Origin of the sequence: Arthrobacter sp. SPG23 (genome assembly GCF_000876655.1) — a bacterium.
GTDB lineage: Bacteria > Actinomycetota > Actinomycetes > Actinomycetales > Micrococcaceae > Arthrobacter.
Genome location: NZ_JYCN01000001.1, coordinates 54391 through 109814, shown reverse-complemented (window position 1 = coordinate 109814; position 55424 = coordinate 54391). Strand labels below are relative to the sequence as shown.

Here is a 55424-nt window from a genome sequence, read left to right as displayed (position 1 = left end):
GCCGCCTTACGCGCTGAGGCGCTGCCGGTCAGGCATTTGTGTAGGCGCCGTCTAAGGGAGGAACGACCGAGGCGCCGGCAAATGTCTCGGCCGGCTGCGCCGGACCCGGCCACCGGAACCGGGCGGCAACGCGAAAGGCCCCGCCCGCTCTTTGCAGAGTGGGCGGGGCCTTAGCGGTAATGCGTTAGACGCTCGGGGCGATTTCGGGGATGCGCGGCTTGGCGTTCCCTTCAAAGGTGAACTTGGCGTCGTCGCCTTCGCCGTCCACATCCACTACCACGATGTCGCCCGCGTGGATCTCTCCGAAGAGGATCTTCTCGGACAGCTGGTCCTCGATCTCGCGCTGGATGGTACGGCGCAGAGGCCGGGCACCCATGGCGGGGTCGTAACCGCGGGTGGCCAGGAGGACCTTGGCCGCCTTGGTGAGCTCGATGCCCATGTCCTTGTCCTTGAGGCGCTTCTCCAAGCGGCTCACGAACAGGTCCACGATCTCGATGATCTCGTCCTGGGTCAGCTGCGGGAACACCACAACGTCGTCAACACGGTTCAGGAACTCGGGACGGAAGTGCTGCTTGAGCTCCTCGGTGACCCGGGCGCGCATCCGGTTGTAGCCGGTCTGCGTGTCCGTGCCGGACTGGAAGCCGGTGGCGACGCTCTTGGAGATGTCCCGCGTACCGAGGTTGGTGGTCATGATGATCACGGTGTTCTTGAAGTCCACCACGCGGCCCTGGGAGTCGGTCAGGCGGCCGTCTTCCAGAATCTGCAGCAGCGAGTTGAAGAGGTCCGCGTGGGCCTTCTCCACTTCGTCGAACAGCACCACGGAGAACGGACGGCGGCGGACCTTTTCGGTCAGCTGTCCGCCTTCTTCGTAGCCTACGTAGCCCGGAGGGGCACCGAAGAGCCGCGACACCGTGTGCTTCTCGGAGTATTCGGACATGTCCAGCGTGATGAGGGCATCCTCTTCACCGAACAGGAACTCCGCGAGGGCCTTGGCGAGCTCGGTCTTGCCGACGCCGGTGGGGCCGGCGAAGATGAACGAGCCGCCCGGACGCTTGGGGTCCTTGAGGCCTGCACGGGTGCGCCGGATGGCCTGGGACAGGGCCTTGATGGCCTCGTTCTGGCCGACGACGCGCTTGTGCAGCTCGTCTTCCATCTTCAGCAGGCGCGAGGACTCTTCCTCGGTCAGCTTGAAGACCGGAATGCCGGTGGAGTTTGCCAGCACCTCGGCGATGAGATCCTCATCCACCTCGGAGATGTCGTCCATGCCGCCGGTCTTCCAGTGGCGTTCCTTCTCGGCCCGCTCGGCAATGAGCTTCTGCTCCTTGTCGCGCAGAGAGGCAGCACCTTCGAAGTCCTGCGCGTCAATCGCAGACTCCTTCTCCATCTTGAGTTCGGCGATGCGCTCGTCCATGGCCTTCAGCTCCGGCGGAGCCGTCATCCGGCGGATGCGCAGGCGTGCGCCGGCTTCATCGATGAGGTCGATCGCCTTGTCCGGCAGGAAGCGGTCCGAGATGTAGCGTTCGGACAGGTTCGCAGCCGACGCGAGGGCGCCGTCGGTGATGGTCACCCGGTGGTGCGCCTCGTAGCGGTCACGCAGGCCCTTGAGGATCTCGATCGCGTGGGCAACCGAAGGCTCCTTGACCTGGATCGGCTGGAAGCGGCGCTCAAGGGCCGCATCCTTCTCGATGTGCTTGCGGTATTCATCCAGCGTGGTGGCACCAATGGTCTGGAGCTCGCCGCGGGCCAGCATGGGCTTCAGGATCGACGCGGCATCAATAGCGCCTTCGGCGGCACCCGCACCCACAAGGGTATGGATCTCGTCGATGAACAGGATGATGTCGCCGCGGGTGCGGATCTCCTTGAGGACCTTCTTCAGGCGCTCTTCGAAATCACCGCGGTAGCGGGAACCTGCCACCAGGGACCCAAGGTCCAGCGTGTAAAGCTGCTTGTCCTTGATGGTCTCCGGGACATCGCCGCGGACGATCGCCTGGGCGAGTCCTTCGACGACGGCTGTCTTGCCCACGCCGGGCTCGCCGATGAGGACGGGGTTGTTCTTGGTGCGCCGGGAAAGGACCTGCATGACGCGTTCCATTTCCTGTTCGCGTCCGATCACAGGGTCCAGCTTGTTCTCGCGCGCAGCCTGGGTCAGGTTGCGGCCGAACTGGTCCAGAACCACGGAGCCGGCAGGGGTGCCCTCCGGCTGGCCGGCGCCGACGCCTGCGCCGGTGGTCTCCTTGCCCTGGTAGCCCGAGAGCAGCTGGATCACCTGCTGGCGGACGCGGTTGAGGTCCGCTCCGAGCTTCACGAGAACCTGGGCGGCCACGCCTTCACCCTCGCGGATGAGCCCCAGCAGGATGTGCTCCGTGCCGATGTAGTTGTGGCCCAGCTGCAGGGCTTCGCGGAGCGAGAGCTCCAGCACCTTCTTGGCGCGCGGGGTGAAGGGGATATGGCCGGACGGGGCCTGCTGGCCCTGGCCGATGATCTCCTGTACCTGCTCGCGTACGCCGTCGAGCGAAATGCTCAAGGACTCCAGAGCTTTGGCGGCAACGCCCTCACCCTCATGGATCAGACCCAAGAGGATGTGTTCGGTACCGATGTAATTGTGGTTCAGCATGCGTGCCTCTTCTTGGGCAAGCACAACTACGCGACGGGCACGGTCCGTAAATCGCTCAAACATTTCGCCACACTCCTAGCTACGACGTACTTTGATGCTACGTGGCAGACCCGGACTTGTGGAGCGTGTTCGCCACAGGGGAAACCCGGGGGCGCCTCCAGGGGTTGACCAGGAGTTGCCGCCACCGGGCGCCGGAGACGCAGAACCACCCTCGCCGGGTGCGAATCGCCTTTGTTGCAGGCCCGGAATCCGCCCGCAGGCCGGTCTTCCAATTGCGTTACCCGGGATGGGAAACTCGTCCCCGGGCGGTTTCCCGGCGCAATAAGCCCGGGAATATCCGTGCCGCTTTCCCCTTGCACCCTTCACTGCCGGGCCGGGTATTCAAATGGCAATGCCCCCGCCGATTGGCAGGGGCATTGCGTTTCCACGCAAAACTGCGGCAGTGCTAGGAATTTGCCTTCTGGTAGGCTTCCTGAATTTCGGCCTGGATACGGCCGCGGCTGTTAACCGCATAGCCATTCTCCCTGGCCCACTGACGAATCTGAGCAGAGTCCTGGTTACGGCCGCCTGAGACCTTGGTACGGGTGGCGCGGCCGGTGGACGTCTTGCGGGCGCTTGAAACAAACCGCTCCACGGAGGAGCGGAGTTCTGCAGCATTGGCAGCCGACAGGTCAATTTCGTAACTGACGCCGTCGAGGCCAAATCGGACAGTTTCGTCCGCGGTTCCCCCATCCAGATCATCGACAAGGATGATTTTCACTTTCTGTGCCATATAAATTCTCTCTTTTGGAAAGGACGGGTATGCAGAAAAGCAGGATGTATCTGTAAAAAGTATCCCCCGGTTTATGGCAACGCGTCAAAGCCGCAAAAGGTTCCTGTGAATGGTGGGCAGGAATATGCAGGGAGTATTACTTTGTGCCGTTGCCGTTGCCGGCATTCGTTCCGGTATTCGGCGCGCCATTAGTTCCGTGATTGGATTCGGCCGCGCCGGCATCGGCCTCGGCCTGGGCGCGCGCCTCGGCCTGGCGCTCCGACTTGTCGGCGTTGAAGATCGACTTCATGGCAAACCAGAACAGCAAACCGACAACGAGGGACGGTAGGAGGACTGCTACGTACTCCATGATCAGTGCCCCTCGGGCTTCAGCAGCGGGAAGAGGATGGTCTCGCGAATGCCGGCACCGGTGAACAGCATGACCAGGCGGTCGATGCCCAGCCCGATTCCGCCCATGGGCGGAGCACCGTACTCCAGAGCGCGGAGGAAATCTTCGTCCAGCTGCATGGCTTCGACATCTCCGGCGGCTGCGTGCATGGACTGTTCGGTGAGGCGTTCACGCTGGATCACCGGGTCGATCAGCTCGGAAAAGGCCGTGCCGCGTTCCATGCCGCCGATGATCAGGTCCCAGGCTTCAATCAGGCGGTCGTCGTTGCGGTGCTGGCGTGCGAGCGGCTGCGCGGAGGGCGGGTAGTCGTAAACGAAGGTGGGGTTCAGCAGTGTGGGCTCCACGAGTTCGCCGAACAGTTCAACCGCCAGCTTTTCGGCATCCCACTTCGGGTCCACCTTGACGTCGTGCTTGGCCGCCACTGCCCGCAGTTCCTCCACGGTGGTGTCCGGCGTGATTTCCTGGCCCACGGCGTCGGAAAGTCCGGGGTAGACGGCCAGCCAGGTCCATTCGCCGTCGAGGTTGATCTCCCCGGCTTCCGTCTGGATGGTGCGGCCCACACCGGCGGCGTCAGCGGCGTCGAGGATGATCTCCTTGATGCGGTCCGCCATGACGAACTGGTCCGCCCAGGCTTCGTAGCATTCCAGCGTGGTGAACTCCGGGCTGTGCGTGGAGTCCACGCCTTCGTTGCGGAACACCCGCCCCATGTCGTACACGCGGTCGATGCCACCCACCACGGCGCGCTTGAGGTACAGCTCGGTGGCGATGCGCAGCGTCATCTTCTGGTCAAAGGCGTTCATGTGGGTCTCGAACGGCCGGGCCAGGGCACCGCCGTGGACCAGCTGGAGCATCGGGGTTTCCACCTCGACGTAGTTGCGGCGGTGCAGGCTTTCCCGGATGGAACGGGTGATCGCGGCACGGGTGTAGACCATCTCGCGGGCCTCATCGCGGACCATCAGGTCCACGTACCGCTGGCGGACGCGGGTTTCCTCGTTGAGGCCGGCGTGCAGCACCGGCAGCGGGCGCAGGGCCTTCGACGCCATGGTCCAGGAATCGGCCATCACGGACAGTTCACCGCGGCGGGAGGAAATGACCTCGCCCTTGATGTGGACGTGGTCGCCCAGGTCAACCAGGGCCTTCCATTCGGCCAGGGACTCCTCACCCACGTTGGCCAGGCTCAGCATGGCCTGCAGGCGGGTGCCCTTGCCATCCGTGCCGCCTTCCTGGAGCGTGGCGAAGCAGAGCTTGCCGGTGTTCCGGATAAACACGATGCGTCCGGTGACGCCCACGATGTCACCCGTGGTCTCATCGGCCTCGAGGTGCGAATACTTCTCACGGATTTCGCTCAGGGAATGCGTGCGTTCAACACCCACCGGATAGGCCTCGACGCCGCGTTCAATCAGCTTGGCGCGCTTCTCCATACGGATGCGCATCTGCTCGCTGGCATCCGCCGGTTCGGCAGCATTGGTCGGGGTGGGGGTGTTTTGGGAAGTCACAGTCCCTAAGTTTACCGGGAGTTCCCCGGCACGTTATCCGGCTGGCCATGATCCCCCTCACCACGGAGGACGCCACGGGGAGGGGAATAGACTCGTGGCTGTGGAAACTCGGACGATCAGGACGGACGACGGCGACGGGCACCTTCAGGTGCACTCCTTCAGTCCCGCTGCCGGGCCGGCCCTGCCAGCTGCAGGAGGCGGTCCGGACGGCCGCGCGGGCGGCCTCCCGGACGGCGCTGCGCAACCCGGCGTCGTCGTCGTTCACGGAACCTTGGTGACCGACGCGCTCTACCGGCCGTTCGCGATGAAGATCGCGCGCCTGCTGGGGCGGCCCGTGCATACCTATAACCGCCGCGGCCGGGGCGGTTCCTCGGGCCAGCTCGAAGACTATTCGGCGGCGACTGAAGTCAACGACCTCCGCACGGTCATGCGGGACACCGGTTCCACGGACGTGGTGGCCCACAGCTACGGCGGATTCGTGGCACTGCAGGCGGCCAGGACGGAGCCCATCCGGCGGCTCGTGACCTACGACGCCGCGGTTTCCCTGTCCGGCAGCCTCAGCCGGCGCTGGCGGCCGGAACTTGAGCACTCCATGGCGGCGGGACAGCTGGACCACGCGTGGGCGCACCTGGTCCAAGGCCTGGAAACTGCGGGGCCGGTCTCCAAGCTCCCGCTCGGCGCCCTGCGCATGCTCAGCATCCTGTCCGCCCGGACCCGCCTTGGCGCTGAAATGCGGCAGCTGCTGCCCACCGCGGTGGCCGAAATGCGGGCTGTGCTGGACGCCGATGCGGAACTTGCGGACTTTGCCGGCGTCACCACACCCACCCTGATGCTCAGCGGAGGCTGGAGCCCGGCGTACTTCGCCGAGACCGGCCGCCAGCTCGCCGCGGCAGTCCCGTCGATCGACTTCGCGCTCGTCCCCGGGCAACTGCACGAAGGGCCGCTGCGGCCCGGGCACCGCCTGGCCCTGACCACAGCGCGCTTCCTGGCCAACGACGCCGGCCTGCGGTTCCAGCGCATCCGGACTGCAGGGAACCCCCTGGGCAACCGTTTAGGATGGGCCCGTGAAGGGAACCCGCGAACCTGAGGGAACAGTAAAGCAGCAGGCCATCACCACGCACGACGGCGGGCGGCTGGCTTTGTACACATACGGAACCGCGGACGCGCCCGGCGAGCGCCGGGTTGTGGTGATCGGCGGAGCCTTCCTCACGGCGCTGATCTACCGGCCGTTTTCCGAGGCCCTGTCCAAAGGACTGGGCGAAGGCTGGGCGGTGGACGTCTACGACCGGCGCGGCCGCGGCGATTCCACGCCGCAACCGGAAGACTACTCGATGGCCACCGAGATCGCCGATGTCCGCACCATCATGGACGCCACCGGCGCCCGCAACCTCTTCGGGCACAGCCTGGGCGGCTCCGTTGCCCTCAACGCGGTCCAGGAGTTCACCGGCACTGTGCACCAGCCGGACAAGCTTGCGGTCTATGACGCGGCAATAAATATCGACGGCAGCGTGGACACGTCCTGGCTGGACGATTTCGAACGCTCAGTCAACGACGGAAACGTCCCGCACGCCCTGGCCAAGCTCAAGAAAGGCATGCAGCCCGGCACGGCGATGGCCAGGATTCCGGAGCCCGTCCTCGCCGGACTGATGGCACTGGTTTCGCGGACCAAGGTGAACCGGCTCTTCAAGGAGCTCATGCCCAGCGGCGTGGGCGAGCTCAAGGCGGTGTTCGATGAAGCCGACCACGTCCGTGATTTCGCCGTCCTGCCGCCGAACACCCGGTTCATGGTGGGCGCCAAAAGCCCCCGGTACTACAAGGTGACAGCGGAGCTGCTGCACCGCGCGGTCCCCGGAAGCGCTCTCCAGATTTCACCCAAGTGCGTCCATGCCTCCATCCCCGCGGCAGTCAAGGAACTGGTCCAGGACATCTCCGAGTATTACAAGGGCTGACGAACCCTTGGCGGCGCGAAGCTACTGCGCGGTTCCTGCCGCCCCGGGTAGGCTCGGAACATGACGCGCGAGAACATCACAACACCCGACGGCGGAACGCTGGAGCTTTACACCACGGGAGCCGAGCTGGCCTCGGCGGGCTCGGGCGTCGTCGTCGTTCAGGCTTCAATGGTCACTGCCGCTGACTACACGCGCTTTGCCCAGAAACTAGGTGCTTCGCTGGGCCGGCCGGTGCACACGTTCAACCGGCGGGGACGGGGTGAATCGTCACCGCAGCCGGACGACTACACGCTCGACGTTGACATCCGCGACCTGGATACCGTGATGAAGCACACGGCCAGCACGGACGTTTTCGGCCACAGCTTCGGCGGCGCTGTGGCGCTCCACGCCGCACGTACGCTTCCGGTGGAACGGCTGGCTGTCTACGACCCCGCCGTCTCCGTGAACCACAGCGTCAAGGCCGACTGGATCGCCGAATACGAACGTGCCAACGCGGTCGGCGACGACGACCGCGCCCTCGCCGTGCTGGTCAGGGGACTTGAGACGGGCGGCGCCCTGTCCTCACGGATGCCCCTCTCCATGCTGACGCTGGCCAACAAGCTCACCGCCGGAACGCCGGTCGGCAAGCAGCAGCGCGAGCTGATGAAGACCGGGGTGAGGGAGATCAAGGCGATCATCGCGGCGGACATGCCGGCGGAGCCGTTCCTGGCTTTGCCGCTGGAGACCCTCATTATTGTGGGCGAAAAGAGCCCGGCGTACTTCGGGATCGCGTGCGGCCAGATCCACGACGTCCTGTCCGGTTCGAGCTACACCATCCTGCCCGGAGCCGGCCACGACGGCGTCAACCGCGCGCCGGACAAGCTAATCACCGAACTCAGCGAGTTCTTCGCCGGCTGACCCTTCGCAACGGCACCTAGTGCCGCACAAACAGCGCGAACGGACACTTGGGGCCCCTCCGGAGAGGGCCGCAAGTGTCCGTTCGCGCTTAAAGGGTTAGTGGGCTGCGGGTGCCGGGTGTTCCGCACCCGCGGTCTTGCGCATCATTGCCGAAAGCACGACGGCGGCCACGGCTATGCCGGCGGCCGTCAGGAACGCCGCGTGCATGCCGGCGACGATGCCTGACCCGGCGGACACGACGGCGTAGATCGAGACCAGGAGCGCGGTTCCGGCGGCACCGGCCACCTGCTGGAGCGTGCTCATGATGGCCGATCCATGTGAGTAGAGGTGCGGCGGCAGCGGGTTGAGTCCGGTGGTGAAGGCCGGCGTGAACAGGAGCGCCAGGCCCAGGCTGAGGACCACGTGCAGCGCCACAATCCACCACACGGCCGTTTCCTCGTTCAGCATGGAGAACTGCCAGAGGGACAGCACCATCATGACGGAACCGGTGACGGTCAGCGGCAACGGGCCCACCTTGTCGAAGAGGCGGCCGATGAACGGGCCAAGGAGCCCCATGGCCAGGCCGCCGGGCAGCAGCGCCAGGCCGGTCTCCAGGGACTTCAGGCCGCGGATTTCCTGCAGGTACAGCGGCAGCAGGATGACGGCGCCGAACAGGGCGATCATGGCCACCACCAGGAGCAGCACGGACACGGTGAACATGCGGAAGTTGAAGGCGCGCAGGTCCAGCAGGGGGCCGTCGGACCTCTGCAGTTTCAGCTGGCGGAAGACGAATGCCGTCATGGCCACCAGGCCTATGGCGAGCGCGGCCACCGCTGCGGTGCCTGGGCCGCTTTGTCCGCCGTGGCCTCCGCCGATCTGGCTGAGGCCGTACACCAGTCCGCCGAAGGCGGGAACGGTCAGCAGCACGGACACGATGTCCAGCCGGGTCTTCTCGGTCTCGCCGATGTTGGTGAGGTAGCGGGCCCCGATGGCGAAGGCAGCCAGAGCGATGGGCAGGACGAACACGAACATGAAGCGCCAGGTGAAGTGTTCCAGTATCAGCCCGGACACGGTGGGGCCCATGGCCGGTGCTACTGAAATGGCGATGCTCACGTTGCCCATGACCGCGCCGCGCCGTACGATCGGCACCAGCGTCAGGATGGTGGTCATCAGGAGCGGAAGCATGATGGCCGTGCCGCCGGCCTGGACAATGCGGGCCAGCAGGAGGACTTCGAATCCCGGAGCCAGCGCGGCCAGGAGTGTGCCGCCCGAAAACAGTCCCATGGCCAGCATAAAGACGGCCCTGGTGGACAGCCGCTGCAGGATGAACCCGGTGGTGGGGATGACCACGGCCATGGTGAGCATGAAGCCCGTGGACAGCCACTGCACCGTGGGCGCGTCAACACCGAGGTCCACCATCAGCCGCTGCAGCGCGACGTTCATGATGGTTTCGTTCAGGATCACCACGAAGGTGGCAACGAGCAGCGTGACGATGATGGTGACCGACTCGCGGGACATTTTCACCGGCCCGGCCGCCGGGACCGCCTCAGTCGCCGCAGCGGCAGGGCCCACGGGATCGCCGTGGGCGTTGGAAGAGACGTCTGTAGACATGGGGATTCCCTCAGGGAGATGTGAAGTGGTTTCCGGCGAGCATCGTCGCTGCAGATTCCAACAGTCTATCCCCCGGGGTAATTCCCGTCACTGGAAAAAATCCTGTCCCGCCCGGGAAGTCCGGCGGCTCAGGAGCTCAGCGGCACGTTGTCAATCAGCCGGACCGGCCCCACCTTGGCCGCGATGATAGCCAGGCCTTCACCGCGGAACGGCGTCTCCCTGCAGTTCTCAGCCAGGGGCTCCAGGGTCTCCGGGTCCACCACGTCGAAGTAATCCAGACCCACCAGGGGCTGGGACTCCACCAGGGCCTGGGCGGATTCCAGGTCCAGCGGTTCGTGGGCATTGGCGCGCTCTTCGAGGAGGCGCAGCGCCCGGGACAGCACCAGGGCGGCCTCGCGTTCCTCGCCGGACAGGAACCTGTTCCGGCTGCTCAACGCCAGCCCGTCAGCGGAACGGACCGTGGGAACCGCCACGATCTCCACGGGAAAGTTCAGGTCCGCCACCATGCGCCGCACCAGGGTGAGCTGCTGGGCGTCCTTCTGGCCGAAGTAGGCGCGGTACGCCGGCAGGCCCGCACCGGTGCCTGTCACAAAGGCGCCTCCCGCGGGCAGCCCGGTCCCCGGAATTCCGTAGTGCAGCAGCTTGGCCACCACCGTGAGTGCACCGTCGAAGTGGCCTGGGCGGGACGCGCCTTCCCATTTCTCTGCCAGACGGCCCGCCGTCACCCGGACCAGGGGCTCGCCGCCCGGATAGACCTCCTCAACGGAGGGTGCGAACACCAGGTCCACGCCCTCGGCGTCCAGGAGCTCCATGTCCGCTTCGAGGGTCCGGGGGTAGCGGTCCAGGTCCACGGCCTCGCCGAACTGCAGCGGATTGACGAAGATGCTGGCCACCACTACGTCGTTGTGTTCGACGGCGGTGCGGGCCAGCCTGGCATGGCCCTCGTGCAGGGCTCCCATGGTGGGAACGAGGCCCTGCGACGAGCCCTGTTTCTCCGTCAGCAGCCGTGCGCTTTCGGCCCGCAGCTGCGCCGCGGTGGTCACGAGTTTGATCGCCAAGTCAGTTTCCTCCAGTGGCCTGCGGGCCGTCGTTGTCCTCACCGTCGTTGTCAACGCCGTCCAGGGCTTTCCGGATCGCATCCAGCTGGTCCGGCTTCAGCAGCCCCCGGCTCCCGGCGCGGCGCGCGGTGGCCCGTGCCATCGCCAGGTAGGCCTCCAGAATATCGCCGCCGGCACCGGCGTCGTGTTCCCGCAGGGCCTCCGCGTGCGCAGCAACCGTGCCGGCATCGCCCCGTGCCACCGGACCGGTCAGGGCCGACTCCCCGGAAGCAAGGGCATTCTCCAGCGTTGCCCGCAGCAGCGGGCCAAGCATGCGCTCGGGGGTTTCGACGCCCACTTCGCGCAGCAGCTGCGAGGCCTGGGCAACGAGGGTCACCAGGTGGTTCGAACCGTGGGCCAGGGCCGCGTGGTACTGGGTGCGGTCGCCTTCCGCGATGACCACGGGTTCGGCGCCCATCTCCACCACCAGCGCCTGCGCGATGGGCAGCATCGCAGCGTCCGCCGTGACCCCGAACGTGCAGTCCAGCAGCCGGGTGAGGTCCAGGCTCATGCCGGTGAAGGTCATGGCGGGGTGCAGCGCGAGCGGGACGGCGCCGGCCGCCCGAACCGGGTGCAGGATACCCACGCCGAAGCGGCCCGAGGTGTGGGCCACAAGCTGCCCGGGCTGCCAGGCGCCCAGCTTGGCGAGGCCTTTCACGAGCCCGCCGAGGGCGTCGTCCGGGACGGCCAGCAGCACCAGCTCGGACCGTTCCACGATGTCCTGCACATCGAGTACCGGCACGCCGGGCAGCAGGGTTTCGGCGCGTTCCCGGCTTGCATCCGAGACCGCGGAAACCCCGACGACGGCGTGCTCGGCAGCGCGGAGCGCCGCGCCGAGCACTGCGCCCACTTTTCCTGCGCCGATGATTCCGACGCCGAGGCGTCCTGGCTTAGCCATGGTGCGGGCCTTCCTGGTGGTTCTGGGCGTGATCGGGCGTGTGCCGGTGATCGAGCTTGTCGGGATCCTTGGTTTCGACGGGCTCAACCACCGTGGCGGGGGCGACCTGAGTGAGCCATTGCTCGCTGGTCTGGCGTTTGCGGGCTTCCCGGGCGCGGGCGGCCTGGGCGTCAAACAGGTCGCGGGCCTCGTCCAGTCCGGCCTGGATGACGCGCGGTGACACCGGGCCGGCCGTGGTGTGCAGCACCAGGTCCGCCACCCGGAAGCGTCTCGCCAGCGGCCCCTGGTGCAGGGCCATCGATTGCGTGCGCTGGTGCGGAACCACCACCAGCTCGCGCCACAGGCGGCCGGAACGGATCAGCAGTGCAGTGTCCGTGGCGGTGAACCCGTTGCGGCGCCAGCCCAGCGGCGCCAGCAGGCGCACGCGGCGCGGGCTGGTGAGGAACCCGCCGTCGGGCGCTTCTTCGGAGATCACCCCGTGCTGGGACGGACCGGCCGGGGACAGACCGGCCGGAGGGAGTCCGGCGGGGGCCATACCGGTCAGGCCGGCCGTAAAGACGCGTGCCGGGTCCGGCGTTCCCGGGTCCGGGAGCACCAGCGAGAGCATCCGCATGACGTCGGCCAGGCCACCTACCGGGAGAAGCATGGTGCGCGACGCGCCTTCACCGTTGCTCCCCGGGCCGCCGTAGCCGGCCACATTCACCTGCATCCGGTACCAGCCGAAGATCCGCCACAGCGGCGGCTGCGTTACTTTCACGGCCTGGATCCTGCCCGGCGGCAGGGTCTGCGCCTGCGTGTCCAGCAGCCCGTACCGGAGCCGGATCCCGTCCGGCGAAATAGCCGCGGTGAAGTTGTAGCCCTTGTTGAATGATCCCCAGTAGGCGGCGGCCATGCCCAGGACCGCCGGGATCAGGTAAAAGTAGATTTGGCGGCTTTCAGTGACGGCGGACAGCACCACCGACGCTGCCGCGCCCAGGGCCAGGAAGAAGCTCTGCTCGCTGAGCAGCAGCGAACCGACCAACCGCGACGGCGGCAGGGACAGGACGGCGTATTCCGGCGCCTCCGGCAGGGCTGCTTCGGGTTGACCGGGATCGGGCACGAGCCCGGCCGCCCGGGCCAGGATGGTGGCCCTCAGCTGGCGGGCGTCGTCGATGCGCAGGTAGGCGAGGCGCACAGCTGATTCGCCGGCGTCGGCCACCTCGAACTTGAGTTCGGCCAGGCCGAAGATCCTGGCCAGGAGCGGCTGCACGATGTCGATGGCCTGCACCCGGTCCAGCCGGGCCTGGCGCTGCTGCTTGAACAGGAATCCTGTGTTGACCCGGACGTAGCCCTCGGCCACCTGGTACCTGGTGAAGTACCACGTGGTGATGAACCCGAGGACGGCCAGCAGAAGGATCAGTCCGCCGCCGGCGAGCAGGAACGGCACGCGCCCGGTATACATGTCATCCATGAGGGGCCGTCCTTGCAGCAGGCGCTCAAAGGAATCGCGGCCGAAGAAGAAACCGATGGCGGCAAGCGCCACCCATCCCCGGATGAACGGCGACGCGGGGTGGACCCGCAGCCACTCGCCGTCGGGCTTTCCGGTCATCTGCCCGGCAATGCCGGGGGTTGGCCCGGGTCCGGCGCCGCCGGGCGGTGTCACAGCACTGTCAGGGGTCACAGCCCGGCCAGCCGGGCAGCGCCCCGGGCGGACAGCTGCTCGCGGAGCCGCGCCCCCTCGTCGGCCGGCAGGCCGGGAATTTCAGCGTTGGTTCCGGCCGAGGCAGTGTGCAGTTTCAGCGTGCACAGGCCGAGTCCGCGTTCCACGGGCCCCACTCCGATGTCCACGTACTGCATCCGGCCGTAGGGAACCACCAGTGTGCGCTGGAAGAAGATGCCGCTGCGGATCAGGAGGTCGTCGTCGCGCTCGGCATAGCCGATGGCCCGCACCTGGCGGGGAATCAGCAGCAGCCGCCAGACGGCCAGCAGCAGGGTGACGGCCGGGACGGTGATGGCCAGCCAGAGCGGAACCCACTCCCACCAGCCCGCCAGCCTGAACACCAAGGGGAGCGAAAGGACTGCCACGGCGATGAGGTTCCCGAACGCCCATTCCACCAGGCGGACAGTCACGTACTTGGGCGAAACCCGGAGCCAGGAAATCCCCGGCGGATCAATCGCCTCGGTAGGCATATTCGCCTTCTCCTTTGGGCTTGCGGGCGCCCCGTCCCGGCGTTCCCGTGGCCCCGTCGGCGTCACCGTCCTCGGGCGGAATCCGGCAGAAGCGTTCCACGACCAGGCCCACGATGATCATGGCCAGGCCTCCGCCGGCCATCGACGCGGCCAGCCAGGTGATCCCCTGGTCGCTGCGCAGGTTCCAGAGCCTCAGCAGGTCCAGGAAGATTCCCGCGTGCCAGCCCAGCAGCACCGTTCCGGTGTACGCGCAGGCCTGGGCAAGGACAAGCGTCCATGCGGCCAGGATGGGGTTCAGCATTTTCTTTTTCTTGCCGTTCCGCCAGCGCAGGACGCGGATCCCCAGCACCAGCGTGAGCACCACGATCACGCCCATGGTCACCAGGCCGGTCTGCGGAAGCACCGGGGTGGCCAGGCCGTAGCGGGTGGTCATGACAGTCGCGAACCAGCCGGCAATGGCCACGATCAGCCCCACGACGATCAGCAGGAACGGATTGACGGGTTTCACGGCCTACTCCACTGCTCCCGCTGTGGGAAGGCCGTCGAAGTCCCCGAAACCGTCGAAGGGGGAAAGATCCGGGAAGTCCGCGGCCCTGGCAGCCAGTTCGCCCACCCGCACGCCGTTGAGCTCGGCCGAGGGGTCGATGAGCGACCACGGGTACAGCACAAATGCACGCTCGGCGGCACGGGGATGCGGCAGGGTCAGTGCGGGATCCGAACTGACCAGGTCGCCGTAGGTGATGATGTCAACGTCCAGGGTCCGCGGACCCCACCTGACTTCGCGCACCCGGTGGTGCTTGTTTTCCACGGACTGGCAATGCCGCAGCAGCTCCGACGGCGGCAGCGACGTTTCCACCGTGATCACCATGTTCAGGAAGTCTGGCTGGCCCTCAGGTCCGCCCACGGCCTTGGTCTGCACCACCGGGGAAACCGCGATCAGCCGCACTTCGGGCCGGTCCACCAGATCGGCAACGGCGCTGGACAGGGTGTCGTTCCGCTCCCCCAGGTTGCTGCCGAGGGCCAGTACCGCGCGGACATACGGGTTGTTCGAGTACGGGGGGTTCATGACCGCCGCCGATGCACGCTGACGGAGACGTCGCCGAACTCCACCTCAATGGGGGCCTTGGGCTTGTGCACCGTGATGTCCACGGCGGCCAGCGGGAATTCCTGCAGCAGGTCTTCCGCGATGCGGACGGCCAGGGCCTCGATCAGGTTGAGAGGGTCGCCGGTAATCCAGTGCTTGATGCGTTCGGCCACCTCGCCGTAATGCGCGGTGTCCAGGACATCGTCCGAGGCGGCGGCCTTGGTGAAATCCAGGTGCAGAACGGCATCGACGATGAACGGCTGGCCGTTGCGGCGTTCGAAATCGAACACCCCGTGATGGCCGACGGCGGTAACACCGCTCAGCGTGATTGTGTCCATGATGGCTGCCTAGTTGGTGGGACTGGAGTGGCCGAGCGGCCCGGCGGACATGCGCGCGGCAACCTTGACGGCGTCAAGGCTGGGTCCGACGTCGTGCACGCGCACTGCCCAGGCGCCGCGGGCAGCGCTGATGGCTGTGATCGCGGCAGTCGCATGGTCCCGCTCCCCCGGAGCGGCGGCCTTGCCCGCAACGGTCAGCAACGTACCCAGGAAGCGCTTGCGGGACGCTCCCACCAAAACCCTGTGCCCAAGCGCCTCCAGCGGACCCATGTTCCGCAGGAGCTCCCAGTTCTGGACATCGTTCTTGGAGAAGCCCAGGCCCGGGTCCACGATGATTTGTTCCGGCGACACCCCGGCGGCGTACAGTTTGTCCCGCACGCCCACCAGTTCAGCGGCGACGTCCTCCGCCACGTTGCCGTAGTCCGTGAGCGAGTTCATGGTCTTGGCGTCGCCGCGGCGGTGGGTCAGCACGTACGGGGCGCCGGTGCGGGCGGCCAGTTCGGCCATCTCCGGCTCCATCGTCAGCCCGGACACGTCGTTGATGATGGTGGCGCCGGCCTTGAGCGCAGCGGCAGCCGTTGAAGCATGGGTGGTGTCAATGCTGACCAGGGCGCCGGCCCTGACCATGGCCTCGACCACCGGCAGCACACGGCGCTTTTCCTCTTCGGGGCTGACTTCCTCGGCACCGGGCCGGGTGGACTCGCCGCCGACGTCGATGATGTCGGCGCCCGCGTAGAACATCCGGAGGCCGGCCGCGATGGCGGTGTCCGGCGTCGGGTGCGAGCCGCCGTCGCTGAAGGAATCCGGGGTGACGTTCAGGATTCCCATCACCAGCGTGCGGTCCGTGGGGAGATCTTCAAACTTGGCTGCCGGCCGCGGTTTGCGCAGGATGGGCAATGGGCTTGTTGCGGGTCCGGTTCCAGGGGCTGCAGCTAGGGAGTCCATAGTCTGTTTATTACCTTCCGAGTATGAGGCTCATGGCTTCGGCGCGGGTGGCCGGGTCATGCAGTTGACCGCGCACGGCGCTGGTGACGGTCTTGGCACCGGGCTTGCGGATGCCTCGCATGGACATGCACAGGTGTTCGCATTCGACCACGACGATCGCTCCGCGCGGCTTCAGGTGCGTTACCAGTGCTTCGACGATCTGGGTGGTGAGCCGTTCCTGCACCTGGGGGCGCTTTGCGAACATGTCCACCAGCCTGGCGAGCTTGCTCAGCCCGGTGACCTTTCCGTCATGGGACGGAATGTAGCCAACATGTGCCACACCGTGGAACGGCACCAGATGGTGCTCGCAGGTGGAGTAGAACGGAATGTCCTTGACGAGGACCAGTTCCTCATGGTCCAGGTCGAAGGTGGTGGACAGAATTTCCGCGGGGTCGTGGTGCAGGCCGGCGAAGACCTCAGCGTAGGCCTTGGCTACCCTTTTGGGGGTGTCCAGAAGGCCCCCGCGGTCCGGGTCTTCCCCGATGGCCAGCAGGATTTCCCTGACCGCCGCCTCGATCCTCGGCCGGTCAACCTTGGTGTGGCCGGCATGCCCCGAGTGGCCCGCAGCCGAGGGATCGGAGGTGGTGGAAACGTCGTCGTCGTCGAAATGATTCACAGCAGAAGCTTAGCCGTGCTGCGGTCCGTCGGTGCTGACGTCCGTAACACCGCCGCCGAAGGTCTCCTGGCCTGCCACGCCCTGCGGGTGCGGCGGCCGGGCGTCCAGCGGTTCCTCCAGGCGGGCTTCCTTGGCTTCTTCCTGGGCCTCACGTTCGGCCCGCTCGTGCCGGGACTCCACGGGACCGGCCGCCTGTACCGGCCGGGTTTCCTTGGAGAGCCACACTTCACGGAAGTCACGCTTGCGGATGTCCCGGAAGACGTACGCAATTTCGGCCTGGTTGAGGGTTTCCCGCTCAAGGAGTTCCAAGGCCAAGGAATCCAGGATGTCGCGGTTCTCGGTGAGGATCGCGTAGGCCTCGTCGTGCGCCTGGTCGATCAGGCGGCGCACTTCCTCGTCCACGATGTAGGCGATCTGGTCCGAGTAGTTGCGCTCGTGGCCGGCGTCGCGGCCCAGGAACGGCTCGCCGCCGCCCTGACCCAGGCGCACTGCACCGACGCGTTCGCTCATGCCGAACTCCGTGACCATCTTGCGGGCCGTTGACGTGGCCTTTTCGATGTCGTTGGAGGCGCCGGTGGACGGATCGTGGAAGACGATTTCCTCGGCCACGCGGCCGCCCATGGCGTAAGCCATCTGGTCCAGCAGTTCGTTGCGGGTGACGGAGTACTTGTCGTTCTCCGGAACCACCATGGTGTAGCCCAGGGCGCGGCCGCGGGGCAGGATGGTGATCTTGGTGACGGGGGCGGAATTCCGCAGTGCGGCAGCCACCAGGGCGTGTCCGCCTTCGTGGTAGGCCGTGATCTTGCGCTCGTGTTCCTTCATGACGCGGCTGCGCTTCTGCGGGCCGGCCATGACGCGGTCAATGGCCTCATCGAGCGCGCGGTCGTCAATCAGGTTGGCGTTGGAGCGGGCCGTCAGCAGGGCAGCCTCGTTGAGGACGTTCGCGAGGTCTGCACCCGTGTAGCCGGGGGTCTTCTTGGCAACGGCCTTGAGGTCGACGCCGGGCGCCATCGGCTTGCCCTTCGCGTGGACCTGCAGGATCTGGTCGCGGCCCACGAGGTCCGGGGCTTCAACGGTGATCTGGCGGTCGAAGCGGCCCGGGCGCAGCAGTGCCGGGTCCAGGACGTCGGGGCGGTTGGTGGCGGCGATCAGGATGACGTTGGTCTTGACGTCGAAGCCGTCCATTTCAACCAGCAGCTGGTTGAGGGTCTGCTCGCGTTCGTCGTTGCCGCCGCCGATTCCGGCGCCGCGGTGACGGCCGACGGCGTCGATCTCGTCAACGAAGATGATCGCCGGCGAACTGGCCTTGGCCTGCTCGAAGAGGTCGCGGACGCGGGACGCACCCACGCCGACGAACATTTCGACGAAGTCCGAACCCGAGATGGAGAAGAACGGCACGCCCGCTTCACCGGCGACGGCGCGGGCCAGCAGGGTCTTACCGGTACCTGGAGGGCCGTAGAGCAGCACGCCCTTGGGGATCTTGGCGCCCACGGCCTGAAACTTGGCCGGTTCCTGGAGGAATTCCTTGATTTCCTGGAGTTCCTCTACAGCCTCATCGGCGCCGGCGACGTCGCTGAAGGTCACCTGGGGCATGTCCTTGTTAACCAGCTTGGCCTTGGACTTGCCGAACTGCATGATCTTGGATCCGCCGCCCTGCATGCGGGACAGCAGGAACCAGAACAGGACACCCAGCAGCAGTACGGGGATCAGGAGGGAGAACAGCCCGGAGAACCAGTTGTTTTCGATGGGCTGGTCGGTGTATCCGTTTGAGGGGTTGGCGTCGGTGACGGCCTTGACAACGTCCGCGGCGCGGGCGTTGACGAAGAAGAACTGGACGTTCTTGCCCTTGTCCTGCCCGTCGATGACCAGGTTGTCCTTGAGGACAAGGTCCACGCGGTTCTCGGCGTCGAAGATCTTGGCCTGTTCCACCTTGCCCTTGTCCGCAAGGAGCTCGAGGCCCGGTTTGGTGTCGATCCGGGTGGCCCCGCCGGGGGCGAGCGTGGCAAAGGCCAGCAGGAGCATTCCGACCACAACAACGATCCAGATGCCCGGGCCCTTGAAGAAACTCTTAGCTTTCATCTGATCGGGGGCTGGCCCCGTCCCTCCTGGTAGTGCTGCACGGCGACTGGTCTGCGCGCGTGTGGTGCTGCGTCAGCTACTAGCTATACACCGTTCGGAGTGAATCACGCACGGTGCGGGGCAAAAGTTCCCTCTAGGCGTAGCGGTACAGGGCCGCGGCCCCGCGGGGGTCCGGCCGGCCGGGAGGGATCCCGGGGAATGCGCCTATTCGTAGACGTGGGGCGCCAGTGTGCCCACGAAGTCAAGGTTGCGGTACTTCTCGGCGTAGTCCAGGCCGTAGCCCACCACGAATTCGTTCGGGATGTCGTAACCGACGTACTTGACGTCGATCTGGACCTTGGCAGCCGTGGGCTTGCGGAAGGCGGTGCAGATTTCCACGGACGCGGTGCCGCGGGATTCCAGGTTGGTCTTGAGCCACGAAAGCGTCAGGCCGGAGTCGATGATGTCCTCGACAATCAGCACATCCTTGCCCATGAGGTCGGTGTCGAGGTCCTTGAGGATGCGGACAACACCGGAGGACTGGGTGCCGGAACCGTAGGAGGAAACTGCCATCCAGTCCATGGAAACGTGGCTGTGAAGCGCCCGCGCCAGGTCTGCCATGACCATGACCGCGCCCTTCAAAACGCCGACGATGAGGAGCTCCCGGCCCTCGTAGTCCTTGTCGATCTGTGCAGCGAGCTCGGTAATCCGCTGCTGGATCTGATCCTTGGTGTAGAGAACGTGCTTGAGGTCTGCCTGGACGTCGTTTGAATCCACCAATGGCTCCTGTGTAGATGCGGGTGCGACTATTTTTGGGGCGGCTTTTGAGGCCGGAATACTAGCTTCCCACAGCGGGCGGCCTCACGGGGACCGCCGTTGGCGTCCTCCTCCGTCCGTTCCGGCGGATTCTGCCCTTCGCCGGCGAGGATTTGCGCCAGCGACAGCCGGTAGGCGCTCACTCCGCCGGGAAGTTCCACCGGGCCGGCGGAACCCTGCCGGCGCAGGAGCGCCTCCGCGGCCAGCAGCCGCTGATAGCTCGGCTGCTGGCCTCCGACGGCGGCGGCTGCCTTGGCGATCACCCGGAACCGGATGGCGGGGGCCAGCTCACCGAGCGCGGCTTCGGGCAGGCGGATTTCGACGCCGGAATGCTCCGCCAGCTGCTCGTACGTGCTGTTCGCCACGTCGTCGAGGTAGTCGGCGTCCAGCTGCAGGATGGCGGCCGTCCTGGCGAGGGACTCCGCGACCCCGGGGCCGAGTTTTTCCTCCAGCATGGGAAGGACCTCCACCCGTGTGCGGGACCGGGCAAAGGAGGGGTCGGCGTTACTGGGGTCATGCCACGGGTCCAGTCCCTCGACGGCGCAGATCTCCAGGGTGTCGGCACGGCGGAGGCCCAGGAACGGCCGGAGCAGGAGTCCGCGGACCGGCCGCATTCCCGCCAGCGAACGCGTTCCGGAGCCCCGGGCCAGGCCGAGCAATACCTGTTCCGCCTGGTCGTCCAGCGTGTGGCCGAGGAGGATCACGCCGGCACCGGCCTGGGCGGCAGCTTGCTCCAGGGCCGCGTGCCTGGCGTCCCGTGCCGCGGCTTCGGGGCCGATCCCGGTGGATGCGACGTCCACGCGCCGCACTTCCACGGGGGAAAGGGCCAGGTCCCGGAGGACGTCGGCGGTGTGGGCGGCGACGCCGGCGGAGCCGGGCTGCAGCTGATGGTCGACGACGACGGCACCCACCGACACGGGGTGGCCGTCCACGTGGCCGCGGCGGCCGAAGTAGGACGCGACGGCCGCGAGGGCCAGCGAATCCGGGCCGCCGCTGCAGGCGACGAGCACCCGTTCGGGGTAGCCGGCGTCGGCCAGGGCGTTCTGCAGCATTTTGCGCGCCTTGCCGACGACGGGCGACAGCCGGCCGGGCCGCCGTCGTCCGCTGGGAGGGTGGGACAACTAGTGCCCCATCCGCTCGAGCCAGAGCTTGGCGTCATGGATTTCCGGTTCCGTGGGCAGGTTCGCAGCGGATTCCCAGACCCGGTTGAAGCCTTCCATGCCGGCCACGTCCACCACGGCGCGGACGAACTTGGCGCCGTCCGTGTACTGGCGCATCTTGGCATCGAGGCCCAGCAGGCTGCGGATGAACTTCTCCACGACGCCCCGGTCCTTGCCGCGGGCGTTGAAGCGCTGCCGGATGGTCTTGACGGACGGAACGATGCTGGCGTCGACGGCGTCCATGACCACGTTGGCGTGGCCCTCCAGCAGGCTCATCACGGCGGTCAGGTGCGACAGGGAGGCCTTCTCCTCCGGGTCCTGCAGCAGGTCCAGGATGGCGCCGCGTCCCGGGGCGGTTCCGGCGGCTGTGCGGTCCTTGAGTGACCGGGCCGCTGCAGACGCGCGCTCGAGGAGGGTGTCGACGTTGCCCAGCAGGTGTTCGCTGAGGGTGTCGATTTCGCTCAGCATGTGGTGGCGCAGCCAGGGTGCGGCCGCAAACTGCACGCGGTGCGTCTGCTCGTGCAGGCAGACCCACAGCCGGAAGTCCTCGGGGGTGACGTTGAGTTCGCGCTCCACCTGGACAATGTTCGGCGCGACCAGCAGGAGGCGTCCGGCTGCCGGGGCGGTGGAGTCTTCGGCGAGCGCCGAGAAGGGATCGTACTGGCCCAGGACCTTGCTGGACAGGAAGGCAAGCACAGCACCCAGCTGGCTTCCCGTGATGGCACCGCTGACGGACGCGGCACCCGGGCTCATGGCTCCGCGGCGGCCCTCCAGCATCTTTTCCATGGCGGGCTTCAGCATGACGGCGAAGCTTTGCGTGTTGGCCTTGGCCCAGGAGGCGCGGTCCACCACCAGCACAGAGGAATCACGGAGGTCCCGCGCGGCCTCGAGCCCGGTGATGTCATGGACGTGCGGCACGGAAATATCCGCCATGAGGCGCAGGTTCTCCACGGCCGTCCCGATTTCGGCGGATCCCAGCGACGGGCCCGCCGGAGCCAGGCGCGCGGCTGTTGATGCTGCGAGCTCCCAGTTGATCAATGCCTGGGCCTGTACTGATGAATCGCCTGCAGTTGACTCCATAACGTCCATCAGATCACAGCACCCCGTGGTTGCGCGTTAAGTTCGCTGACCGGCGAACGGGTTCAACGCACAGGCAAGGCACAGGATCGGAACAGAGGAACACAAATGTTCCGGGCCACAGTTGGTGCAGAAGTCCACACCACCAAGGAGAGTCCGATGATTGCGTACCGCCCGATCCCGCCGCTGAGCCTGGGTCAGAGCAACAACTGGAGGTCCGTCCTGTCCGCCGTTGTCATGGCGGCACTGCTGGGCACCGCCGCGTTTGGCACCGCCGCGGAAGCAGCCCCGGAGGCAGGTACGCAACTGAGTTCCGCGGCCAGTGCCGGCACGGGCGGGGCCGGCACAGGCGAGGGTGCCAGTTCCGGTGACGCCGCCGGCTAGCGGCAGCCGCAGGAGGCCAGTGCCGACGCCGTGAGATCCAGCGCCGTCCTGTTCCCCGCCGCGCCGGGCTCCAGTCCGTTCCCTATAAAGGAGAACACCAGGAGGCGGCCGTCGGCGTCCACAACGTAGCCGCTGAGGGCAATCACGGAGTTCAGGGTTCCGGTCTTGGCCCGCACCAGCCCCGCACCGCCTTCAGTGGATGCGTCGGTATACCTGCTGCCCAGCGTTCCGGTAAGGCCTGCCACGGGAAAGCCTCCGATGGCAGCCCGGAGGCTGGGTTCGGCACCGGACGTGACGGCCCGGACGACCTCCGAGAGCTGGCCGGCCGACACCTGGTTGCCCAGCGACAGGCCGGAGACGTCCGCCATGAGGAGTCCGTCCGTGGGGATTCCCAGGTCCTGCACCTGTTTGTACACGGCGGCAGTCGCGCCGTCATTGCTGCCGGGTTGTCCCATGGCGACGGCGGTCATCCGGCCCACCACCTCGGCCAGATAATTGTCCGAGGTCTGCAGCATCAGGTCCACCTGCTGGCGGAGCGTGGCGGACGGGACTTCGGCCAGCACTTTGCCGGATTCCGGGGCTTTGGCACGCTCGACGCCGGGCGTGACGGACAACCCGGCAGCGGCGCCTACAGCGGTGAGCTGGGCGGAGAACGCCTCTGCGGCGCCCATGGCTGCGTCCTGCGGGCGCGGTCCGGTGGTAACGGCGGGGTCGTACCGCGCCGAGTTGAGGGCCAGCGGGAACAGTGGCGCGGTCTCGCCTGCGGCCACGTCCTCCGGGCTCCACGTCGGGTTCAGCGCGGGACCGGTGAATAAGGAGTCGTCCAGCCGTACCTGCACCGGACCCTTGATGCCGCTTTCCTGAAGGGACGCGATGGTGAGCCGGGCCAGCGTGGCCAGTCCGGCGTGGCCCATCACGGCGTCCGGGGATGACTCTCCCGCACCCAGCAGGACATCCCCGCCGCCGGTCAGGACCACCGACCCCTCGTCGGCGCCCGCTACCACCCTGGTGCTGAAGCGCTGATCCGGTCCGATGGCGCGGAGAGCGGCGGCGGCCGTCAGGAGCTTCATGTTGGAGGCGGGAACCCTGCCGTCCGAGCCATTCCGGCTGAACAGCACCTGGCCCGTGGCGGCGTCCTGCACTACGCCGGTAAATGACCCGGCGCCGTCGGTCTTTAGCGTGGCATTGAGCCGGGCGGCGAGCGTGTCCGGCCACGGGACCGGGGCCGAGTCCTTAAGGGGTGAGATGCCCTGCGGGAGGGAAAGGTCCCGCGGGACCTGCTGCCAGGCCGGCACCGCGGGCGCAGCGCCTTCCGGACTGGCGCCCCGGCCGGTAAAGGCGGGTGCGACGAGCATGGCGGCCGGGACGGCGAGCGCCACAATAAGGATGGCCAGCAGCACCATCGGCAGTTGCCGCCCGATGGTCGCAAACCAGGGATGCCTGGCCGCGCGGCTCATCATGCGTTTCATGCTGCTGTTGGTCCTTATAGTCCTGAAATGTCCCCACTAGTTCATGAAACCTGGGCCTATCGCTATATCCTCAATAGTAGTCGGCGGCACCGACACTCCTTTTTCCGGTCTTTCTGTGTGCCGCGAACACCCCTGAAGTCGAGGAGCATTCCATGAAGCATGACGTGACCATCGAGATCCCCAAGGGATCACGCGTCAAGTACGAAGTCGATCACGAGACCGGCCGCGTCCGCCTGGACCGCGTCCTGTTTACCTCCATGCAGTACCCCACCCACTACGGTTTCTTCGAGAACACCCTCGGCGAAGACGGCGACCCGCTGGACGCACTGGTGCTCCTGCAGGACTTCGATCTGCACCCGGGCGTCATCGTTGAAGCACGCCCCATCGGCGTGTTCAACATGACGGACGACGGCGGCGGGGACGCCAAGGTCCTCTGCGTTCCCGTCGACGCCCGCTTCGACCACATCAAAGAGGTCAGCGACGTCAGCGAATACCTGATCAAGGAAATCGAGCACTTCTTCACCCGCTACAAGGACCTGGAGCCGGGCAAGTGGGTCAAGGCCGAAGGCTGGGGCGACCGCGCCGCTGCCGAAGCCGAACTGGAAGCATCCATCAAGCGCTACGTTCCGGCAGCCGGCCACTAGGTCTGTCCCCGGCAGGCCGCGTTTGTGCCGCCTGCCCCGCAAATCCCGTCTCCCGGACAAATCCCCGCGCCATGCCAGGGGGAAAGGTCCGGGAGGCGGGGATTTTCTGTTGCCCCAACGAAGTAAATCTATGGAATCGTTGGCATGTGAGTTCCGAGCCTTTGAGTCCCCCCTCTTTTGACGCGCCCTGCGGCCCCATCACCGGCTGGCGGGACGGCGACGTCGTGCGCGCCACGGGGATCCCCTACGCCACAGCTGGCCGTTTCCAGCCGCCGGCAAGTGCACCCGACTGGACCGAAGTTCGCTCAGCCACCTCGCTCTCGCCCGCATGCCCGCAGGGTCCGGTGCCGTTCCTGGACGACATCCTGGGGACCCGCTACGGCGAGCTTCCCGGCAGCGAGGACTGCCAGCGGCTCTCCATCACCCTTCCGGCAGACCTCGCCGACGGCGAACGCGTCCCGGTCATGGTGTGGCTCCATGGCGGGTCCTACACGTCCGGCTCCGGAGACCTGGCCATCTTCGACCCGAAGGCGCTGGTTGCCGAGAACAGGGTCATCGTTGTGTCCGTGACGTACCGCCTGGGCCTGTTCGGATATCTGGCAACCGGAACGGGCCGGCCCGCCAACCTTGGCCTGCTGGACCAGCTCGAGGCGTTCCGCTGGGTGCAGCGGAACATCAGCGCCTTCGGCGGAGATCCGGAACGCGTCACGGCGTTCGGCCAGTCAGCAGGCGGGGACGCCGTCGCCCACCTGATGGCGACGCCGGAGGCGCCGTCGCTGTTCCAGCGGGCCATCATCCAGAGCGCGCCCCTTGGCATCACCAGGGGCCGGGAGAAAATGAGCGCTGCCATGGGGGCCGCAGCCGAACATGTCACGGAGGACACCCCTGCAATGGACGTGGTTGCCGTTGAAGAGCGTGTTGCGCAGGTGGCCCGGAAGTTCGGGCTGAAGGCGGCAATGCCCTTCGGCACACAGTACGGACACGCGCCCCTGCCTCCTGAACATGAGATTGAAGCCGCGTGGAACCAGGCCGCCCCCGCCATCGAGGTCCTGATCGGCCATACCGCGGACGAGGCGCGCATGTTCCTGCCGGGCAACCCCGTCGCCAGCCGTCTTGCCAGGGTTCCGGTGGTCGGGACCGCAGTCGTCAACGCCATGAGCCGGGCCGTGACCGAAGCCGTGTACGGCCGGTCCGCCCGGAAGTTCGCCCGGCGGCACGCCCGGGCGGGTGGAAAAGCCTACAGCTACGTGCTGACCTGGGCCGCGCCCGGCAACTTCTTCGGCGCCGCCCACACTGTTGACCTGCCGCTGCTGTTCGGCGACCAGCAGACCTGGGCAGCGGCAGGTCTTGTCGCCGGCGCCACCTGGGACGAGATCAATGCCCAGGGCCGGGCCGTCCGCGCCGTCTGGGCCCGGTTCGCCTCCGGGGAAGGCCTCGGCAACCGGGGAGAGCTTCCCGGCGCACTCCGCTACCGCTCGGTCTGACCGTGAAGACCCTGGGCGTGGACCTCGCGGCGGCCACCAGGAAAACCGCGGCGGCGGTGATCGAGTGGGCGGACGGAGGCGCACGGCTGGTCCACCTCTCCCTGAACGTCACTGACGAGGAGATCGTGGAGCTGTTCGGCGGCACCGACATGACGGGCATCGACTGCCCCGTGGGCTGGCCGGACGCCTTCCTGCCTTTCCTCGCCGGGCACCTGAACTTCGACGCCCGCCCGGTGCTGGACCACGACGGCATCGAGGGCCGCCGGTTGCTGGCCTACCGGGACACCGACCGGTTCGTCACCCGCGCCACAGGCCTGATCCCGCTCAGCGTCTCCGCGGACCGGCTGGCCCACCCTGCCATGCGCTGCGCGGTCATCCAGGCCAAGATCGCCCGGGACCACGGACCGCAGGCCAGGGACGGCTCCGGCCGGCTGGCGGAGGTCTACCCGGCGGCTTCGCTGAAACTCTGGGGAATCCACGCCCGCGGCTACAAAGGGCGAGGAATCCCGGAGGCGGAGCGGCTGGCCCTCATCGTGGACAGCCTGGTCCAAGCCGCCCCCTGGCTGGACCTGGCCGGATACCGTGATGCCCTCGTGGCTTCTGACGACATGTTCGACGCCGTCATCGCCTCCCTCACCGCCCGAGCGGCCGGCCTGGGCCAGACCTTCGCGCCGCCGGAGGATCACGCCGCGGCCGCCCTCAGCGAGGGCTGGATCCACGTGCCGTCCGGCCCGCTCGCTGCCCTCACCGGGTAACGGGATTACCCGCCGAGCGACCAGTCACTGATCTCGGCCTGGTCTTCGCCGTGGCTGCGCGTGTGGTTGTGCGCACGGATGCGGCTGTCCTGCAACGACTGGCGCAGCAGGGAGTGCCGCTCGGCCAGGCCGGGAACCCGGTCGATGGCATCTATGGCCAGCTGGAAGCGGTCGATTCCGTTCAGCATGGCCATGTCGAACGCCGTGGTGGTGGTCCCCTCTTCCTTGTATCCCCGGACGTGCAGGCCTTCCTGGTTGGTCCGTCGGTACGCCAGCCGGTGGATCAGGGACGGGTAGCCGTGGTAGGCGAAGATGACGGGCTTGTCCGCAGTGAAGATGCCGTCAAAGTCCCGCGAGGTCAGTCCGTGCGGGTGTTCGCTGGCGTCCTGGAGGCGCATCAGGTCCACCACGTTGACCACGCGGATCTTCAGCCCGGGCGCACCCTTCTTGAGCAGTTCGGCGGCCGCGACGGTTTCCACGGTGGGAACATCCCCGGCGCAGGCAAGCACCACGTCCGGTTCCTCTCCAGGCACCTCGGAGCCAGCGAATTCCCAGATGCCCAGCCCCCGCTGGCAGTGGTGTGCGGCGTCGGCCGGCCCCAGCCAGGTGGGTGAGGGCTGCTTGCCGCTGACCACGATATTGACGTAGTCCCTGGACCCGAGGCAGTGCTCCATGACGGAAAGCAGCGTGTTGGCGTCCGGCGGCAGGTAGACGCGGATGACCTCGGCCTTCTTGTTCACTGCGTGGTCGATGAACCCGGGGTCCTGGTGCGAGAAGCCGTTGTGATCCTGCTGCCAGACGTGCGATGAAAGCACGTAGTTCAACGACGCGACCGGCTGGCGCCAGGCGAGCTCACGGTGGACCTTGAGCCACTTGGCGTGCTGGTTGAACATGGAATCGACAATGTGGATGAAGGCCTCATAGCAGCTGAACACACCGTGCCGGCCGGTCAGGAGGTAGCCTTCCAGCCAGCCCTGGCACAGGTGCTCACTGAGCACCTCCATCACGCGGCCGGCGCGCGCAAGGTGCTCGTCGACGTCGTCGATCCGGTACTGCCACACTTTGTCCGTGACGTCGTAGACGTCCTGCAGGCGGTTCGAAGCAGTCTCGTCGGGGCCGAAAAGCCGGAAAGTCTCCGGGTTTTGGGCAATGAGGTCCCGCATCCAGCCACCGAGCGTGATCATGGCGCTGACCCGCTCAACTCCCGGCCGGGGCACCTCGACGGCGTGCTTGCGGTAGTCCGGCAGTTTGAGGTCGCGCAGCAGGATGCCGCCGTTGGCATACGGCGTGGCACTCATTCGCAGCTCCCCCGCGGGAGCGTTTTCAGCGACGTCGGGCCGGAGACGGCCGCCGTCGTCGAAGAGTTCTTCGGGCCGGTAGGACTGGAGCCAGGCTTCCAGCTGGGCCAGGTGCTCAGGGTTGGTGCGGACCTCGGACAGCGGCACCTGATGGCTCCGCCACGTGCCTTCCACCTGCTTGCCGTCCACCTTTTTGGGGCCCGTCCAGCCTTTGGGTGAACGAAGCACAATCATCGGCCACTGGGCGGCGCCTGCGTCGTTTGCAGACGGGACCCCGGCGGCGCGGCGCCCGGCCTGGATGGCCCGGATTTCGGCAAGGCAGGTGTCAACGGCAGCGGCGAAGTCGCGGTGGGCCCCCTCGACATCGTCCGGGTCGGTCACGGTGACGAAGTGTGGTGTGTGGCCGTAGCCGCGGAGCAGTTGCTCCAGCTGGACTTCCGGCATCCGGGCCAGGACGGTGGGGTTGGCGATCTTGTAGCCGTTCAGGTGCAGGATGGGCAGCACGGCGCCGTCAGCCACGGGGTCCAGGAAGTTGTGCGAGTGCCAGCTGGCCGCGAGCGGCCCGGTTTCGGCCTCGCCGTCACCGATCACGACGGCGGTAATCAGGTTGGGATTGTCGAAGACGGACCCGTAGGCGTGTGCCAGCGAGTATCCGAGTTCGCCGCCCTCGCTGATGGATCCCGGCGTTTCGGGCGCGGCGTGGCTGGGGATGCCGCCCGGGTAGGAAAACTGGCGGAAGAGTTCTGCGAGCCCCGGTTCGTCGTTGCCCACGTTGCTGTAGATCTCCGAGTAGGTGCCCTCCAGCCAGGCGTTGGCCACCACCGCGGGACCGCCGTGGCCGGGCCCGGCGATGAACAGCATCTCCTGCCGGTCCCGCCGGATGACCCGGTTGAGGTGGGCGTAGACGAAGTTGAGTCCGGGCGTGGTGCCCCAGTGGCCCAGGAGCCTGGATTTGGTGTCCTCAGCGTGGAGGGGTTCCCGCAGCAGTGGGTTGGAGCGGAGGTAGATCTGGCCCACAGACAGGTAGTTGGCCGCCCGCCACCACCGGTCCACGAGAGCCAATTCGCTGCTGTCGCCTGCCGAAGTCCTGGCATCACTTGGTGTGGTATCACTGACTGTGTCCCCACCGGGCGCGTTGGCCATGGCGGTCCTCCGTTTCCGTCAATGCCGCCGTCGGCAGCGTCCTCCCCCATCGCAACATCTTCACGGCACGGGCACAACCTACGGGCAGGGTGGGTTGTCCTACCCATCGCGAAGCAACGCGTCACAGGGCAAGTTCATTCTGTTTTGATTCGGCGTTGGAACAAGGGGAACCCACCGTGGCAATGGCCATGAAAGATGCACCACGCTAGGCAATGGTGCGTCCGTGATCAAGGCAAGCGCGTGGCAGCGTGGTTCCTGGTCCTCTTCGGATACGGCATGATCTGCGGTGCGGTTGGCAGCCTGGGTGATGCGGCAGCCGGGATGCGTGCTGTCAGAATCGCGGACGGCACGACGTCGGGCGCCTGGCTCGGCGGCTGGCGCGCCGTCTGCTGGTCGTTCGCGCCCGCCTACTTGCTGATGGCGTTCGCCTCCGCACTCGGAGGCGGCAGCGGGGACACCTTTGACGCGAAGTTCACGGCCGTGGACGTCCGCGCAGTGGTAGGCCCGGAAGGACGGCCACCGGGTATTCTGTGATCCACAATGTTCACGCTGACCATCAACCAAACGGACAGCCGGCGCGACGGCGACCGGGTGCCGCAGTTGCTCAAGGACCTGCGGCACATCCCGGCGCGCCTTGATTTCGACCGCTCAGTGGAGGACGAGGTCCAGGGCATCGTCGAGTTTCCGCACCAGGCGGTGGAGGCAGCCCTGATCGCCCTTCGCTGCGGCAGTTGGTTCGTGGGAATCGGCGTGGGTCCCGTGAACGAACCGCTGCCCAACCAGATCAAGGACGCTACCGGGCACGGCCTGGTCTACGCCCGCCGCGCTGTGGACCGCCTGCGGAACGGCAAGGACCGCGTCCCCGTTGCCGTTGACGGTCCGTTCGCCGATCTCGCCGCGGAAGCTGAGGCCGTCCTGAAGCTCCTCGGCCATATTGTGCATGACCGTAGCGCGGCAGAGTGGCGTGTCCTGGACCTGCTCACGCCTGGCGTGCGGGGCCAGCAGAAGGCTGTGGCCCAGGAGCTTGGCATCACCACCCAGGCCGTCAGCAAGGCCGTGGCCAGGTCCCAGTGGAACGAGGAACACGCAGCCCGCCCGGCTGCGGCCCGGCTGCTCCAGCTGATCCTCGAGGTCCGCTGAGCCGGTTCCGTCCGCGCCGTGCCGTCCCAGGACGCGAAGCAGTTACTTAAGAAAGCAGGCTGCGGAGAACGTGCGCGGCGCCGTCGTCGTGGACGGACATGGTGACCTCGTCCGCAACGGCAAGCACTTCGTCGGGAGCCTGGCCCATGGCGACGCCGCGGCCGGCCCAGGTGAGCATCTCGATGTCGTTGCGGCCGTCGCCGATCGCCACCGTGAGGTGCGACTCGATGCTCAGGTGCCCGCGGAGGTGTTCCAGGGCGCTGGCCTTGGTCACCCCTTCGGCGGCGATGTCCAGCCAGGCGGTCCACCCAACCGAATACGTGACGCCGGAGAGGCCGATGTGCTTGATGGCCTCGTTGAATTCCTCGGACGTGTTCTCTGAACTGAACACCACAACGCGCACAGCGGTGGCATCCAGCATTGTCTGGAAGTCCACGCCGATTGCCTCGACGCCAAAGCTTGCGTCCTGGAAGCGCTCGGTGGAAAGGAAGTTGCCGTGCTCATCCTCCAGCGCGTACTTGGCCATGGGAAGCCGCTTGCGGAGGGCGCGGAGCGCCGGCCCCGGATCGAACGTGGCTTTGCGGATGACTTCGTAGCCGTCGGGGTGGGCCGGATCGAGCCGGAGGGTCACGCCGCCGTTGCAGCACACCGCGTAGCCCGTGTCGATCCCGATCTGCTCGATGATGGGCAGGGTGGCATTCAGGGACCGGCCGGTGGCGATCAGGACTTCGTGGCCGGCGGCCACAACCGCCTGGGCCGCTTCACGCACGGGAGCCGACATGTGGCCGTCATGGTTGACCAGGGTGCCGTCGACGTCCAGGGCCACCATGAGCTTCTGGGCGGGGTCGTTCTGGCCGTCGTTTCGCTGGTCGTCGTTGCCAGCGACTGAGGTTTCAGTCAATGTTGTCATTCACCTAGTACAGCAGACGCCGCGGACGCGCCGCTAGGACGCACGCCACAGCGGCCATAAACTTGTGGTAAACACCCACAGTTTTTCCACACTGTGGGTGTTTACCGGTTCGTCACCGCGCAGCCCGGCTGCCAGGACGGTGCCCGCTCCGAAGCCCGGCAGATGCCCCCGCTGCATGGTCAACTCCCCTCGGCGTTCCACAAGGAGTGGTCCATTCCTAAGGGAGTTGACTGGACTTATCCACATCGGGGCACGCGCGTCTGGATGAGCGGGGATGGCCGCTCCAGCATGGGAGCATGAATTCCGCTCCCCCGATGCTCATTCTTGCCAGCCGCAGACGTGCCCTCACGGGAAACAGCCGAAGCCTTAGCCGCGCCTATAAAAAGGGCGAGTTGGTGCGGGTAAGGTTCGGGGTCTATTACAACAAGTCCGCATGGCTCGCCCTCAAGCCCTGGCAACGGTATGGGGCCACAATTGGGGCGGTGGCCTCCAGTGATCCGTCCGCCGCATTCTGCTACCTGACTGCACTCCGCCTCTGGCGGTTGCCCCTCCCCCGGGTTCCGGCGCACATTCACATCATCACGGAGTCGCCGCACAAAGCTGGCAGGCTGCCCGCAACCACCCAGGCGGCCAAGGATCCGAAGACCGGCCTCACCGGGCTGGAACAAGTGCGCGGCTACGGAATCTCACGGCATCACTGGACCGCTGACATTGTGGAACACCGGGGCGTGGCCGTCACTTCACTCGTCCAGACGGTGATTGACTGCGTAGTCCGAATGGAACTGCCCGAGGCTGTGGCCGCCATGGACGCGGTGCTCGGCAGCCGCCGCGCCAGTAGCGAGAAGTTGACGCGCCAGCAATTGCAGGAGGCCTCCGCCCTTCTCCGTTCGAACGCCAAACGCCGGCGTGTCCTGGAAGTACTTGCGCTGGCAGATGAGGCATCAGAGTCAGTCGGTGAATCCCGGAGCAGGGCGCTCATGCACGTCCTGGGCCTTCCTGCGCCCGTCCTGCAGCATGCGTTCTACGATGACGAAGGCTTTATCGGGCGGACGGATTTCTTCTGGCCGGAACAAAGAGTCATCGGGGAATTCGATGGCGACGCAAAGTACCTCGACGACGCATTCCTAGGCGACATGAGCACCCGCGAAGCCATTCTGGCGGAAAAGAAGCGTGAGGACAGGCTTCGGGCGCTCGGCTACCAGGTTGTCCGCTGGGACTGGCAGGCCGCAACCAACGCTGCGCTCCTGAGGCGCAAGCTCTCGGCTGCCGGCATCACGGTGCAGAAGTCCCCGCCACGCGGACCAATCCCCCCGGCGTTGCCCGGGGGATTGACTACATGACGGGGAATTTCCGCCGGATCCGGGAACTACAGCACGGGCAGTACTTCCATCCCGCCGAGGTACTTCTGGAGTGCCTTCGGGACGTTCACCGAGCCGTCCTCGTTCTGGTGGTGCTCCAGAATGGCCACGATCCACCGGGTGGTTGCCAGCGTGCCGTTCAACGTGGCGACGGCGCGGGTCCCCTTGGGGGCGCCGTCCTCGTTCAGCACCCGCTCACGGATGTTCAGGCGGCGCGCCTGGAACGTGGTGCAGTTCGAGGTGGACGTCAGTTCGCGGTAGGCGCCCTGCGTGGGCACCCAGGCCTCGCAGTCGAACTTCCGGGCCGCCGAGTTGCCGAGGTCGCCCGCCGCGGTATCGATCACGCGGTACGGGAGCTCGCACTTGGCCAGCATCTCCTCTTCCCACGCAAGCAGGCGCTCGTGCTCGGCGGCGGCCTCTTCCACCGTGGTGTAGATGAACATTTCCACCTTGTTGAACTGGTGGACCCGGATGATGCCGCGGGTGTCCTTGCCGTGCGACCCCGCCTCGCGGCGGTAGCAGGAGCTCTGGCCTGCATAGCGGATGGGGCCGGCGGAGAGGTCCAGGATCTCGTCCGCGTGGTACCCGGCGAGGGCCACCTCCGAGGTGCCCACCAGGTACAGGTCGTCTTCGGCGAGGCGGTAGATCTCGGCGTCGTGCTTGACGTCGAAGCCGGTGCCCTGCATTGTTTCCGGACGGACCAGCGTGGGGGTGATCATGGGGACGAAGCCGGCATCGATGGCCTGTTCCATGGCCATCTGCAGGAGCGCCATTTCCAGCCGGGCGCCTACGCCGCGGAGGAAGTAGAAGCGTGAACCGGACACCTTGGCGCCGCGCTCCATGTCGATGGCGCCGATCAGCTCACCGATTTCCAGGTGGTCCTTCGGCTCGAAATCCGGGAACTCCCGGGGTTCGCCGACGGTCTTGACCACAATGTAGTCGTCCTCGCCGCCTTCCGGAACGCCGTCCACAATCAGGTTGGGGATGGCGCGGAGCAGTTCCTCCTGTTGGGCCTGGGCAACGTCGGCCTCAGCCGAAGCGGCCTTGACCGATGCGGCCAGGACCTTGACCTCTGCCAGCAGTGCCTGCTTCTCCTCGCCCTTGGCCTGCGCCACCTTCTTGCCGAACACGTTCTGCTCGGCGCGGAGGTTCTCGAAGCGGATCAGGGCAGCACGCCGTGCCGCGTCTGCCGAGATGATCGCATCCACCACGGACTCGTCGGCGCCGCGGGCGCGCTGGCTGGCACGGAACTTGTCCGGATTTTCGCTGAGGTCTTTTACGTCGATCACCAGACAAGAGTATCGAATCCGCCCGCCATGACACGGTGGGCCGTGCGGACGTCGGCGCGGGATAGTGTTGGAGCACCATGAACGATTGGCTGCTCTACCTCATCCTTGCTGCGGCCCTGGCTTTCGCGGTCTCCAGCTGGTGGGGCGTGCGGAGGCTGAAGGCACTGCATACGCGCAGCGCCGTCCAGGAGGACACGCACCATCCGGGCATGGTGCAACAGAAGGTGGCCGTGGTGATGAACCCGGTCAAGGCGAAATCGTCGGAAGCCCGTGCGCTCATCCAGCGCGCCTGCCTGTCCGCCGGCTGGGAAGCCCCCCTCTTTTTCGAGACAACGGCCGAGGACCCCGGATACGCTCAGGCCGAGGCGGCAGTCGCCAGCGGGGCCGACGTCGTCCTGGTGGGCGGCGGGGACGGCACGGTGCGCGTGGTGGCTGAGAAGCTGGCCCGCACGAATGTGCCGATGGGCCTGGTTCCGCTGGGGACGGGAAACCTGTTGGCCAGGAACATCCACTTGGACGTCAACGACCTCCACGGCAGCATCCAGACAGCACTCTTCGGGCACCAGCGGCACATCGACACTGCCCGCATGGGTATCAGGAACTCGCGGACGGGCGCCTCGTCAGAGCACGCGTTCCTGGTGATCGCGGGCATGGGCATGGACGCCGAGGTGGTGGGAGACACCAACGACGGGTTGAAAAAGGCGGTGGGCTGGCTCGCCTACACGGAGGCCGGAGTCCGGCACCTGCCCGGGCGGCGCAAGAAGGTGTCCATCGCCTTGGACGACCAGCCGGAACAGTCCCGGAAGATCCGCAGTGTGCTGTTCGCCAACTGCGGCCTCATTCCGGGCGGCATCGACTTCATTCCGCAGGCAATGATCGACGACGGAATGCTGGACGTGGTGGTGATGAGCCCCCGCAGCGCCATCGGGTGGATCGCGATGTACGCGAAGATCATGTTCAAGCACAAGAGGAACCTGCCGGTGATGAGCTATTACCGCTCCGGCAAGATCGTCATCAAATGCGCCGAGCCGGTGGCCACCCAGGTCGACGGCGACCCCTCCGGGGAGGCGACCGACGTTACCGTTCAAGTGGAGCCGCGGTCCCTGCTGGTCCGGGTGCCGGAGAGTAAGGGTGCCGAAGCCCCCGGCAGAGTAGCCTCGGCCCCGCAGTAGGCACCCGGGAGGGGAAGCCTCCTGCGGAGACTCAGGACTCAGGCGCTGGCTTTCTTCTCCTCTGCCTCCGCTGCGGCCTTGGCCGCGGCACGCGCTTCGGACTGCTCACGGATCATGGCTTGCTCCTCTTCGAAGCGCAGGCGATCCGCCCTGTCTGCATCGTCGCCGTCCCAGTCCTGGTTATCGGCAGTCGGTTTGGGATTAACGATCATTCCCTGGCCGTCGTTGTCGCTGCTGGATCCTGACATGACCCGCTCCTTCCGGTAGAGGCCTTCCCCAATGGATCAGGCAAGCATACGCACTGCGGTGCAGGCGGGGAAGTACCCGGAGGGGCATTTGCCTAAGCTGTGGGCGAACCGCGCGGGGCATGAACAGGCTCGATCGATGCCCCTTTGAGTATCCCTGCCACCCATTCATGTGCGGCCTGGAATGCTTCGTCGGAGGTATGCGGTGCCACGTCCGGGCTCTGCGCATCGGCCCGCGGGTAGGACCCCAGGAAGCGTGTGGCGGGGCTGATGCGGTGCAACCCCGCCAGGGCGTCGGCAACACGGGCGTCCTCCACGTGGCCGTCGGCGTCGATGCTGAAGAAATAGTGGCCGAGGTACTGCCCGGTGGGGCGGGATTCGATGCGGCTGAGGTTCACGCCTCGGGTGGCGAACTGGTCCAGGATCTCCATCAGTGCACCTGGCCGGTCCTCCGGCAGCGGAACCACCACCGTGGTCTTGTCCGCTCCGGTGCGGGGCGGGAGCGCGCCGGGCCGGCTGACCAGGACGAAACGCGTTACCGCGCCCGGGTTGTCCCCGATGTTCTCGGCCAGGACGTGCAGTCCGGGCTGCTCGGCGGCCACGATCGGTGCGCAGATGGCGGCGTCGTAGTGGACGCCCTCCTCGTCCAGCAAACCCATTGCCCCTGCCGCCGTGGAAGACGCCGGAATGTATTCCACATTTGGCATATTAGCTTCCACCCACAGCCTGCATTGGGCCCACGCGTGGCTGTGGGTGGAGATCCGGCGGATATCCGGGATGTCCACGCCGGGCCGGGCTACCAGCACGAAGCTGATGGGCACCAGCGCCTCCCGGACAATCCGCAGTTCGGCACCGGACGCAATGGCATCCAGTGTTGCCGTGACGCCGCCCTCCACGGAGTTCTCGATGGGCACCATGGCGGCGTCGGCTGATCCGTCGCGGACCTTGTCCAGGGCTGTATTCACGTTGGACGAAGGGATGCGGACAGCCTCGACGGCACCCGGCACCTGCATCAGCGCGGCCTCGGTGAACGTTCCCGCCGGGCCGAGGAAGGTGTAGGTGACGGATGCTGCGGGCATGGAGGGTCCTTCTTGATCAGGTCAGCGCCGCCCGGTGGGCGGCCTGTGGAAGTGCTGGTGCCGCGCGGCCAGGGCGCGTGCTAGAGGATGACCGGCTTGAGGCCGTTGTCCGAAACCAGCGGCAGGCCCGACTCAAGCCATTGGTCCATTCCGCCGGCCACATTGAAAGCGGAATATCCCTGCCCCACGAGCCACTTGGCGGCGCGGAATGAGCGGCCGCCGGTGCGGCAGATGACATACACGTCTTCGTCCGGGTCCAGCTCGCCGAGCCTGGCCGGCAGCTGGTCCAGTGGAATGTGCAGGGCACCCTCGGCGTGCCCGGCCGACCACTCGTAGTCCTCCCGCACGTCAAGGATTCTGGCGTCGGCAGGAACGTCGGTCACGGTCACGGTTTCGAAGTCGCTCATGGAAGTCCTCTCCGGAAAATACGGGTCCGCCTCCAGCGTAGCCTCCGCGGGAGTCGGACATCCCGAATCCGGGGCACGTTACGCTTCAAGGGGACCGTAAAGGAGGACCGTCGATGACAGCCCACCAGCCAACCATCCTTGCCACGTCCGGCGGTTACAAGGCCGGCCGGCGCTCACGGCTGGAGTTTGACGCCCTGCTGCACCACGCCGTCGAACTTTCCGGCGTCACCGGGCGCGCCCCGCGCGTGACGCATATCGGCACTGCTGCGGGTGACCAGCGCTGGTTCAACGCGGAAATGGACCAGGCGGCAAAGACCGCGGGCTTCGATTTCAGCCACCTCAACCTTTTCACCATGCCAAGCATCGAGGACCCGGAAGCACACCTGCTGGAACAGGATGTGGTGTGGGTCAACGGCGGTTCGGTGGTGAACCTCCTGGCGGTCTGGCGGGCGCACGGCCTCGACGGAATCCTGCGGCGGGTGTGGGAAGCAGGCGTGGTCCTCGCCGGTGTCTCGGCCGGCTCCATCTGCTGGTTCCAGGGCGGCACCACTGATTCGTTCGGCCCGCAGCTGCGTCCGGTGACCAACGCACTGGGTTTCCTCCCCTATGCCAACGGCGTGCACTACGACTCCGAGGTACAGCGCCGCCCGCTGGTGCACCGGCTAGTGGCCGACGGCACGCTCGGCGAAACCCACTGCACGGACGACGGCGCGGGCCTGGTTTACTTCGGCACGGACCTTGTGGAGGCGGTCACCGAGGTGCGGGGCAAGGCTGCGTACCGCGTCACCCGGCAGGTGGACGGCGGCGCCGCAACCGCGGCCGAAGAGCGGCTGGAGGCCCGGTTCCTTGGCTGACATCCACGAACTCTCCGCGGTTGGGCTCCGTGACGCCCTGCACTCGGGCGGGCTCTCCGCCCGGGAGGTGACGGAGCATTTCCTCGCACGCATCGAGGCCCGGAATCCCGGCCTTGGCGCCTTCATCACGGTGACCGGGGAACAGGCGCTGGCGGATGCGGCGGCCGCGGATTCGCGCTACGCCCGATCGCCTGACCAGCTTCCGCTGCTGCACGGCATGCCGGTGGCCTTCAAGGACCTGACCGACGTGGCCGGCGTAGTGACCACCCACGGCAGCGCGGCCCTGGAGCGCAAACCTGCGTCCGCGGACGGAGCACTGGCGGCGGTATTGAAGGGCGCCGGTGCCATCTCGCTGGGCAAGACCCAGGTTCCGGAGTTCGGCTTGACCGCCTACAGCGAAAACCTGATCGCGCCGCCGTCGCGCAATCCGCACGCGCTAAGCCGCAGCTCAGGGGGATCCTCGGGCGGAAGCGCCGCGGCGGTTGCCGCCGGCCTCGTTCCGTTCGCTCCGGGGTCCGACGGCGGCGGCTCAGTACGGATCCCCGCGGCGGCCTGCGGGCTGGTGGGCCTGAAACCGGGGCGCGGACTCGTCCCGGCCGGTGAAAGCACGGGTGATCCCGCCCGGCTGGTGGTGGCCGGCCCGCTGGCCCGGTCGGCCGGGGATGCCGCCCTGATGCTGGACGCCCTGGTGGCCGCGCCGGAAGCGGACGGGTACCTCGCGTCCGTGTCCCGGCCGCCGCGCCCACTCCGGATCGGCGTGAGCCTGGACAGCCCGTGGCAGGCTATTTTTCCGTTTACGGCCGCCGCCGAAGCCATGGATGCGCTCAACGAGGGCGTGCGCTTACTCGAAGCGGCGGGCCACTCCACCGCGGAAGCGGCTGTCCGGTATGACAACCGGTACCCGGATGCGTTCACCACGGCGTGGACGGCGGGAGTCGGGAGCGCCAGGATTGCGCCGCAGCGGGAAGCGCTCCTGACCCCGCTCACGCGCACGTTCCGGCGGCGCGCACAGCAGCGGAGCGCGTCAAAACTCAACGAGGCCCTGGGTTTCCTGCGCCAGTTCGAGCGGGACACCGTTGCGCAGTACGCACAGTGGGACCTCATGCTGATGCCGGCTCTTGCCCAGACGCCCCGGCCAGTGGGCTGGTTCACCGGGGCCTCGCACGGGGACGGCTACTGGCCCGTCTCGGAGTGGGCGGGCGACGCCGACGGCGACTACCGGAAGCAGTGCGAATACGCACCGTGGTCCAGCATGGTCAACGTGTGCGGACTGCCGGCCATCAGCGTTCCGGTGCACTGGACGGGCGGCTCACCCGCGCCGGACTGCCGATGGGTATCCAGCTGGTGGGGCCTATGGGGTCCGAGGCGCTGCTCCTGCAGGTGGCGGCGCAGATCGGGTTCTAGCGGCGTGTCCGCCTTGCTTTCCTGCCAGCGGGAATGTGACAATCGCGCGGCCGAGTGCCACCCTTAAGTAAATGAGCACTACTCATTTATCCGATCGCCCCGCTACAACGCCGGGCGATACTTCATTTTTTGGCCACCCAAAGATGCTGGCCAGCCTCTTCTCCGTTGAAATGTGGGAGCGCTTCTCCTTCTACGGGATGCAGGGCATCCTCCTCTATTACATGTACTTCACGGCTGTGCAGGGCGGCCTCGAAATCGAGCAGGGCCTGGCAGCCAGCCTGGTGGGCGCCTACGGCGGCGGAGTCTATCTGTCCACCATCCTTGGCGCGTGGCTGGCTGACCGGCTCTTCGGTTCGGAACGCGTCCTGTTCGGCTCGGCCGTCCTGATCATGGCGGGCCACATCGCGTTGGCGCTTGTGCCCGGCATTCCCGGACTCATCGCCGGGCTGGTGCTGGTGGGCGTCGGCTCCGGCGGCCTCAAGGCCAATGCCACCGCGCTGGTGGGCACCCTCTACGGGGAGAAGGACGAACGCCGCGACGCCGGCTTCTCCATTTTCTACATGGGCATCAACGCCGGCGCACTGATCGGCCCGCTGGTCACCGGCTGGCTGCAGGAAAGCCAGGGGTTCCACTGGGGCTTCGGCGCCGCCGCCGTCGGAATGGCCCTTGGCCTGGGCATCTACGCCATGGGACGCAAGAAGCTCCCCGAAGCGGCGCACCACGTGCCCAACCCGCTCCCGGCTGCCCAGCGCACCAGGTACGGGCTGATCTTCCTGGGCATCGCCGCCGTGGTGGCGGTTCTCCTGGCCACAGGGGCAGTGAATGCCGAAAACCTGGCCATGTCCATGGCATACGCGGCCATCGGAGCTTCCGTTCTCTACTTCGGCTTGATCTTCTCCAGCAGGAAGGTGACGGGCACCGAGCGCAAACGGGTGGTGGCATTCATCCCGCTCTACATTGCCTCCGCAGCGTTCTGGGCACTCTTCCAGCAGCAATTCACGTTCATTGCCGTGTACTCCGAGGAGAAACTGGACCGGAACCTCTTCGGCTGGGAAATGCCGGCCGCCTGGGTGCAGTCGATCAACCCGGTGTTCATCATCATTTTCGCCGGCGTCATGGCGGCACTGTGGACCCGCCTCGGCAACAAGCAGCCCGGTTCGGCCCTTAAGTTCTCCATCGGCCTGTTCGTGATGGGCCTGGCCTTCCTGGCCTTCATCCCGCTGGCCGGCAGCGGCAAGACGCCGCTCCTGGCCCTGGTGGGCATCCTGTTCCTGTTCACCCTGGCGGAGCTCTTCCTCTCCCCCATCGGGCTGTCCGTCACCACCAAACTGGCGCCCCAGGCCTTCCACACGCAGATGGTGGCACTGTTCTTCCTGTCCGTTTCGCTGGGCACCACCCTGGCCGGCATCCTGTCCGGGCTGTACAACCCGGCCGACGAACTGCCGTACTTCATCGGCATCGGGGGCACGGCCATGGTGCTGGCTGTAGGCCTCGCGGCCGCCTCGCCGGCCATCAAGAAGCTCATGGCCGGCATACGCTGACCCGATGGGCCACCGCCGGGCGTTGACGGACTGAGCCGGGCATCTGCGGGCCGGGTCTAGTACCCGTAACCCGCGTTGGCTGCAGCGAAAATCGCCACCACCGCGAACGTCAGCACAATGGCAGTCAGCGCCAGGCCGATGTAGCCGAGCACCAGGCCCGCGATGGCGAGTCCGCGTCCGGCAGGCTCGCGGAGCAAGGCCAGGTGCCCCAGGACCACGGCGGCAATTTGCGGCAGGATGAAAAGACCCAGTCCGAGGAATACCGCGATGCCGCAACACAGGCTGGCGATGCTCAGGCCCTTGGGCTCGGGCGGCATCCCGTAATAGGACGACTGCCCGTAGGCGGTGCCATACGGTCCGGGCTGCTGGCCGTATTCCGGCAGCTGGCCATAAGGGTCACCGGGCGGCACGGGAGGTGATCCCTGCGGTGGAATATACGACGGCGGTTGGTAGCCCTGGGGCGTCCCCTCGTCGCCGGGGGCAGGCTGGTTCGTCATTGGGAAATCCCCTTTTTGGTGGCTATAACCAGCCTACCAACGCGCCGACCGGACGAGCGCTGCCGTGATACACCCGTGATACGCCGGCCAGCGGGGACTACCGGCTCCAGAGCGGCGCCGCGAGCGAGAACGCCACGATTCCCAGGACCAGCAGGCTGCACAAAAAGGCCGCCAGCTGCCGCCCGCCACCGTGCGCGGGGCGCCGCATGTGCGTCGGGGCCAGCCCGGCAGTGCCCCTGCCCGCGGAACCGTGATAGCGGCTAGGAAGGGGCGGCGGATACACCGCACCCGTGTTCGGGCGGGGCGCCGGGACCTGCGGCCGTTGACGTGGGGGATGGTGGGCTGCGCTCTGCCGCGCGGCACCGTGGTAGTCGCGTCCTGGGGGCGACTGGGGCTGCGTGAGCTGCTGCCCCAGGTGGGAGTACAGGCCAACCACCGTCTGCGGATCAATCACTACCGGGAGGGCCGCTATCCGTGCCACCACGCGATTGATGCCCAGCACTTCGACGCCGGCGTCTGTCACCTCTCCAAAGTCGGGCTGGCCGGTCAGGCAAATGATGGAGCGGACCAGGCGCCGGTGCGGCGCGCCGAGAAGTGCAGCCACGGCCGCCGCCTGCCCCAGGGCACCGTCCACCGCGGGGTTCCGTGAATAGCCGTTCTGCCTGAGGACCCCGTCCCTCACCTCAACCATGCCGGACCAGTTCTTGGCATCCACCACCACTATGCCGCCCGGCCCCACCAGGACGTGGTCAAGATTGGCCAGCGGCCGGCCGGGCCAGTGGACGTCGTGCAGCATGAACCAGCCGGCCGGGGTCAGCTCACCGAGCCGGCCGGCCGTGCGGCGCTCCCCCTCGGCTCCCGCGCCCCACGTTTCCGCGGCGCGTTCGGCGTGGTCCAATTGCCGCTTCAGCCGCGCAATCCGCTCTGCAGCCAGCCGTGACTGTTCTGACGCTCCCTCGCCTGCTGCCATGGACTGTCCTCCCCTTGGATTCGCCGCAACGCTGACGGCGGCGGAGGACCCGCCGTCGTAATTTGTTTAGAAAATTAGCAGCCGCGGCACGGCCGGTATATAGGTAGTTTTGGGGCCACTACTCGCTTTTCCGGAGCAAATTACTGCCCCGAAATAAATGCAAAGCGGAATGAATTGGTAAATGCCGGATGAAATTCGGCGTCATAGGGGCCGGATTCCGGACAAATCGTGTTGCGTCCCGCCGTCGTCTGGCATGCTGGTGCCATGGCTAGCCGCGCGGGCACAGTTGCCCAACCCCAAGACCTTGTTGACCTCACTGCGCTCCTGGATGCGTACTACGATGTTTCCCCCGATCTGAGCGATCCGGGCCAGCGCGTTGCGTTCGGCACCTCCGGACACCGGGGATCCAGCTTGAAGGCTTCGTTCAATGAGCCCCACATCGTGGCCATTACCCAAGCGATCGTCGAATACCGCGCCGGGCAGGGCATCACCGGACCGCTGTACATGGCAAAGGACACGCACGGCCTCAGCGAACCGGCGCAAAACTCCGCCCTGGAGGTCCTGGCCGCCAACGGCGTGAACGTGCTGATCGACGCCCGCCATGGCTATACGCCCACGCCGGCGCTGAGCCACGCCATCCTCACCCACAACCGGAACGCCCCCGCGGGAGCCCCGCAGGCTGACGGAATTGTTGTCACTCCCAGCCACAACCCGCCCGGCGACGGCGGCTTCAAATACAACCCCCCGCACGGCGGACCCGCAGACACTGACGCCACCGGCTGGATCGCGAACCGGGCCAACGAGCTCCTTGAAAACGGGCTCCGCGGCGTCAAACGCATCCCGGTGGCGGAGGCCCTCGCGGCTGAGACAACGGGCAAGTTCGACTTCCTCAGCAGCTATGTGGACGACCTCCCGTCCGTCCTGGACCTGAACGCCATCCGCGAGGCCGGCGTCCGGATCGGTGCCGATCCCATGGGCGGCGCCTCGGTGGACTACTGGGGCGAGATCGGCGAGCGCCACCACCTGAACCTCACTGTGGTGAACCCCACCGTTGACCCGCAGTGGGCCTTCATGACCCTGGACTGGGACGAAAAGATCCGGATGGACTGCTCCTCCCCCTCGGCGATGGCTTCGCTGATCAACCGCATGTCCAGCGGCGCGAACTTTGACATCGCCACCGGCAACGACGCCGACGCGGACCGCCACGGCATCGTCACGCCGGACGGCGGGCTGATGAACCCGAACCATTACCTGGCCGTCGCCATCGACTACCTGTACCGCCACCGCACCGGCTGGAACCCGCAGTCAGTGATCGGCAAGACCCTCGTCTCGTCCTCGATCATCGACCGCGTGGCCGAAAGCCTGGGCCGCAAGCTCGTCGAGGTGCCGGTGGGCTTCAAGTGGTTCGTGCCCGGGCTGCTGTCCGGCGAGGGCGCCTTCGGCGGCGAGGAATCCGCCGGCGCTTCGTTCAACAAGATGGACGGCAGCGTATGGACCACCGACAAGGACGGCATCCTGCTGGCGCTGCTGGCTTCGGAAATCACCGCCGTCACGGGCAAGTCGCCGTCGCAGCTCTACAAGGGCCTCACGGACCAGTTCGGCGATCCCGTCTATGCCCGGATCGATGCCGCAGCCACGCGCGAGCAGAAGGCGGCGCTGGGCAAGCTTTCGCCGTCCGACGTCACCGCCACCGAACTCGCCGGCGAAACGATCACGGCCAAGCTCACCGAGGCTCCCGGTAACGGCGCGTCCATCGGCGGCCTGAAGGTGGTCACCGAAAACGCCTGGTTCGCCGCCCGACCGTCCGGCACCGAGGACGTCTACAAGATCTACGCCGAGTCGTTCAAGGGCGCCGAGCACCTCAAGCAGGTCCAGGCCGAAGCCAAGGCCTTGGTTGACGGGGTTATTTCGTAAGTTCCCACAGGTGGAGGATGCGCCGGACGGAATGGTTTCCGTCCGGCGCCATGTCCACCAGGGCGACGCGGTCCAGCACGACGACGTCTCCCGGACGGGGGCGCTTGGCACCGTGATGGGACACATGGGGACGGTAGTTGTCCAGGGTGTGGTGCGGCGTGGGCACCCGTCCCGGCAACTCCGCAACCGTTCGCACCAGTGACTCGTGAAGTTCCTGCAGGGGCCGGCTGGGCTCGACGAGGCTGACAGGGACGGACTCCTGCCGGCCAAAACCGGCGTCCGCACCGATGGTGAGCACGGTACCCAGGGCCGCCCGCACGGGCTGGTCGATAAGTCCGGCAATCAGCTCGGCGACGTCGTCCCCGTGCCCCTCGCCGCCGTCGTTCTTCACTTCAACGCTGGTGACGCCGCCGTCGACCTGCAGGTCGACGTCGAACCTCACCAGCGTGATGTGCAGGGGCCAGTCGTCACGGGGGAACACGAGCCCGTCGGAGACGGGCTCGATGAAGGCCACCAGAATCAGGTTCCGCATAGGGCCAGTGTGCCACGGCGCTGGTCAGCCCGCGCCCGTCCGCGCAGGCGGCCGGGCATGGTAGCCAGAGTGGCGATTTTGACTAAAATGGGAAGTGGCCCCGGACACATGCCGTGCATTCAACCGCAGAAATGTTGTCCAGAGTGCCTCCGGCGTGTCCCCCATCGTGCCGGGGGCCTCTTTGCGCGACGGGCCCGCGTTTTTGCCCGCGTTTTAATCCGCCAGCACGCCGGCCGGAACCGCACGGATCAGCATCCGGCGGAACTAGACGGTGCGGACCACATCTTCGTACGGGAACTTCGGCTTGGCTTCGCCCCAGGCGTCGGGACCGGGCTGGCCGATGTTGACCACCAGGAAGCTCTTCTGGTCGCCGGCGGGGAAGAACGCCGCGTCGATGGCGGAGAAGTCGGCGCCCGTCATGGGGCCGGCCGCGAAGCCGAGCGAGCGGACCGCCAGGATGAAGTAGCCGGCCTGAAGGTGGGCGTTGTTGTTGCCCGTGCTGGCGGCGAGGTCCGGCGCAGCGTCGTACATGGCCTTGGGTGCGTTGTAGCCGGGCAGGAAGTTCTCCCACTGGTCCTGCCATGCGGTGTCGTAGCTGAGGATTGCGACCAGCGGGGCGGAGGCAGTCTTGGCTTTGTTGCCGTTGGCCAGGGTATCGACCAGCCGGGCACGGGCTTCGTCAGAGCGGACATACGTCACGCGCAGCGGCTGGGAATTGAAAGCCGTGGGTCCGAACTTGGTCAGCTCGTAGATGGCGCGGGCCTGCTCATCCGTGACCTCTCCGGTGAAGGCGTTGGCCGTGCGGGCTTCGGCGAAGATCGCGTCCACTGCGGCTGCGTCGATCACTGCTTCTTCATGGGCAATTGTCATCTGCATCCCTCTCGCTGGGCCCGCTCACCCGGAGGCGGCCGGCGGTTCTGCTATCCATAGTTGCAACTTCAAGCGAATCCTTCCTCTTCCCGTGACCCCACGTGACCTTCCCCACAGCGGCAGGCACCACGGCGTCGGGCGCCATAGCGGCAGGCACCACGGCGTCGGGCGCCATACTGGCGGGCCCGACACTGGCGGGCCCCACGGCGTCGCGCGGTAATGTTGCTCCGGAAGATTCCTTCCCCGCTCCCGACACAAATTTTTTTGAAAGGCTCCCGGCCATGAGCATGCTTGGTACCAAATGGAAGCTTCACGGCAACGGAAAGTCGGTCCGGCCCGGTGAGGTGGTGGCCCCGGGTGAACGGCTCACCTGGCCGCTGACCATCGGCGTGGGAATGCAGCACGTGGTGGCCATGTTCGGCGCCACGTTCCTGGTGCCGATCATCACCGGAATGCCGCCGGCAACCACACTGTTCTTCTCCGGCATCGGAACCCTGCTGTTCCTGGTGATCACGCAGGGCCGGGTGCCCAGCTACCTTGGCTCAAGCTTTGCGTTTATTGCCCCCATCATGGCCTCCCAGCAGCAGTTCGGGATTCCCGGCGCACTGGGCGGAGTGGTGCTCGCCGGCGCCGGGCTGGCCGTTATCGGCGCCGTGGTGCAGAAATTCGGGGCCGGGTGGATCAACCGGCTCATGCCGCCCATCGTCACCGGGGCCATCGTGGCCCTGATCGGGCTGAACCTGGCCCCGGCCGCGAAAAGCAACTTCGACGCCGCCCCCGTCACCGCGGCGATCACCCTGGCCACCATCATTCTGGTCAGCGTGCTGTTCAAGGGCATCCTGGGCCGGCTGAGCATCCTGGTGGGCGTGGTGGTGGGCTACCTGGTGGCAATGATCCGCGGCGAAGTTGACTACGCCAAAATGGACGCCGCCGCGTGGGTGGGGCTGCCGCACTTCCAGACCCCCGAATTCCACCTTGGTGTGGTGGGCCTCTTCGTTCCCGTGGTGCTGGTGCTGGTTGCCGAGAACATCGGCCACGTGAAGTCCGTGTCCGCCATGACCGGCCAGAACCTCGACGGCGTCTCCGGCCGCGCCCTGATGGCCGATGGCGCCGCCACGGTGCTGGCCGGCTTCGGCGGAGGTTCCGGAACCACCACCTACGCCGAGAACATCGGCGTCATGGCTGCAACGAAGGTCTATTCGACGGCGGCCTACTGGGTGGCCGGCATCTTCGCAATCATCCTGAGCTTCTCCCCCAAATTCGGCGAACTGATCGCCACGGTTCCGGCGGGCGTGCTGGGCGGGGCCGCCACCATGCTCTACGGCATGATCGGCATCCTGGGCGTCAAGATCTGGGTGCAGAACAAGGTCAACTTCTCCAACCCGGTCAACCTGACCACCGCAGCAGTGGCCCTGATCATCGGCATCGCGAACTACACCTGGACCATCGGCGAACTGACGTTCACCGGCATCGCCCTGGGCTCCGCTGCAGCACTGGTGATCTACCACGGCATGAAGGCGATCGCGAAGGCCCGCGGCAGCGTCGCGGAACCGGAAACCGAACAGGCCGGGCTGCCCCCGGCAGTCAAGGCCGCGATCAACGCCGCGGCCAAGCGGACTCCGAAAAAGCGCCCTTAACGACGCGGGCGGGCGGCCGCATCAGCAGCCGCCCGCCCGGGCCGTACATCCGGCGTCGACTTGTCCCCCGTCGACTTATCCGGCGTCGAAACTGTCGTCGTCCCGGTCCTTGGGGGCCTTGCTGTCCGGCAGGTCCGTGCCGCTGCCGTCCGGAATCCCGGCCGCGTCCTGGTTCGGTTCCGAGGAGAACGGCCGCCCTGCGTCGGGATCCTCCGTATTGGACTCATCCATCTCGGCCTCCGCGGACGGAACCGCAGCGTTGCTTCCGGCTGCCGTCTGGTTGTCCGGCCCTGTGTTCTCCGGCCCTGTGTTCTCCGGCTCAAAGCCGGGGCCGCTGCTTTCGCTTTCTGCGTTCATCTGGTCCTCCGTTCCTCCGAAGCGTCCCGCTCCGGGTTCTCCTGCACTGTCCTGGTCTTCGGCGCCGAACTGGCTGAGGTCCGGCGCGCCGGCGGGGTAGGTTTCGCCGTCGGGGCTGTCCTGGCTCAGGCCGGCCGCGTCGAAGGCTTCCTCCTCACGGGGCTGGGCGAACTTCTTGGTGTCGGCACCGCCCATTTCCTGCTCGACTGTGGGCGTGCCGTAGCCGCCCTCCTCCTCGATGGGTGTGCCCTGGTTCTCCTGCGTCATGTCATTCCTCCTGGATAGACGGGTCTGAAGGGAAAGTCTGTGGCAAGCGTTAGAGGCCCTTGCCGCCTGTCACCGGAAGGACGGCCCCGGAGATGTAGGAGCCGTGATCCGAGGCGAGCAGGACATAGGCTGCCGCGAGCTCCGCGGGCTGTCCCGCGCGGCCCAGCGGGGTGTCCTGGCCAAACTTCGGCAGCTTTTCGGGCCACTCCGTGGCGGGAATCAGCGGCGTCCAGATGGGACCGGGCGCGACGGCGTTGACCCGGATGCCCTTGGGGCCAAGCTCCTGGGCCAGGGCCTTGGTGAAAGCGACCTGGGCGCCCTTCGTCATGGCGTAGTCGATGAGGCCCGGTGACGGGTTGAAGGCCTGGATGGAGGCGGTGGTGATGATGGAGGCGCCAGCCTTGAGGTGGGGCACTGCCGCCCTGGCCGTCCAGAGCAGGGAATACAGGTTGGTCTTGAAGACCCGGTCGAATTCCTCGGTGGGAAGCGACTCAAAGCTGTCGCGGTTCTTTTGGTAGGCCGCATTCAGCACCACCACGTCCAGGCGCCCGAACTCCGCCAGGGTATCCGCCACGATCCGGGTGCTGAACTCTTCGCTGCGGCCATCGCCGGCCAGCAACAGGGCCCGTTGCCCGGCCTTGCGGATCCACGCCGCCGTGTCCTGGGCGTCGTCTTCCTCTTCGGGAAGGTAGGAAATGGCGACGTCGGCCCCCTCGCGGGCGAAGGCAATGGCCACGGCCCTGCCGATCCCGGAATCCCCGCCGGTGATGAGCGCCGCCTTGCCGGTTAGCGCGTTGCTTCCCTCGTAGCTTTCCTCGCCATGGTCCGGCTGCGGATCCATGGGCGCGGTGAGCCCGGGCTGCTCCTGGACCTGCTCCGGGAAAGGCCCCTCGTGGTAGCCCGTCCTGGGGTCCCGCGGCTGGTGGTCCTGCTTGTTGTCCGTCATTGTCCACCTCGCTAGCGTCTCGGTTTGTGCTGGTTCCGGTCCATGACCGGCCCTTCGAAACTATCCCAGCAGACAGGGCAAGTCCACCGTTTTGGACAAATTAGTCAGTAAACTTAGTATTGCCCTGCGGGCGGAGTATTGCCTGACGGAGGCTTCAAGCCTAGGTTGAGAGTTAGTGGCGCGCTGCGGCGTGCGAGGCCCGGAGGTAAGCCCATGTCAGAACGCGATGCGGTGGTTGGCGACGGCAGGAACGAGACCGTCAACCAACAGATGGACCGCAACTGGGGAGAGCTGATCCAGGAACTCCGGGTCCTGCAGACCGGGGTGCAGATCCTCGCAGGTTTCCTCCTGACCATCCCCTTCCAGGAGCGGTTCAAGACACTGGACGATTACCAGGTGGGCCTTTACCTTGCCAACGTGATCCTCGCCGCACTGACCACCGCCGTCATCCTCCTGCCTGTCAGCGTGCACCGCAGGCTCTTCCGGAAGCAGCTCAAGAAGATGCTCGTCTCGAGTGCGGACCGGATAGCCAAAGTGGCGCTGGCCGGCGTTGCACTCCTGAGCGCCGGAACGGCGTCACTCGTGTTTGGTGTGACCGCCGGGCGCGATGCCGGACTCCTCGCAGGCGGAGGAATCCTCGCCGCGATGATCCTGCTGCTTGTTTTCGTGCCGCTCTGGCTCCTCAAACGGGCAGCGAAGGTTTAGCCGGAATGCCGGGACCTGTGACTGAATTCAACCAAACTCTCCGGGAGGCGCCATGAAGAAGTGGGCTAAGGAACACGGGCTGCTGCTGGCCAACATTGGGCTGTTCGCGTTGTTTTTCGGCGGCATGGTGGTCAGCGGGGCAAGCGATTACAGCGAAGACCAGCTTGCCCATGGACAGCCGGCGGTGGGAATTGCCGGCTACCTCGCCACCGGCGCATTCATGGAAGCGACCTTCGAGAACTGGGAATCGGAATTCCTGCAGATGGGCATGTACGTCATCCTGACGGTCTTCCTTTTCCAGAAGGGCTCCTCGGAATCCAAGCCGATGGGCCGCGCCGCGCCGCAGGACCAGGATCCGCGGGACGCGACGGTTAAGGCGGCCACGCCATGGCCCGTGCGCCGCGGAGGCGTGGTGCTCAAGGTGTATGAGCACTCACTGTCGATCATGTTCCTGCTGCTGTTCCTGGCATCCTTCACCCTCCATGCCGTGGGCGGAAGCGAGGAATACAGCCAGGAACAGCAAAGCCACGGGCAGCCCGGCGTGACGCTGCTTGGCTACCTCGCCACCAGCCGGTTCTGGTTCGAGTCCTTCCAGAACTGGCAGAGCGAATTCCTGGCCGTTGCCGTCCTGGTGGGAGCCTCGGTCTACCTTCGCGAACGGGGCTCCCCCGAATCCAAACCTGTGGCCGAACCGCATTACGAGACCGGCGCCTAACGCATATCCGGAGGCGCCGGCGTCAGGCCCCCTCGAGGACCTGGCTGGTGGCCCACGCGAGGTACTTGGCGGCGTTAGCCACCGCGTCTTCCGGGCTGGCCGCGACGTCCAGGAGCTGCGCGGCGGCCACCACTCCGTGCTCGGCAAGGTCCTCGGGAGTGACCAGGATGCGCCCGGCCACCACAATCACGGGGATGCCCCGCTCGCGTGCCGCATCGGCCAGGGCAATAGGCGCCTTGCCTTCCAGCGACTGCGAATCCATGGACCCCTCGCCGGTGATCACAAGGTCCGCTTCGGCCAGCTGGGCCGCCAGGCCGGTCAGGCCCGCCACCAGCGCGAAGCCGCCTTCCAGGGTTGCGTTGCTGAACGCCAGGAACGACGCCGGGAACCCGCCGGCCGCGCCGGCTCCGGGCTCGCTGACATCGCGCCCCGTGGCTTCCCGGAGGACGGATGCCCAGTTGCGAAGCCCTGCGTCCAGCCGTTCGACGGCGTCCTCGTCGGCCCCCTTCTGCGGGCCGAAGACGTGCGCGGCGCCGTTGGGTCCGAACAGCGGGTTCTGGACATCCACCGCAATCCGGAACGTGACGGCAGCCAGCCGGGGATCAAGGCCGGAGACATCCACCTCCGCAACGTCCATCAGGGAACCGCCGCCCAGGGGAACCACGTTCCCGGCGGCGTCCAGCGGCTTCAGGCCGAGGGCGCGCAGGGCGCCGCTGCCGCCGTCGGTCATGGCGGAGCCGCCCACGCCCAGCACGATTTCCGTGGCTCCGGCGTCCAGCGCAGCGGCGATCAGCTGGCCGCAGCCGTAGCTGTGGGCGCGCAGCGCGTTCGCTGGTGTCGGCTCCATGTGCGCCAGCCCCGATGCCTGGGCGGTCTCAATGACGGCGGTCGCGCCGCCGAAGGCATCCTTGCGGATGGCCCAGGCTGCGCCGATGGGCGCCAGGATGGGGCCGACGACCGCGTTCAGCCGTTCCTCGTAGCCGGCGGCAACGGCGGCCTCGAGGGTGCCCTCCCCGCCGTCGGCAACGGGGAACTGCGTGGCAACCGCATCCGGATAGACGCGCAGCGCCCCCTCGGCGATGGCGCTGGCTGCCTGGGCAGCGGTGAGTGACCCTTTGAACTTGTCCGGAGCGATGAGAATGCGCATGCGTCTATCCTGCCAGCAACCACAGGAAAGCGCTTACCTGTTGTCATGAACCCCGCGTAGTGACCAGCGCGGCTCGGACTACTGACGGTTCAGGACTTGTTCCGGGGCGCCGGAACCGGGGAGTCCCGTGAAGCTGCTGATTGCGTCCACCACCTGGGCCGTGCCGGTGTGCTGGACCACGTGCCCGGAGCCGGGGACCTCCACCAACGTCCCCGCCGGTGCCCGGCGGGTCAGGATCCGGCACCATTCACCCGTTGCGATGGGATCGGATGCGCCGCGGAGGACCATCACGGGCGTGACCAGCCCGCGGATCCGCTCCTCGGTCCGGTAGTTCATCATGACCCGCAGCTCCTTGAGGTACCAGAGCGGCCCGCACCGCAGGTAGTCGCTGAACACCAGGGCGTTAGAGCCCGGGGTTTCGTACAGGACTGCGTCTTGGGCCAGCGCGAGCATCTGGCGGGGCAGCGTGCGGCGCCGAACGTCCACCACCGGCCCCATCAGCACCACCTGCGGCACCTGATCCGGCCGCTGCAGGGCGGCTTCCAGGACGAACTGCGCCCCCATGGAGTGGCCCACCAGGACACGGGGCCCCACCCCGGCCTTGTCCAGCACGTCATGGATAAAGGCTGCCTGGTCCGCCACCATGAGCTGGCGGTCCGGGCGAGGCGTGGAGCCGAAGCCCGGAAGGTCGATCGAAATAGTGTCCGCCATCCGGGCCATTGCCTGGTGCAGCCGGACAAGGTATCGGTGGGAGACGCCAATCCCGTGGATGAGGACAATGGTCGGAGACTCCGCGGGGGCCTCCGCGCGGACGGCTGGTGTGGCCCGCGAAGCGTACATCCGCCCGCGCAGGCCTCCGGCCTCGACGTCTGTAGCTACGGCACCCTTCATCCGTCGAGGATAGCCCCCTGCGGACCGGATTCAGCTATTCGCCGTGCCCCTGGTCCGCGCTCATGGAGTCTTCCGCGGGAGGCGTTTCGCCGGGCGGAACGCCGCCGCCGGGCTCCAGGCCGGTGATGTTTCCTTCCAACGGGTCAGGATTCGCCGTGGCCGCAGGATCCTTGGACGTCCGGTCCTTCCCGGGCGTTTCTTCAGGTTTCGTTGCTTGAGGGTTCGGCCGCCCCGCCGCCGGTTCCGCGCTGCCGGGACGGTCCGGATTCGAGGGGTCGTTCTCCGGGTGGTACGTGCTCATGTGTAGTCCGTTCGTCGGGAGAATGCGGAGATGCGCAAGCTGATGGGTGGCCAGCCTAACCCTCCCTGGTTGCCGCGACAAGGACTCACGAGGAGTAGTAACGTGGGCATTCCTGAGCCATGCGCCGCCAATGGGGGCGCGACTACGGCCCACGGAACGGGCCCGGACCAAGGGGGTAGCAATGCCGCAATCCTATGACCGAGATTCTTCAGGAAGAGGTCCCATGCGAACGGGACTGACCGAGCTTCTGCTGGTGCGGCACGGCGAGAGCGAGGGCAACGTGGCCGCGACGATGGCCAGGGAATCCGGAGCCCACGTCATCGCGGTTCCGGCGCGGGATGCCGACGTGGAGCTTTCCGCCACCGGACGGGACCAGGCACTTGCCCTCGGCAGGCTGTTCGCTGACTTTCCTGACGAGCAGCTGCCCGCGTCAGTCTGGTCATCGCCCTACGTCCGCGCCCGCCAGACGGCCGAACTCGCCGTGAAGAAAGGCGGGTGGCCCGCGGCGATCCTCATCGATGAGCGGCTTCGCGACCGGGAACTGGGCATCCTGGACATGCTGACCTCCGCGGGAGTGGAAGCCCGGCTGCCGGAGGAAGCGGCACGGCGGCGATGGCTGGGAAAGTTCTACTACCGGCCGCCCGGCGGCGAATCCTGGGCCGACGTCGTGCTTCGGCTTCGCTCCCTGCTGGCCGACCTGGAACGGCAACCGGGCGCCGGCCGGGTGGTGCTGGTGTGCCACGACGCCCTGATCCTGCTGTTCCGTTACATCCTGGAAGGGCTCACCGAACCGGAGATCCTCGATATCGCGGCCACATCCACCATCCTCAACGCCTCCCTCACGCGGTTCGTGCGGCCGGACGGTGCCGGACCGTGGGTGCTGGAAAGCTTCAACATGGCCGATCACCTGGTCAGCGAAGGCGTTGCAGTGACCGAGCACGCAGGAGACGCCAATGTCCACCCCGCGTAGGCCGGCAGCCGAGCCGGTCACCCCCACCCTGCTACGCGACTGGCCGCTTCCGGGCGGCGGATCCGGCAAGGACGACCGCGGATCCGTGCTGGTCATTGGCGGAGCCCGGAAGACTCCGGGCGCCGCCCTGCTGGCCGGCACCGCGGCCCTGCGCGCCGGCGCGGGCCGGCTCACCCTGGCAGTTGCGGGGTCCACGGCGGTGCACGTTGCGGTGGCGCTGCCGGAAGCGGGGGTGGTGGGCCTCGCTGAAACGAACGACGGCGCCGTCCGGGGCTCCGGGGCATCGGCCCTGGCCGACGAACTAGGGAAAGCGGCGGCGGTCCTGGTGGGACCGGGACTGGACGACCTGGGCGAGGCGGAGTCGCTCCTAAGGGAGCTGCTGAAACTGGACGACGGTGACGGGGACGGCGAAGACTCTGCCGACCGGCCCGCGATGGTACTCGACGCCTACGCTTTGGGTTGCCTTCCCGACCTCCTCGAAGAGCTGGGCCCATGGGCAGGCCGGCTCATCCTGACACCGAATATCACCGAAACCGGAATCCTGCTGGGGCGGGACGTCAAGGACCTGCACCAGGACGTTGCGGAAATAGCAGCTCGTTACAGCGCCGTGGTGAGTTGCCAGGGCGTCATCGCCGGTCGGGGACAGGGCGAAAAGAAGGGCGGAAGCCCGGATGAAACCGGCGACGGCGGTATCCGGCTATGGGAAATCACCACGGGATACGGCGGCTTGGGCACGTCCGGCAGCGGGGACATCCTGGCCGGCGCCATCGCCGGACTGCGCGCCCGGGGGACGTCGGATGCGCAGGCGACGTGCTGGGGCACCCACCTCCACGCCGCCGCCGGCGACAGGCTGGCGAGCCGGCTGGGAAGCCTCGGTTACCTGGCCCGGGAACTTGCCGATGAACTGCCCGCCCTGATGATGGAACTTGGAAGCTGAGGCTTCGGAGGACTCTGGACTATTCATAAGCATGCTGATAAATCTGGAGTGTCAGCATCACCGGCTTGTCGGCTCACGCCGATGGAAGAGCCTGATGGAACAGTCCGAGGGAACAGTGAGGAGCGGGGCAATGGGAATCGGAGACAGCATCGAGAAAGCTGCCAGGAACGCCGTCGAGGACTTGGCGGGCACCGCGCCCAGAACCGACGACGGGCATGTGCCGGATCCCGGCGATCCTAACGAGGACATCCGGGTTCACTCCTCCATCAGCGAAAGTTCCAACGCCACGGACTCAGTGGATCCGGGCGAAACCCCGCCCGGCATGCCGCCGGAGAGGCCCCGGACCCGTCCGGACGACGCTCCGCCGCTCGATGATCCTCATGGCGCCCCCGCGCCGGGCGAAAGCCCGGACCGCGGTGAAAATCCAGATGGCGGCGAAGACCCGGGCTTGCGCTCCGGCGCCGCCGGACACGGAACGCCTGGCCCCGCAGGCCTCCCGGATCCGGACCCAGGCGACCTGCGCGCGGATCCGTCCGAGGCGGACGGCGATCCCTCAACCAGCATGGGCCGCGGCTAGCGCCAGCGGCCACAGGGGCGGGAGTGGCTCCTGACCCCTCCCCTGCAGCTAGCCCCGCGCCTGCAGCACGGCGAAGTAGCCGGGGATGAGGTCAGCCCGAGCGGGGTTGGACAAGGGCATCGTCTCGATCGTCGCGGGACCCTCCTCGACCAGTTCCCAGCGGCTGGCCGGGAATGCCAGGCTCCGCTCCCTGGGGCCGAAACGTCCCGGCATCGGCAGCGCGCGAATGGCACCTTCAAGCGGCGCAGGGATGGACCGGAGCGTTGCGCCGAGGTGCGACACGTAGTCGATGGCGTTTCCCCGGAAGTCGGTTTCGGCCAGGAACACGCGGCCGTTTGCCCCCGTGATGGCGCGGGCGTTCTCGGCCAGGGCATACCGGTCACGTTCGCCCAGGACGTGCAGCACGCCGCGGATGAACACATTCGCGCCGCGTCCCGCCTGTCCCCCCGCGGCCAGCGCGGCAAGCTCCGCATCCAGTCCATGGCCGGCGCCGGAAGCCGTCATGTCCCGGACGGCGTAAGAGACATTAGTCAGCCCGGCTGACTCGGCGCGGGCACGCCGGACCGCGTGGGCGGATACATCGACACCCACGGCATACGGGAAATGGCCGGC

The 55424-nt window shown here is 66.9% G+C and carries 55 protein-coding genes and 1 pseudogene (1 of these 56 running past the window's edge); 21 read left to right on the top strand and 35 right to left on the bottom strand.

Translation table 11 applies throughout. The features are described 5' to 3' along the window. Positions 1-184: 184 nt before the first annotated feature. The 4 genes from TV39_RS00560 to lysS form a co-directional block, all read right to left on the bottom strand. A complete protein-coding gene (locus tag TV39_RS00560) occupies positions 185-2677 on the bottom strand; it encodes an ATP-dependent Clp protease ATP-binding subunit (RefSeq protein ID WP_011690039.1) in 2493 nt (830 codons plus the stop codon). Positions 2678-3059: 382 nt separating this feature from the next. Beyond that, a complete protein-coding gene (locus tag TV39_RS00555) occupies positions 3060-3386 on the bottom strand; it encodes a histone-like nucleoid-structuring protein Lsr2 (RefSeq protein ID WP_011690038.1) in 327 nt (108 codons plus the stop codon). 136 nt (positions 3387-3522) lie between these two features. Next, complete coding sequence (locus tag TV39_RS00550) at positions 3523-3735, bottom strand: hypothetical protein (RefSeq protein WP_043476803.1); 213 nt, start codon at positions 3733-3735, stop codon at positions 3523-3525. Positions 3736-3737: 2 nt separating this feature from the next. Beyond that, the gene (gene lysS / locus TV39_RS00545) at positions 3738-5270 is read right to left on the bottom strand and encodes a lysine--tRNA ligase (protein WP_043476801.1); all 1533 of its coding nucleotides are present in this window, start codon (positions 5268-5270) and stop codon (positions 3738-3740) included. 100 nt (positions 5271-5370) lie between these two features. On the opposite strand from lysS, the gene TV39_RS00540 reads away from it, so the two are divergent. The 3 genes from TV39_RS00540 to TV39_RS00530 are packed head-to-tail and all read left to right on the top strand — an operon-like array spanning position 5371 to position 8116. Beyond that, a complete protein-coding gene (locus TV39_RS00540; protein WP_043476976.1) occupies positions 5371-6357 on the top strand; it encodes an alpha/beta fold hydrolase in 987 nt (328 codons plus the stop codon). Beyond that, entirely contained in the window at positions 6335-7219 is an 885-nt protein-coding gene (locus tag TV39_RS00535) for an alpha/beta hydrolase (protein WP_043476798.1), read from the top strand. The genes TV39_RS00540 and TV39_RS00535 overlap by 23 nt, the downstream gene beginning before the upstream one ends. A gap of 60 nt (positions 7220-7279) precedes the next feature. After that, positions 7280-8116 carry an alpha/beta fold hydrolase gene (locus TV39_RS00530; protein WP_043476795.1) on the top strand — a complete coding sequence of 279 codons (837 nt, stop codon included), beginning with the start codon at positions 7280-7282 and terminating at the stop codon, positions 8114-8116. A 96-nt stretch (positions 8117-8212) separates the two neighbouring features. Here the strand turns inward: TV39_RS00530 and TV39_RS00525 are convergent, their stop codons facing one another. The 14 genes from TV39_RS00525 to TV39_RS00460 form a co-directional block, all read right to left on the bottom strand. Beyond that, positions 8213-9706: a DHA2 family efflux MFS transporter permease subunit gene (locus TV39_RS00525; protein WP_043476793.1), complete on the bottom strand. Its 1494-nt coding sequence runs from the start codon at positions 9704-9706 to the stop codon at positions 8213-8215. Between the two features lie 128 nt (positions 9707-9834). Continuing rightward, positions 9835-10764, bottom strand: a complete 930-nt coding sequence (locus TV39_RS00520) for a 4-phosphopantoate--beta-alanine ligase (protein WP_043476791.1) — start codon at positions 10762-10764, stop codon at positions 9835-9837. A gap of 1 nt (position 10765) precedes the next feature. Then, positions 10766-11701: a Rossmann-like and DUF2520 domain-containing protein gene (locus TV39_RS00515; protein ID WP_043476788.1), complete on the bottom strand. Its 936-nt coding sequence runs from the start codon at positions 11699-11701 to the stop codon at positions 10766-10768. Continuing rightward, entirely contained in the window at positions 11694-13289 is a 1596-nt protein-coding gene (locus TV39_RS00510; RefSeq protein ID WP_043476785.1) for a PH domain-containing protein, read from the bottom strand. Before TV39_RS00510 ends, TV39_RS00515 begins: the two co-directional genes overlap by 8 nt. 68 nt (positions 13290-13357) lie before the next feature. Continuing rightward, positions 13358-13870 (bottom strand): PH domain-containing protein, encoded by a 513-nt coding sequence (locus tag TV39_RS00505; RefSeq protein ID WP_043476782.1) that lies wholly within the window; start codon positions 13868-13870, stop codon positions 13358-13360. Then, positions 13851-14378, bottom strand: coding sequence for a DUF3180 domain-containing protein (locus TV39_RS00500; RefSeq protein ID WP_043476780.1), 528 nt, complete (start codon positions 14376-14378; stop codon positions 13851-13853). The genes TV39_RS00505 and TV39_RS00500 overlap by 20 nt, the downstream gene beginning before the upstream one ends. Positions 14379-14381: 3 nt before the next feature. Continuing rightward, positions 14382-14936: a 2-amino-4-hydroxy-6-hydroxymethyldihydropteridine diphosphokinase gene (gene folK, locus TV39_RS00495; RefSeq protein ID WP_043476777.1), complete on the bottom strand. Its 555-nt coding sequence runs from the start codon at positions 14934-14936 to the stop codon at positions 14382-14384. Beyond that, positions 14933-15292 carry a dihydroneopterin aldolase gene (gene folB, locus TV39_RS00490; RefSeq protein WP_043476775.1) on the bottom strand — a complete coding sequence of 120 codons (360 nt, stop codon included), beginning with the start codon at positions 15290-15292 and terminating at the stop codon, positions 14933-14935. The genes folK and folB overlap by 4 nt, the downstream gene beginning before the upstream one ends. Positions 15293-15301: 9 nt before the next feature. Further along, on the bottom strand, positions 15302-16237 hold the full coding sequence (gene folP, locus TV39_RS00485) for a dihydropteroate synthase (RefSeq protein ID WP_043476773.1): 936 nt from the start codon (positions 16235-16237) through the stop codon (positions 15302-15304). Between the two features lie 10 nt (positions 16238-16247). Continuing rightward, positions 16248-16892, bottom strand: coding sequence for a GTP cyclohydrolase I FolE (gene folE, locus TV39_RS00480; protein ID WP_043476770.1), 645 nt, complete (start codon positions 16890-16892; stop codon positions 16248-16250). A 9-nt stretch (positions 16893-16901) separates the two neighbouring features. Continuing rightward, positions 16902-18971 (bottom strand): ATP-dependent zinc metalloprotease FtsH, encoded by a 2070-nt coding sequence (ftsH, locus tag TV39_RS00475; RefSeq protein ID WP_043476768.1) that lies wholly within the window; start codon positions 18969-18971, stop codon positions 16902-16904. A 204-nt stretch (positions 18972-19175) separates the two neighbouring features. After that, entirely contained in the window at positions 19176-19727 is a 552-nt protein-coding gene (gene hpt / locus TV39_RS00470; protein ID WP_011690021.1) for a hypoxanthine phosphoribosyltransferase, read from the bottom strand. Positions 19728-19756: 29 nt separating this feature from the next. Beyond that, positions 19757-20818 carry a tRNA lysidine(34) synthetase TilS gene (gene tilS, locus TV39_RS00465; protein WP_200890917.1) on the bottom strand — a complete coding sequence of 354 codons (1062 nt, stop codon included), beginning with the start codon at positions 20816-20818 and terminating at the stop codon, positions 19757-19759. A gap of 69 nt (positions 20819-20887) precedes the next feature. Continuing rightward, positions 20888-22006: a zinc-dependent metalloprotease gene (locus TV39_RS00460; RefSeq protein ID WP_043476765.1), complete on the bottom strand. Its 1119-nt coding sequence runs from the start codon at positions 22004-22006 to the stop codon at positions 20888-20890. A 105-nt stretch (positions 22007-22111) separates the two neighbouring features. On the opposite strand from TV39_RS00460, the gene TV39_RS00455 reads away from it, so the two are divergent. After that, a complete protein-coding gene (locus tag TV39_RS00455) occupies positions 22112-22387 on the top strand; it encodes a hypothetical protein (RefSeq protein WP_043476762.1) in 276 nt (91 codons plus the stop codon). Here TV39_RS00455 and dacB read toward each other — a convergent pair. Beyond that, positions 22384-23856 carry a D-alanyl-D-alanine carboxypeptidase/D-alanyl-D-alanine endopeptidase gene (dacB, locus tag TV39_RS00450; RefSeq protein WP_052500446.1) on the bottom strand — a complete coding sequence of 491 codons (1473 nt, stop codon included), beginning with the start codon at positions 23854-23856 and terminating at the stop codon, positions 22384-22386. The genes TV39_RS00455 and dacB overlap by 4 nt on opposite strands. Before the next feature lie 152 nt (positions 23857-24008). Between dacB and TV39_RS00445 the strand changes: the two genes are divergently transcribed. The 3 genes from TV39_RS00445 to TV39_RS00435 all read left to right on the top strand — a co-directional run bounded on the left by TV39_RS00445 (position 24009) and on the right by TV39_RS00435 (position 26739). Further along, complete coding sequence (locus TV39_RS00445; RefSeq protein WP_043476760.1) at positions 24009-24500, top strand: inorganic diphosphatase; 492 nt, start codon at positions 24009-24011, stop codon at positions 24498-24500. A 146-nt stretch (positions 24501-24646) separates the two neighbouring features. Then, a complete protein-coding gene (locus TV39_RS00440) occupies positions 24647-25984 on the top strand; it encodes a carboxylesterase family protein (RefSeq protein ID WP_043476757.1) in 1338 nt (445 codons plus the stop codon). Between the two features lie 2 nt (positions 25985-25986). Then, entirely contained in the window at positions 25987-26739 is a 753-nt protein-coding gene (locus TV39_RS00435; RefSeq protein ID WP_043476755.1) for a DUF429 domain-containing protein, read from the top strand. A gap of 5 nt (positions 26740-26744) precedes the next feature. On the opposite strand, the gene TV39_RS00430 is transcribed toward TV39_RS00435, so the two are convergent. After that, positions 26745-29180, bottom strand: a complete 2436-nt coding sequence (locus TV39_RS00430) for a phosphoketolase family protein (protein ID WP_043476752.1) — start codon at positions 29178-29180, stop codon at positions 26745-26747. A gap of 240 nt (positions 29181-29420) precedes the next feature. Between TV39_RS00430 and TV39_RS00425 the strand changes: the two genes are divergently transcribed. Continuing rightward, a complete protein-coding gene (locus TV39_RS00425) occupies positions 29421-29714 on the top strand; it encodes a hypothetical protein (protein WP_052500445.1) in 294 nt (97 codons plus the stop codon). A gap of 6 nt (positions 29715-29720) precedes the next feature. Continuing rightward, positions 29721-30320, top strand: coding sequence for a MarR family transcriptional regulator (locus TV39_RS00420; RefSeq protein WP_043476749.1), 600 nt, complete (start codon positions 29721-29723; stop codon positions 30318-30320). A 46-nt stretch (positions 30321-30366) separates the two neighbouring features. Here the strand turns inward: TV39_RS00420 and TV39_RS00415 are convergent, their stop codons facing one another. Further along, positions 30367-31230 carry a Cof-type HAD-IIB family hydrolase gene (locus TV39_RS00415; protein ID WP_043476746.1) on the bottom strand — a complete coding sequence of 288 codons (864 nt, stop codon included), beginning with the start codon at positions 31228-31230 and terminating at the stop codon, positions 30367-30369. A 296-nt stretch (positions 31231-31526) separates the two neighbouring features. On the opposite strand from TV39_RS00415, the gene TV39_RS00410 reads away from it, so the two are divergent. After that, positions 31527-32570: a type IV toxin-antitoxin system AbiEi family antitoxin domain-containing protein gene (locus TV39_RS00410; RefSeq protein ID WP_235347221.1), complete on the top strand. Its 1044-nt coding sequence runs from the start codon at positions 31527-31529 to the stop codon at positions 32568-32570. A 26-nt stretch (positions 32571-32596) separates the two neighbouring features. Here TV39_RS00410 and serS read toward each other — a convergent pair whose 3' ends face one another. Next, positions 32597-33877 (bottom strand): serine--tRNA ligase, encoded by a 1281-nt coding sequence (serS, locus tag TV39_RS00405; RefSeq protein ID WP_043476742.1) that lies wholly within the window; start codon positions 33875-33877, stop codon positions 32597-32599. Positions 33878-33954: 77 nt separating this feature from the next. Here serS and TV39_RS00400 point away from each other — a divergent pair, with 77 nt between their 5' ends. Next, positions 33955-35049 (top strand): diacylglycerol/lipid kinase family protein, encoded by a 1095-nt coding sequence (locus TV39_RS00400; protein WP_043476739.1) that lies wholly within the window; start codon positions 33955-33957, stop codon positions 35047-35049. A 38-nt stretch (positions 35050-35087) separates the two neighbouring features. On the opposite strand, the gene TV39_RS00395 is transcribed toward TV39_RS00400, so the two are convergent. The 3 genes from TV39_RS00395 to TV39_RS00385 all read right to left on the bottom strand — a co-directional run bounded on the left by TV39_RS00395 (position 35088) and on the right by TV39_RS00385 (position 36780). Continuing rightward, complete coding sequence (locus TV39_RS00395) at positions 35088-35297, bottom strand: hypothetical protein (RefSeq protein ID WP_043429215.1); 210 nt, start codon at positions 35295-35297, stop codon at positions 35088-35090. Between the two features lie 92 nt (positions 35298-35389). After that, on the bottom strand, positions 35390-36373 hold the full coding sequence (gene pheA / locus TV39_RS00390; RefSeq protein ID WP_043476736.1) for a prephenate dehydratase: 984 nt from the start codon (positions 36371-36373) through the stop codon (positions 35390-35392). Positions 36374-36453: 80 nt separating this feature from the next. Continuing rightward, positions 36454-36780, bottom strand: a complete 327-nt coding sequence (locus TV39_RS00385) for a rhodanese-like domain-containing protein (RefSeq protein WP_011690008.1) — start codon at positions 36778-36780, stop codon at positions 36454-36456. 113 nt (positions 36781-36893) lie between these two features. On the opposite strand from TV39_RS00385, the gene TV39_RS00380 reads away from it, so the two are divergent. From TV39_RS00380 to TV39_RS00370, 3 genes and pseudogenes are all read left to right on the top strand, one after another. Continuing rightward, the gene (locus TV39_RS00380) at positions 36894-37634 is read left to right on the top strand and encodes a peptidase E (protein WP_043476733.1); all 741 of its coding nucleotides are present in this window, start codon (positions 36894-36896) and stop codon (positions 37632-37634) included. Beyond that, positions 37627-39038 (top strand): annotated as a pseudogene (locus tag TV39_RS00375) (amidase). The gene TV39_RS00380 and the pseudogene TV39_RS00375 overlap by 8 nt, the downstream one beginning before the upstream one ends. A gap of 71 nt (positions 39039-39109) precedes the next feature. Beyond that, the gene (locus TV39_RS00370; RefSeq protein ID WP_043476731.1) at positions 39110-40579 is read left to right on the top strand and encodes a peptide MFS transporter; all 1470 of its coding nucleotides are present in this window, start codon (positions 39110-39112) and stop codon (positions 40577-40579) included. A 56-nt stretch (positions 40580-40635) separates the two neighbouring features. Here TV39_RS00370 and TV39_RS00365 read toward each other — a convergent pair whose 3' ends face one another. Beyond that, a complete protein-coding gene (locus tag TV39_RS00365; protein WP_043476728.1) occupies positions 40636-41076 on the bottom strand; it encodes a DUF4190 domain-containing protein in 441 nt (146 codons plus the stop codon). Between the two features lie 97 nt (positions 41077-41173). Further along, positions 41174-42046 carry a nuclease-related domain-containing protein gene (locus TV39_RS00360; RefSeq protein WP_043476726.1) on the bottom strand — a complete coding sequence of 291 codons (873 nt, stop codon included), beginning with the start codon at positions 42044-42046 and terminating at the stop codon, positions 41174-41176. 264 nt (positions 42047-42310) lie between these two features. Between TV39_RS00360 and pgm the strand changes: the two genes are divergently transcribed. Then, positions 42311-43960 (top strand): phosphoglucomutase (alpha-D-glucose-1,6-bisphosphate-dependent), encoded by a 1650-nt coding sequence (gene pgm / locus TV39_RS00355; RefSeq protein WP_043476723.1) that lies wholly within the window; start codon positions 42311-42313, stop codon positions 43958-43960. Here the strand turns inward: pgm and TV39_RS00350 are convergent. Both TV39_RS00350 and TV39_RS00345 read right to left on the bottom strand, forming a co-directional pair. Further along, positions 43950-44492, bottom strand: coding sequence for a 2'-5' RNA ligase family protein (locus tag TV39_RS00350; protein ID WP_043476720.1), 543 nt, complete (start codon positions 44490-44492; stop codon positions 43950-43952). The two genes, pgm and TV39_RS00350, sit on opposite strands and share 11 nt — an antisense overlap. 264 nt (positions 44493-44756) lie before the next feature. Next, on the bottom strand, positions 44757-45362 hold the full coding sequence (locus tag TV39_RS00345; RefSeq protein WP_043476717.1) for a malonic semialdehyde reductase: 606 nt from the start codon (positions 45360-45362) through the stop codon (positions 44757-44759). Between the two features lie 281 nt (positions 45363-45643). On the opposite strand from TV39_RS00345, the gene TV39_RS00340 reads away from it, so the two are divergent. Next, entirely contained in the window at positions 45644-46999 is a 1356-nt protein-coding gene (locus TV39_RS00340) for a uracil-xanthine permease family protein (RefSeq protein WP_043476715.1), read from the top strand. Positions 47000-47074: 75 nt separating this feature from the next. Here the strand turns inward: TV39_RS00340 and TV39_RS00335 are convergent, their stop codons facing one another. Continuing rightward, positions 47075-47623 carry a hypothetical protein gene (locus TV39_RS00335; protein ID WP_043476711.1) on the bottom strand — a complete coding sequence of 183 codons (549 nt, stop codon included), beginning with the start codon at positions 47621-47623 and terminating at the stop codon, positions 47075-47077. A 49-nt stretch (positions 47624-47672) separates the two neighbouring features. Further along, positions 47673-48569, bottom strand: a complete 897-nt coding sequence (locus TV39_RS00330) for an SDR family oxidoreductase (protein ID WP_043476709.1) — start codon at positions 48567-48569, stop codon at positions 47673-47675. A gap of 213 nt (positions 48570-48782) precedes the next feature. On the opposite strand from TV39_RS00330, the gene TV39_RS00325 reads away from it, so the two are divergent. Beyond that, on the top strand, positions 48783-49274 hold the full coding sequence (locus TV39_RS00325) for a DUF6328 family protein (RefSeq protein WP_043476706.1): 492 nt from the start codon (positions 48783-48785) through the stop codon (positions 49272-49274). 52 nt (positions 49275-49326) lie between these two features. Continuing rightward, entirely contained in the window at positions 49327-49989 is a 663-nt protein-coding gene (locus TV39_RS00320) for a DUF6766 family protein (RefSeq protein WP_043476703.1), read from the top strand. A 22-nt stretch (positions 49990-50011) separates the two neighbouring features. Here the strand turns inward: TV39_RS00320 and TV39_RS00315 are convergent, their stop codons facing one another. The 3 genes from TV39_RS00315 to TV39_RS00305 all read right to left on the bottom strand — a co-directional run bounded on the left by TV39_RS00315 (position 50012) and on the right by TV39_RS00305 (position 52328). Then, a complete protein-coding gene (locus TV39_RS00315) occupies positions 50012-51136 on the bottom strand; it encodes a glycerate kinase (protein WP_043476700.1) in 1125 nt (374 codons plus the stop codon). 78 nt (positions 51137-51214) lie between these two features. Next, positions 51215-52027 carry an alpha/beta fold hydrolase gene (locus TV39_RS00310; RefSeq protein WP_043476698.1) on the bottom strand — a complete coding sequence of 271 codons (813 nt, stop codon included), beginning with the start codon at positions 52025-52027 and terminating at the stop codon, positions 51215-51217. A gap of 34 nt (positions 52028-52061) precedes the next feature. Continuing rightward, positions 52062-52328: a DUF6480 family protein gene (locus tag TV39_RS00305; RefSeq protein ID WP_043476695.1), complete on the bottom strand. Its 267-nt coding sequence runs from the start codon at positions 52326-52328 to the stop codon at positions 52062-52064. A gap of 223 nt (positions 52329-52551) precedes the next feature. Here TV39_RS00305 and TV39_RS00300 point away from each other — a divergent pair, with 223 nt between their 5' ends. The 3 genes from TV39_RS00300 to TV39_RS21260 all read left to right on the top strand — a co-directional run bounded on the left by TV39_RS00300 (position 52552) and on the right by TV39_RS21260 (position 54812). Then, positions 52552-53298, top strand: coding sequence for a histidine phosphatase family protein (locus TV39_RS00300; protein WP_052500444.1), 747 nt, complete (start codon positions 52552-52554; stop codon positions 53296-53298). Continuing rightward, positions 53282-54235 carry an ADP-dependent NAD(P)H-hydrate dehydratase gene (locus TV39_RS00295; RefSeq protein WP_043476690.1) on the top strand — a complete coding sequence of 318 codons (954 nt, stop codon included), beginning with the start codon at positions 53282-53284 and terminating at the stop codon, positions 54233-54235. Before TV39_RS00300 ends, TV39_RS00295 begins: the two co-directional genes overlap by 17 nt. A 130-nt stretch (positions 54236-54365) precedes the next feature. Next, positions 54366-54812, top strand: coding sequence for a hypothetical protein (locus TV39_RS21260; RefSeq protein WP_144406260.1), 447 nt, complete (start codon positions 54366-54368; stop codon positions 54810-54812). Between the two features lie 48 nt (positions 54813-54860). On the opposite strand, the gene TV39_RS00285 is transcribed toward TV39_RS21260, so the two are convergent. After that, positions 54861-55424, bottom strand: the 3' portion of a protein-coding gene (locus TV39_RS00285; protein WP_043476687.1) for a class I SAM-dependent methyltransferase. It continues 258 nt past the right edge of the window; only the last 564 of its 822 coding nucleotides appear in the window; its start codon lies off the right edge, out of view; the stop codon is at positions 54861-54863.

Excerpts from the sequence above, each read along its gene's own strand:
- TV39_RS00560 (WP_011690039.1), bottom strand. The coding sequence starts at position 2,677 with ATGTTTGAGCGATTTACGGACCGTGCCCGTCGCGTAGTTGTGCTTGCC.
- TV39_RS00555 (WP_011690038.1), bottom strand. The coding sequence starts at position 3,386 with ATGGCACAGAAAGTGAAAATCATCCTTGTCGATGATCTGGATGGGGGA.
- TV39_RS00550 (WP_043476803.1), bottom strand. The coding sequence starts at position 3,735 with ATGGAGTACGTAGCAGTCCTCCTACCGTCCCTCGTTGTCGGTTTGCTG.
- TV39_RS00530 (WP_043476795.1), top strand. The coding sequence starts at position 7,280 with ATGACGCGCGAGAACATCACAACACCCGACGGCGGAACGCTGGAGCTT.
- TV39_RS00525 (WP_043476793.1), bottom strand. The coding sequence starts at position 9,706 with ATGTCTACAGACGTCTCTTCCAACGCCCACGGCGATCCCGTGGGCCCT.
- TV39_RS00515 (WP_043476788.1), bottom strand. The coding sequence starts at position 11,701 with ATGGCTAAGCCAGGACGCCTCGGCGTCGGAATCATCGGCGCAGGAAAA.
- TV39_RS00510 (WP_043476785.1), bottom strand. The coding sequence starts at position 13,289 with ATGACCGGAAAGCCCGACGGCGAGTGGCTGCGGGTCCACCCCGCGTCG.
- TV39_RS00505 (WP_043476782.1), bottom strand. The coding sequence starts at position 13,870 with ATGCCTACCGAGGCGATTGATCCGCCGGGGATTTCCTGGCTCCGGGTT.
- folK (WP_043476777.1), bottom strand. The coding sequence starts at position 14,936 with ATGAACCCCCCGTACTCGAACAACCCGTATGTCCGCGCGGTACTGGCC.
- folB (WP_043476775.1), bottom strand. The coding sequence starts at position 15,292 with ATGGACACAATCACGCTGAGCGGTGTTACCGCCGTCGGCCATCACGGG.
- folP (WP_043476773.1), bottom strand. The coding sequence starts at position 16,237 with ATGGACTCCCTAGCTGCAGCCCCTGGAACCGGACCCGCAACAAGCCCA.
- ftsH (WP_043476768.1), bottom strand. The coding sequence starts at position 18,971 with ATGAAAGCTAAGAGTTTCTTCAAGGGCCCGGGCATCTGGATCGTTGTT.
- tilS (WP_200890917.1), bottom strand. The coding sequence starts at position 20,818 with ATGCTGCAGAACGCCCTGGCCGACGCCGGCTACCCCGAACGGGTGCTC.
- TV39_RS00460 (WP_043476765.1), bottom strand. The coding sequence starts at position 22,006 with ATGGAGTCAACTGCAGGCGATTCATCAGTACAGGCCCAGGCATTGATC.
- TV39_RS00455 (WP_043476762.1), top strand. The coding sequence starts at position 22,112 with ATGTTCCGGGCCACAGTTGGTGCAGAAGTCCACACCACCAAGGAGAGT.
- dacB (WP_052500446.1), bottom strand. The coding sequence starts at position 23,856 with ATGAAACGCATGATGAGCCGCGCGGCCAGGCATCCCTGGTTTGCGACC.
- TV39_RS00445 (WP_043476760.1), top strand. The coding sequence starts at position 24,009 with ATGAAGCATGACGTGACCATCGAGATCCCCAAGGGATCACGCGTCAAG.
- TV39_RS00430 (WP_043476752.1), bottom strand. The coding sequence starts at position 29,180 with ATGGCCAACGCGCCCGGTGGGGACACAGTCAGTGATACCACACCAAGT.
- TV39_RS00420 (WP_043476749.1), top strand. The coding sequence starts at position 29,721 with ATGTTCACGCTGACCATCAACCAAACGGACAGCCGGCGCGACGGCGAC.
- TV39_RS00415 (WP_043476746.1), bottom strand. The coding sequence starts at position 31,230 with ATGACAACATTGACTGAAACCTCAGTCGCTGGCAACGACGACCAGCGA.
- TV39_RS00410 (WP_235347221.1), top strand. The coding sequence starts at position 31,527 with ATGAATTCCGCTCCCCCGATGCTCATTCTTGCCAGCCGCAGACGTGCC.
- TV39_RS00400 (WP_043476739.1), top strand. The coding sequence starts at position 33,955 with ATGAACGATTGGCTGCTCTACCTCATCCTTGCTGCGGCCCTGGCTTTC.
- TV39_RS00395 (WP_043429215.1), bottom strand. The coding sequence starts at position 35,297 with ATGTCAGGATCCAGCAGCGACAACGACGGCCAGGGAATGATCGTTAAT.
- pheA (WP_043476736.1), bottom strand. The coding sequence starts at position 36,373 with ATGCCCGCAGCATCCGTCACCTACACCTTCCTCGGCCCGGCGGGAACG.
- TV39_RS00385 (WP_011690008.1), bottom strand. The coding sequence starts at position 36,780 with ATGAGCGACTTCGAAACCGTGACCGTGACCGACGTTCCTGCCGACGCC.
- TV39_RS00380 (WP_043476733.1), top strand. The coding sequence starts at position 36,894 with ATGACAGCCCACCAGCCAACCATCCTTGCCACGTCCGGCGGTTACAAG.
- TV39_RS00370 (WP_043476731.1), top strand. The coding sequence starts at position 39,110 with ATGAGCACTACTCATTTATCCGATCGCCCCGCTACAACGCCGGGCGAT.
- TV39_RS00365 (WP_043476728.1), bottom strand. The coding sequence starts at position 41,076 with ATGACGAACCAGCCTGCCCCCGGCGACGAGGGGACGCCCCAGGGCTAC.
- TV39_RS00360 (WP_043476726.1), bottom strand. The coding sequence starts at position 42,046 with ATGGCAGCAGGCGAGGGAGCGTCAGAACAGTCACGGCTGGCTGCAGAG.
- pgm (WP_043476723.1), top strand. The coding sequence starts at position 42,311 with ATGGCTAGCCGCGCGGGCACAGTTGCCCAACCCCAAGACCTTGTTGAC.
- TV39_RS00350 (WP_043476720.1), bottom strand. The coding sequence starts at position 44,492 with ATGCGGAACCTGATTCTGGTGGCCTTCATCGAGCCCGTCTCCGACGGG.
- TV39_RS00345 (WP_043476717.1), bottom strand. The coding sequence starts at position 45,362 with ATGACAATTGCCCATGAAGAAGCAGTGATCGACGCAGCCGCAGTGGAC.
- TV39_RS00340 (WP_043476715.1), top strand. The coding sequence starts at position 45,644 with ATGAGCATGCTTGGTACCAAATGGAAGCTTCACGGCAACGGAAAGTCG.
- TV39_RS00335 (WP_043476711.1), bottom strand. The coding sequence starts at position 47,623 with ATGACGCAGGAGAACCAGGGCACACCCATCGAGGAGGAGGGCGGCTAC.
- TV39_RS00330 (WP_043476709.1), bottom strand. The coding sequence starts at position 48,569 with ATGACGGACAACAAGCAGGACCACCAGCCGCGGGACCCCAGGACGGGC.
- TV39_RS00325 (WP_043476706.1), top strand. The coding sequence starts at position 48,783 with ATGTCAGAACGCGATGCGGTGGTTGGCGACGGCAGGAACGAGACCGTC.
- TV39_RS00320 (WP_043476703.1), top strand. The coding sequence starts at position 49,327 with ATGAAGAAGTGGGCTAAGGAACACGGGCTGCTGCTGGCCAACATTGGG.
- TV39_RS00315 (WP_043476700.1), bottom strand. The coding sequence starts at position 51,136 with ATGCGCATTCTCATCGCTCCGGACAAGTTCAAAGGGTCACTCACCGCT.
- TV39_RS00310 (WP_043476698.1), bottom strand. The coding sequence starts at position 52,027 with ATGAAGGGTGCCGTAGCTACAGACGTCGAGGCCGGAGGCCTGCGCGGG.
- TV39_RS00305 (WP_043476695.1), bottom strand. The coding sequence starts at position 52,328 with ATGAGCACGTACCACCCGGAGAACGACCCCTCGAATCCGGACCGTCCC.
- TV39_RS00300 (WP_052500444.1), top strand. The coding sequence starts at position 52,552 with ATGCGAACGGGACTGACCGAGCTTCTGCTGGTGCGGCACGGCGAGAGC.
- TV39_RS00295 (WP_043476690.1), top strand. The coding sequence starts at position 53,282 with ATGTCCACCCCGCGTAGGCCGGCAGCCGAGCCGGTCACCCCCACCCTG.
- TV39_RS21260 (WP_144406260.1), top strand. The coding sequence starts at position 54,366 with ATGGGAATCGGAGACAGCATCGAGAAAGCTGCCAGGAACGCCGTCGAG.